At 43.7% G+C, this 55091-nt stretch carries 70 protein-coding genes, 1 tRNA gene and 2 pseudogenes (1 of these 73 running past the window's edge); 54 read left to right on the top strand and 19 right to left on the bottom strand.

All coding sequences use genetic code 11. The annotated features are described in order from the left end of the window. Nucleotides 1–89: 89 nt before the first annotated feature. Nucleotides 90–977 (bottom strand): bifunctional methylenetetrahydrofolate dehydrogenase/methenyltetrahydrofolate cyclohydrolase FolD, encoded by an 888-nt coding sequence (gene folD, locus V7K31_RS03640; protein ID WP_335092677.1) that lies wholly within the window; start codon nt 975–977, stop codon nt 90–92. A gap of 295 nt (nt 978–1272) precedes the next feature. Here folD and V7K31_RS03645 point away from each other — a divergent pair, with 295 nt between their 5' ends. Continuing rightward, nucleotides 1273–1929 carry a pentapeptide repeat-containing protein gene (locus tag V7K31_RS03645; protein WP_335092679.1) on the top strand — a complete coding sequence of 219 codons (657 nt, stop codon included), beginning with the start codon at nt 1273–1275 and terminating at the stop codon, nt 1927–1929. Nucleotides 1930–2040: 111 nt separating this feature from the next. Here the strand turns inward: V7K31_RS03645 and V7K31_RS03650 are convergent, their stop codons facing one another. The 3 genes from V7K31_RS03650 to fraC all read right to left on the bottom strand — a co-directional run bounded on the left by V7K31_RS03650 (nt 2041) and on the right by fraC (nt 4535). After that, the gene (locus V7K31_RS03650; RefSeq protein WP_335092949.1) at nt 2041–2820 is read right to left on the bottom strand and encodes an ABC transporter permease; all 780 of its coding nucleotides are present in this window, start codon (nt 2818–2820) and stop codon (nt 2041–2043) included. A gap of 103 nt (nt 2821–2923) precedes the next feature. Next, nucleotides 2924–3931, bottom strand: a complete 1008-nt coding sequence (gene fraD / locus V7K31_RS03655; protein ID WP_335092681.1) for a septal junction protein FraD — start codon at nt 3929–3931, stop codon at nt 2924–2926. Nucleotides 3932–3995: 64 nt separating this feature from the next. Beyond that, nucleotides 3996–4535 (bottom strand): filament integrity protein FraC, encoded by a 540-nt coding sequence (fraC, locus tag V7K31_RS03660; RefSeq protein ID WP_335092682.1) that lies wholly within the window; start codon nt 4533–4535, stop codon nt 3996–3998. Nucleotides 4536–4758: 223 nt separating this feature from the next. Between fraC and V7K31_RS03665 the strand changes: the two genes are divergently transcribed. After that, nucleotides 4759–5895, top strand: coding sequence for a cob(I)yrinic acid a,c-diamide adenosyltransferase (locus V7K31_RS03665; RefSeq protein ID WP_335092683.1), 1137 nt, complete (start codon nt 4759–4761; stop codon nt 5893–5895). A gap of 277 nt (nt 5896–6172) precedes the next feature. On the opposite strand, the gene V7K31_RS03670 is transcribed toward V7K31_RS03665, so the two are convergent. Further along, nucleotides 6173–6472 (bottom strand): microviridin/marinostatin family tricyclic proteinase inhibitor, encoded by a 300-nt coding sequence (locus V7K31_RS03670; RefSeq protein ID WP_335092684.1) that lies wholly within the window; start codon nt 6470–6472, stop codon nt 6173–6175. A 360-nt stretch (nt 6473–6832) separates the two neighbouring features. Here V7K31_RS03670 and V7K31_RS03675 point away from each other — a divergent pair, with 360 nt between their 5' ends. Beyond that, complete coding sequence (locus V7K31_RS03675; RefSeq protein WP_335092685.1) at nt 6833–7174, top strand: hypothetical protein; 342 nt, start codon at nt 6833–6835, stop codon at nt 7172–7174. A 172-nt stretch (nt 7175–7346) separates the two neighbouring features. Here the strand turns inward: V7K31_RS03675 and V7K31_RS03680 are convergent, their stop codons facing one another. The 4 genes from V7K31_RS03680 to V7K31_RS03695 all read right to left on the bottom strand — a co-directional run bounded on the left by V7K31_RS03680 (nt 7347) and on the right by V7K31_RS03695 (nt 12504). Beyond that, the gene (locus tag V7K31_RS03680) at nt 7347–8351 is read right to left on the bottom strand and encodes a transaldolase (protein WP_335092687.1); all 1005 of its coding nucleotides are present in this window, start codon (nt 8349–8351) and stop codon (nt 7347–7349) included. A 149-nt stretch (nt 8352–8500) separates the two neighbouring features. Further along, nucleotides 8501–9931, bottom strand: coding sequence for a pyruvate kinase (pyk, locus tag V7K31_RS03685; RefSeq protein ID WP_335092689.1), 1431 nt, complete (start codon nt 9929–9931; stop codon nt 8501–8503). A 226-nt stretch (nt 9932–10157) separates the two neighbouring features. Next, nucleotides 10158–11201 carry a type I glyceraldehyde-3-phosphate dehydrogenase gene (gene gap, locus V7K31_RS03690; protein WP_335092691.1) on the bottom strand — a complete coding sequence of 348 codons (1044 nt, stop codon included), beginning with the start codon at nt 11199–11201 and terminating at the stop codon, nt 10158–10160. A gap of 259 nt (nt 11202–11460) precedes the next feature. After that, nucleotides 11461–12504 (bottom strand): DUF2891 domain-containing protein, encoded by a 1044-nt coding sequence (locus V7K31_RS03695; RefSeq protein ID WP_335092693.1) that lies wholly within the window; start codon nt 12502–12504, stop codon nt 11461–11463. A gap of 260 nt (nt 12505–12764) precedes the next feature. On the opposite strand from V7K31_RS03695, the gene V7K31_RS03700 reads away from it, so the two are divergent. Beyond that, nucleotides 12765–12917, top strand: a complete 153-nt coding sequence (locus V7K31_RS03700) for a hypothetical protein (protein WP_335092695.1) — start codon at nt 12765–12767, stop codon at nt 12915–12917. A gap of 61 nt (nt 12918–12978) precedes the next feature. Beyond that, nucleotides 12979–13356, top strand: coding sequence for a nuclear transport factor 2 family protein (locus tag V7K31_RS03705; protein ID WP_335092697.1), 378 nt, complete (start codon nt 12979–12981; stop codon nt 13354–13356). Nucleotides 13357–13467: 111 nt separating this feature from the next. Here the strand turns inward: V7K31_RS03705 and V7K31_RS03710 are convergent, their stop codons facing one another. After that, the gene (locus V7K31_RS03710; protein ID WP_335092699.1) at nt 13468–15066 is read right to left on the bottom strand and encodes a B12-binding domain-containing radical SAM protein; all 1599 of its coding nucleotides are present in this window, start codon (nt 15064–15066) and stop codon (nt 13468–13470) included. Nucleotides 15067–15811: 745 nt separating this feature from the next. Next, nucleotides 15812–16795: a CHAD domain-containing protein gene (locus V7K31_RS03715; protein WP_335092700.1), complete on the bottom strand. Its 984-nt coding sequence runs from the start codon at nt 16793–16795 to the stop codon at nt 15812–15814. Between the two features lie 457 nt (nt 16796–17252). Between V7K31_RS03715 and V7K31_RS03720 the strand changes: the two genes are divergently transcribed. Further along, nucleotides 17253–19031, top strand: a complete 1779-nt coding sequence (locus V7K31_RS03720; protein WP_335092701.1) for a serine/threonine-protein kinase — start codon at nt 17253–17255, stop codon at nt 19029–19031. A 392-nt stretch (nt 19032–19423) separates the two neighbouring features. On the opposite strand, the gene V7K31_RS03725 is transcribed toward V7K31_RS03720, so the two are convergent. Further along, nucleotides 19424–19723 carry a 30S ribosomal protein PSRP-3 gene (locus V7K31_RS03725; RefSeq protein WP_334787598.1) on the bottom strand — a complete coding sequence of 100 codons (300 nt, stop codon included), beginning with the start codon at nt 19721–19723 and terminating at the stop codon, nt 19424–19426. 194 nt (nt 19724–19917) lie between these two features. Here V7K31_RS03725 and V7K31_RS03730 point away from each other — a divergent pair, with 194 nt between their 5' ends. From V7K31_RS03730 to V7K31_RS03750, 5 genes are all read left to right on the top strand, one after another. Then, nucleotides 19918–20382 carry a DUF29 domain-containing protein gene (locus tag V7K31_RS03730; RefSeq protein WP_335092702.1) on the top strand — a complete coding sequence of 155 codons (465 nt, stop codon included), beginning with the start codon at nt 19918–19920 and terminating at the stop codon, nt 20380–20382. A 50-nt stretch (nt 20383–20432) separates the two neighbouring features. Continuing rightward, nucleotides 20433–21227, top strand: coding sequence for a TIGR01548 family HAD-type hydrolase (locus tag V7K31_RS03735; RefSeq protein WP_335092704.1), 795 nt, complete (start codon nt 20433–20435; stop codon nt 21225–21227). A 95-nt stretch (nt 21228–21322) separates the two neighbouring features. Beyond that, nucleotides 21323–22720, top strand: a complete 1398-nt coding sequence (locus V7K31_RS03740; RefSeq protein WP_335092705.1) for a cytochrome P450 — start codon at nt 21323–21325, stop codon at nt 22718–22720. A 345-nt stretch (nt 22721–23065) separates the two neighbouring features. Beyond that, a complete protein-coding gene (locus tag V7K31_RS03745; protein WP_335092706.1) occupies nt 23066–23365 on the top strand; it encodes a hypothetical protein in 300 nt (99 codons plus the stop codon). Continuing rightward, the gene (locus V7K31_RS03750) at nt 23331–23840 is read left to right on the top strand and encodes a phytanoyl-CoA dioxygenase family protein (protein ID WP_335092707.1); all 510 of its coding nucleotides are present in this window, start codon (nt 23331–23333) and stop codon (nt 23838–23840) included. The genes V7K31_RS03745 and V7K31_RS03750 overlap by 35 nt, the downstream gene beginning before the upstream one ends. Nucleotides 23841–23883: 43 nt before the next feature. On the opposite strand, the gene V7K31_RS03755 is transcribed toward V7K31_RS03750, so the two are convergent. The 3 genes from V7K31_RS03755 to ruvB form a co-directional block, all read right to left on the bottom strand. Then, the gene (locus V7K31_RS03755; protein WP_335092708.1) at nt 23884–25158 is read right to left on the bottom strand and encodes a glycosyltransferase; all 1275 of its coding nucleotides are present in this window, start codon (nt 25156–25158) and stop codon (nt 23884–23886) included. A gap of 11 nt (nt 25159–25169) precedes the next feature. Continuing rightward, nucleotides 25170–25973 carry a tetratricopeptide repeat protein gene (locus tag V7K31_RS03760; RefSeq protein ID WP_335092709.1) on the bottom strand — a complete coding sequence of 268 codons (804 nt, stop codon included), beginning with the start codon at nt 25971–25973 and terminating at the stop codon, nt 25170–25172. Between the two features lie 200 nt (nt 25974–26173). After that, nucleotides 26174–27274, bottom strand: a complete 1101-nt coding sequence (gene ruvB, locus V7K31_RS03765; protein WP_335092710.1) for a Holliday junction branch migration DNA helicase RuvB — start codon at nt 27272–27274, stop codon at nt 26174–26176. A 249-nt stretch (nt 27275–27523) separates the two neighbouring features. On the opposite strand from ruvB, the gene hisF reads away from it, so the two are divergent. The 12 genes and pseudogenes from hisF (at nt 27524) to V7K31_RS03820 (ending at nt 35418) form a co-directional block, all read left to right on the top strand. Further along, entirely contained in the window at nt 27524–28297 is a 774-nt protein-coding gene (gene hisF / locus V7K31_RS03770) for an imidazole glycerol phosphate synthase subunit HisF (protein ID WP_335092711.1), read from the top strand. A gap of 99 nt (nt 28298–28396) precedes the next feature. Then, on the top strand, nt 28397–28588 hold the full coding sequence (locus tag V7K31_RS03775) for a hypothetical protein (RefSeq protein ID WP_335092712.1): 192 nt from the start codon (nt 28397–28399) through the stop codon (nt 28586–28588). Nucleotides 28589–28686: 98 nt separating this feature from the next. Next, nucleotides 28687–28759: transfer RNA gene (locus V7K31_RS03780), tRNA-Ala, on the top strand. A gap of 124 nt (nt 28760–28883) precedes the next feature. Further along, nucleotides 28884–29051, top strand: a pseudogene (locus V7K31_RS03785) (Uma2 family endonuclease); the annotation flags it as partial. Beyond that, on the top strand, nt 29041–29181 hold the full coding sequence (locus tag V7K31_RS03790; protein WP_335092713.1) for a hypothetical protein: 141 nt from the start codon (nt 29041–29043) through the stop codon (nt 29179–29181). The pseudogene V7K31_RS03785 and the gene V7K31_RS03790, both read left to right, overlap by 11 nt. 113 nt (nt 29182–29294) lie before the next feature. Continuing rightward, entirely contained in the window at nt 29295–30041 is a 747-nt protein-coding gene (locus V7K31_RS03795) for a GDSL-type esterase/lipase family protein (protein ID WP_335092716.1), read from the top strand. A gap of 435 nt (nt 30042–30476) precedes the next feature. Beyond that, the gene (locus tag V7K31_RS03800) at nt 30477–30911 is read left to right on the top strand and encodes a hypothetical protein (protein ID WP_335092717.1); all 435 of its coding nucleotides are present in this window, start codon (nt 30477–30479) and stop codon (nt 30909–30911) included. A gap of 391 nt (nt 30912–31302) precedes the next feature. Continuing rightward, nucleotides 31303–31455 (top strand): annotated as a pseudogene (locus V7K31_RS31775) (cation:proton antiporter domain-containing protein); the annotation flags it as partial. Further along, the gene (locus V7K31_RS03805; RefSeq protein WP_335092719.1) at nt 31424–31573 is read left to right on the top strand and encodes a hypothetical protein; all 150 of its coding nucleotides are present in this window, start codon (nt 31424–31426) and stop codon (nt 31571–31573) included. The pseudogene V7K31_RS31775 and the gene V7K31_RS03805, both read left to right, overlap by 32 nt. A 189-nt stretch (nt 31574–31762) precedes the next feature. Beyond that, nucleotides 31763–33973, top strand: coding sequence for a cation:proton antiporter (locus V7K31_RS03810; RefSeq protein ID WP_335092720.1), 2211 nt, complete (start codon nt 31763–31765; stop codon nt 33971–33973). 4 nt (nt 33974–33977) lie between these two features. Continuing rightward, nucleotides 33978–34487, top strand: a complete 510-nt coding sequence (locus V7K31_RS03815; RefSeq protein WP_335092721.1) for a hypothetical protein — start codon at nt 33978–33980, stop codon at nt 34485–34487. Between the two features lie 85 nt (nt 34488–34572). Beyond that, nucleotides 34573–35418, top strand: coding sequence for an AMIN domain-containing protein (locus tag V7K31_RS03820; protein ID WP_335092722.1), 846 nt, complete (start codon nt 34573–34575; stop codon nt 35416–35418). A gap of 161 nt (nt 35419–35579) precedes the next feature. Here V7K31_RS03820 and V7K31_RS03825 read toward each other — a convergent pair whose 3' ends face one another. Next, the gene (locus tag V7K31_RS03825) at nt 35580–35711 is read right to left on the bottom strand and encodes a hypothetical protein (protein WP_335092723.1); all 132 of its coding nucleotides are present in this window, start codon (nt 35709–35711) and stop codon (nt 35580–35582) included. Nucleotides 35712–35933: 222 nt separating this feature from the next. Next, complete coding sequence (locus V7K31_RS31780; RefSeq protein WP_442941214.1) at nt 35934–36176, bottom strand: hypothetical protein; 243 nt, start codon at nt 36174–36176, stop codon at nt 35934–35936. 70 nt (nt 36177–36246) lie between these two features. Here V7K31_RS31780 and V7K31_RS03835 point away from each other — a divergent pair, with 70 nt between their 5' ends. Then, a complete protein-coding gene (locus V7K31_RS03835; RefSeq protein ID WP_442941204.1) occupies nt 36247–36651 on the top strand; it encodes a hypothetical protein in 405 nt (134 codons plus the stop codon). A 116-nt stretch (nt 36652–36767) separates the two neighbouring features. On the opposite strand, the gene V7K31_RS03840 is transcribed toward V7K31_RS03835, so the two are convergent. Further along, nucleotides 36768–37307, bottom strand: coding sequence for a DUF3172 domain-containing protein (locus tag V7K31_RS03840; protein ID WP_335092724.1), 540 nt, complete (start codon nt 37305–37307; stop codon nt 36768–36770). Between the two features lie 593 nt (nt 37308–37900). Here V7K31_RS03840 and V7K31_RS03845 point away from each other — a divergent pair. Both V7K31_RS03845 and V7K31_RS03850 read left to right on the top strand, forming a co-directional pair. Beyond that, nucleotides 37901–38728 (top strand): ABC transporter permease, encoded by an 828-nt coding sequence (locus tag V7K31_RS03845; RefSeq protein WP_335092726.1) that lies wholly within the window; start codon nt 37901–37903, stop codon nt 38726–38728. A 74-nt stretch (nt 38729–38802) separates the two neighbouring features. Continuing rightward, nucleotides 38803–39276 (top strand): GNAT family N-acetyltransferase, encoded by a 474-nt coding sequence (locus tag V7K31_RS03850; RefSeq protein ID WP_335092727.1) that lies wholly within the window; start codon nt 38803–38805, stop codon nt 39274–39276. Nucleotides 39277–39342: 66 nt separating this feature from the next. Here V7K31_RS03850 and V7K31_RS03855 read toward each other — a convergent pair whose 3' ends face one another. After that, nucleotides 39343–39819: an NAD(P)H-quinone oxidoreductase subunit N gene (locus V7K31_RS03855; RefSeq protein ID WP_335092728.1), complete on the bottom strand. Its 477-nt coding sequence runs from the start codon at nt 39817–39819 to the stop codon at nt 39343–39345. Between the two features lie 555 nt (nt 39820–40374). Between V7K31_RS03855 and V7K31_RS03860 the strand changes: the two genes are divergently transcribed. From V7K31_RS03860 to V7K31_RS03995, 28 genes are all read left to right on the top strand, one after another. Next, on the top strand, nt 40375–40563 hold the full coding sequence (locus V7K31_RS03860; RefSeq protein WP_335092729.1) for a hypothetical protein: 189 nt from the start codon (nt 40375–40377) through the stop codon (nt 40561–40563). Between the two features lie 170 nt (nt 40564–40733). Continuing rightward, on the top strand, nt 40734–41366 hold the full coding sequence (gene rplC, locus V7K31_RS03865; protein ID WP_335092731.1) for a 50S ribosomal protein L3: 633 nt from the start codon (nt 40734–40736) through the stop codon (nt 41364–41366). Nucleotides 41367–41516: 150 nt separating this feature from the next. Continuing rightward, entirely contained in the window at nt 41517–42155 is a 639-nt protein-coding gene (rplD, locus tag V7K31_RS03870) for a 50S ribosomal protein L4 (protein ID WP_334825721.1), read from the top strand. After that, the gene (locus V7K31_RS03875) at nt 42148–42462 is read left to right on the top strand and encodes a 50S ribosomal protein L23 (protein WP_179068331.1); all 315 of its coding nucleotides are present in this window, start codon (nt 42148–42150) and stop codon (nt 42460–42462) included. The genes rplD and V7K31_RS03875 overlap by 8 nt, the downstream gene beginning before the upstream one ends. Nucleotides 42463–42616: 154 nt before the next feature. Continuing rightward, nucleotides 42617–43480 (top strand): 50S ribosomal protein L2, encoded by an 864-nt coding sequence (rplB, locus tag V7K31_RS03880; protein ID WP_335092732.1) that lies wholly within the window; start codon nt 42617–42619, stop codon nt 43478–43480. Between the two features lie 143 nt (nt 43481–43623). Continuing rightward, nucleotides 43624–43902, top strand: a complete 279-nt coding sequence (gene rpsS, locus V7K31_RS03885) for a 30S ribosomal protein S19 (RefSeq protein WP_012410721.1) — start codon at nt 43624–43626, stop codon at nt 43900–43902. Between the two features lie 80 nt (nt 43903–43982). Next, the gene (gene rplV, locus V7K31_RS03890; protein WP_069070777.1) at nt 43983–44339 is read left to right on the top strand and encodes a 50S ribosomal protein L22; all 357 of its coding nucleotides are present in this window, start codon (nt 43983–43985) and stop codon (nt 44337–44339) included. Nucleotides 44340–44392: 53 nt separating this feature from the next. Next, nucleotides 44393–45172 (top strand): 30S ribosomal protein S3, encoded by a 780-nt coding sequence (gene rpsC, locus V7K31_RS03895; protein ID WP_334825531.1) that lies wholly within the window; start codon nt 44393–44395, stop codon nt 45170–45172. A gap of 73 nt (nt 45173–45245) precedes the next feature. Then, on the top strand, nt 45246–45671 hold the full coding sequence (gene rplP / locus V7K31_RS03900; RefSeq protein WP_012410718.1) for a 50S ribosomal protein L16: 426 nt from the start codon (nt 45246–45248) through the stop codon (nt 45669–45671). Nucleotides 45672–45674: 3 nt separating this feature from the next. Next, nucleotides 45675–45902 carry a 50S ribosomal protein L29 gene (gene rpmC / locus V7K31_RS03905; protein WP_300420121.1) on the top strand — a complete coding sequence of 76 codons (228 nt, stop codon included), beginning with the start codon at nt 45675–45677 and terminating at the stop codon, nt 45900–45902. A gap of 6 nt (nt 45903–45908) precedes the next feature. Continuing rightward, nucleotides 45909–46157 (top strand): 30S ribosomal protein S17, encoded by a 249-nt coding sequence (gene rpsQ, locus V7K31_RS03910; RefSeq protein ID WP_100901244.1) that lies wholly within the window; start codon nt 45909–45911, stop codon nt 46155–46157. Nucleotides 46158–46203: 46 nt separating this feature from the next. Then, the gene (gene rplN / locus V7K31_RS03915) at nt 46204–46572 is read left to right on the top strand and encodes a 50S ribosomal protein L14 (RefSeq protein WP_334825529.1); all 369 of its coding nucleotides are present in this window, start codon (nt 46204–46206) and stop codon (nt 46570–46572) included. Next, nucleotides 46572–46925: a 50S ribosomal protein L24 gene (gene rplX / locus V7K31_RS03920; RefSeq protein WP_196518358.1), complete on the top strand. Its 354-nt coding sequence runs from the start codon at nt 46572–46574 to the stop codon at nt 46923–46925. The genes rplN and rplX overlap by 1 nt, the downstream gene beginning before the upstream one ends. Nucleotides 46926–47041: 116 nt before the next feature. Beyond that, nucleotides 47042–47602: a 50S ribosomal protein L5 gene (gene rplE, locus V7K31_RS03925; RefSeq protein ID WP_334825527.1), complete on the top strand. Its 561-nt coding sequence runs from the start codon at nt 47042–47044 to the stop codon at nt 47600–47602. Between the two features lie 8 nt (nt 47603–47610). Then, on the top strand, nt 47611–48012 hold the full coding sequence (gene rpsH, locus V7K31_RS03930; RefSeq protein ID WP_012410712.1) for a 30S ribosomal protein S8: 402 nt from the start codon (nt 47611–47613) through the stop codon (nt 48010–48012). Nucleotides 48013–48091: 79 nt separating this feature from the next. Further along, a complete protein-coding gene (gene rplF, locus V7K31_RS03935) occupies nt 48092–48640 on the top strand; it encodes a 50S ribosomal protein L6 (protein WP_335092733.1) in 549 nt (182 codons plus the stop codon). Between the two features lie 2 nt (nt 48641–48642). Beyond that, nucleotides 48643–49005, top strand: coding sequence for a 50S ribosomal protein L18 (rplR, locus tag V7K31_RS03940; protein ID WP_334825525.1), 363 nt, complete (start codon nt 48643–48645; stop codon nt 49003–49005). 106 nt (nt 49006–49111) lie between these two features. Further along, a complete protein-coding gene (gene rpsE, locus V7K31_RS03945) occupies nt 49112–49639 on the top strand; it encodes a 30S ribosomal protein S5 (protein ID WP_069070766.1) in 528 nt (175 codons plus the stop codon). Between the two features lie 41 nt (nt 49640–49680). Beyond that, a complete protein-coding gene (locus V7K31_RS03950; protein WP_335092734.1) occupies nt 49681–49815 on the top strand; it encodes a hypothetical protein in 135 nt (44 codons plus the stop codon). Between the two features lie 28 nt (nt 49816–49843). Beyond that, nucleotides 49844–50287: a 50S ribosomal protein L15 gene (gene rplO, locus V7K31_RS03955; protein ID WP_334825521.1), complete on the top strand. Its 444-nt coding sequence runs from the start codon at nt 49844–49846 to the stop codon at nt 50285–50287. A 74-nt stretch (nt 50288–50361) separates the two neighbouring features. Further along, entirely contained in the window at nt 50362–51675 is a 1314-nt protein-coding gene (gene secY, locus V7K31_RS03960; RefSeq protein ID WP_335092735.1) for a preprotein translocase subunit SecY, read from the top strand. Beyond that, nucleotides 51675–52229, top strand: a complete 555-nt coding sequence (locus tag V7K31_RS03965; RefSeq protein ID WP_335092736.1) for an adenylate kinase — start codon at nt 51675–51677, stop codon at nt 52227–52229. Before secY ends, V7K31_RS03965 begins: the two co-directional genes overlap by 1 nt. A gap of 177 nt (nt 52230–52406) precedes the next feature. After that, complete coding sequence (gene infA / locus V7K31_RS03970; protein WP_006276978.1) at nt 52407–52631, top strand: translation initiation factor IF-1; 225 nt, start codon at nt 52407–52409, stop codon at nt 52629–52631. After that, complete coding sequence (infA, locus tag V7K31_RS03975) at nt 52632–52934, top strand: translation initiation factor IF-1 (RefSeq protein WP_442941206.1); 303 nt, start codon at nt 52632–52634, stop codon at nt 52932–52934. It abuts the gene before it with no gap. 117 nt (nt 52935–53051) lie between these two features. Further along, entirely contained in the window at nt 53052–53165 is a 114-nt protein-coding gene (rpmJ, locus tag V7K31_RS03980; RefSeq protein WP_015129703.1) for a 50S ribosomal protein L36, read from the top strand. Between the two features lie 115 nt (nt 53166–53280). Further along, nucleotides 53281–53661 (top strand): 30S ribosomal protein S13, encoded by a 381-nt coding sequence (gene rpsM / locus V7K31_RS03985; RefSeq protein ID WP_335092737.1) that lies wholly within the window; start codon nt 53281–53283, stop codon nt 53659–53661. 54 nt (nt 53662–53715) lie between these two features. Then, nucleotides 53716–54111 carry a 30S ribosomal protein S11 gene (gene rpsK, locus V7K31_RS03990; protein ID WP_010998331.1) on the top strand — a complete coding sequence of 132 codons (396 nt, stop codon included), beginning with the start codon at nt 53716–53718 and terminating at the stop codon, nt 54109–54111. A gap of 390 nt (nt 54112–54501) precedes the next feature. After that, a protein-coding gene (locus tag V7K31_RS03995) for a DNA-directed RNA polymerase subunit alpha (protein WP_335092738.1) crosses the window boundary here: on the top strand, nt 54502–55091 show its 5' portion. The gene runs 358 nt beyond the window's last position; 590 of the gene's 948 nt are visible here — the first part of the coding sequence; its start codon is at nt 54502–54504; the stop codon falls past the right edge of the window.

Genomic DNA, 55091 nt, shown 5'->3' on the forward strand with positions numbered 1-55091 from the left:
ACTCCTCACTCCTCACTCCTCACTCCTCACTCCTCACTCCTCACTCCTCACTCCTCACTCCTCACTCCTCACTCCTCACTCCTCACTCCTCACTCTCTTTCTTCTTTTGCTGCCTTGGAATAGCTGGCAAATGTATTTTGCAACAAGATGGCGACAGTCATCGGGCCAACACCACCAGGAACGGGAGTAATAAATCCTGCTACCCTAGCGGTTGATTCAAAGTTGACATCGCCAATTAAGCGACTGTTGCCACTAGCATCGGTGACACGATTCATCCCCACATCTACCACAACAGCGCCCGGTTTCACCATGTCAGCAGAGATCAATCCGGGACGACCTACTGCTGCAATTAGAATATCAGCATTTTGGGTGATGGTTTTGAGGTCATGCGATCGCGAGTGAGCGATCGTGACTGTGGCATCAGCTTCTAATAGCATCAGCGCCATTGGTTTACCCACTAAAATACTGCGTCCCACCACTACTGCCTGTTTTCCCGGCAAAGAAATCTCATACTCTTGTAAAAGCCGCATCACACCAGCCGGGGTGCAGCTGCGTAAACCGGGTTCTCCCCGTACTAGTCGCCCCAAGTTAACTGGGTGCAGTCCATCAGCATCTTTATCGGGATCAATTTGATGTAGCAGAGCCACAGCATCTAAGTGGTTAGGTAAGGGCAGCTGCACAAGAATGCCATCCACTCGTTCATCGTGGTTGAGTGCAGCGATCGCCTCTTCTAACTCCTCAAGGGTAGTTTGGACGGGAAAATGTTTACCAAAAGAGGCGATACCAACTTTAGCACAGGCTTTTTCTTTATTACGTACATAAGCAGCTGACGCTGGATTATCGCCAACCATCAGCACTGCTAAACCAGGAGGTCGGACAATTTTTGGTTGTAATTGTGTAATGGCAACAGAAAGTTCTTGCTGAATTTTTGCAGCTAGTGCTTTACCATCAAGGAGTTTGGCAGTTTTTGTTTCCATAAGAATTCCCAGCTATATTCGCCTTCTATCAAAACTCAGCCGTTTCTGGTCTAGAATACCAATTTGGTTTTAATAAAACTGACTCCCGACTCCTGTTGTATCAACATTTCCTGACCTATGTCAGCATTTTTTGTTTTAAAGATCACTGAAAAAGCGTAGTTTTAGGTGATTGACGATTTTTGTTAATTTTTTTTTTGATTATTTACTGAGCTTATCTCTATTTGGGGTGTACTCTCAATATACGGTAACTATCACGCTCGACCTTTGAGATAAATTACACCCAGAGGTGAATACCATGAAAAATTATGCCCAACAACAGGAATTTATATTAAATCAAATCACAAATAAATATTTGAAACACCGAGATTTCAGTGGATGTGACTTGAGAGGAATTGACATAAAAGGAATTGATTTAAGTGGTGTTAACTTCATCGGAGCGGATTTGTGTGGTGCAAATTTGTCTGGTTGTATTCTGACTCGTGCTAATTTAAGTGGGGCAAATTTGATCCAAGCTAATTTGTGTGAAGCTAATTTGTATGAAGCATCTTTGTGTGAAGCCAATTTGACTAATGCTGATTTAACACGAACAAATTTGTGCGGAACTTTCTTATGGCGGGTGAAACTCACAGGTAGTAATCTTTGGGGTGCTTCTTTGTGTGATGTGGATTTGAGAGAAGCAGACTTAAGTCAAGCCAAATTAATTGAAGCATCGCTGATTGAAGCTAACTTAAGTTTTGCCAATCTCGCAGGAGCAAAGCTATGTGGAGCAAAATTACTAGAAGCTAATTTGACTGGGGCTAACTTAACTGGTGCAGACCTGACATGGGCAAATTTAACTAAGGCAAATTTAACTAACGCAAACCTTTGGAAGACAAACCTGATTTATGCTAAGTTGCGGGATACTATCATGCCTGATGGCACAATTGAGCAACCTCAGATAATGATTTATTAGTCATTTGTCATTAGTTAGGAGTTAGGAGTTAGGAGAGACGCGATGTTCCTCGCGTCTGTACAGGAGTTAGGAGTTATATAGCAATCCTAATTGCTCATTCTGAGTTTTTAATTAAAATTCGCGTTGTGAGAAGATAAGACTAGCGATCGCTAACAACATGACACTATAAAGTAAGCCATAGCCAGCATTTGTAATCAGTGCAGTTGTGTCAGGTAGTGCTTGCAGACCGTAAACGGCATCATTTTTCAAATCTAATCGAGATAAATCTGGCAAGATGAGAAACAAACCTTGAGTTAGATGTTCCATACCAGGGTTGCGGCTAAGACGCCCAAGTTGTACTAAATCTGGAGTAATATTTCCGATTAAATATACCGCAAAGGTTAAAATAGTCGCTAGGAGAGAAGCCGTAAACACACCGAAGGTAATAGCCACGGCGGTAATTAATGAGAGCTGCAAAAATAAGAAAATTGCCGCAATTAGAATGCTCACCGTTGGATGAGGAATGTTACTAAATTGCAGAAATATCAGATAAATTACTGTCATCGTGGTGACAAGTACAGCTAGGACTGCGGATAAACCCAAGTATTTGCCGACGATAATTTCGGTGCGACTGACAGGTTTAGCAATTAACATTAAGATCGTGCGTTTTTCAATTTCTTTATTAACCAGTCCCGTACCAACAAATATTGTCACAATTAACCCGATGGCATTCATCGCCGCCATGCCAAAATCTAAAAACATTTTGCCTTCAGTCGTAGCTGCAAATTCAGGAAGGACGCGGAAGGCGGTGGCGAGTGTTAGCGCATAAAAACCAATAATATATAGGATACGATCGCGTACCACTTCCTGAAACACATTCTTTGCCAATACAAAAATTCTGTTAATAGTCATTTTTCTTTGGGAATGGGGCATTGGGCATTGGGAATGGGGCATTGGGAATGGGGCATTGGGAATGGGGCATTGGTTCTTCTTCCTTACTCTCCACTCCCCACCTTCACTGCTGCGGCGGCGGTGATCCAGCAATAAATTTATTGAGGCGATCGCATTCAATTTCTGCAACTGTAATCTTATTCCCAGAATTATTGGTTGCTGCAACTGGTTCAATGCGACAAGATTTTTTCAAGTAATAGCCCCGTGGGTTAGAACTCGGGCCTATCCAAATACTTAATAAATCTAATATATATCCAGACTTAGTATTAGCTACACGCGGTTCAACCCGCCATAGTTCCTTTTCTTCATATTGATCCAGGTTGATTTTAATTACTTCCCTACCGAGAGTTCCTACACGCTGTTTCGCATCTAGCAACCATTTCTCTACTTCTGACCAAGGTCTTTGGGCTATTTCTTCTACTACTATTGGTTGAAGTTTTTCTAGAATTATAACGCCGTTTTTGGGGATTTTTACTGGTTCTTCTGTTCTCACAACAAAGGTACTACGTTTAAAAGTATCTGCCTGTAAACTAGGATATTGTCGTGACCAATTATCCATCACAAAGTAAAACTGAATCCAACAACTTAGCAGCATACTACTAGCAACTAAAATTATGATTCTTTGGCGGTCTTCTGGCTTAGGAATCCGAGCTTTAGCGTCGGTGTCATTTCCTTCAATAAATTCTGGTATTGCCGTAATTAGTGCTGAAATTGTCGGCCAAAAAACTATTGTTCTTGGTGTAATTACATCCTCTTGATTTCCAAATGCAAAAACACTTACTAAGAATCCAGTGATCACTGCCCCGACTGGCATAAAAGTACCAGGAACCCTCAAAGGATCTTCAGTTGTATACCAAGATGTGCCGGCAATTAAAAATAACCAACCAAAAAAGGCAATAATATCTTTGATATAGCCGATAGCAAAATATGAAAGTACCCAAGAGAAAACACTCAAATAAATAAATGTTTGCCAAGAATAAGCTTTGGGTGGAACTAATACCTTTCTAATTCCCGCATAAAGCCCTTCAGCAAATTTAAAAAGCCCAAATACATCTTTAAACAGCGTATTCATATTCTTCCCTTCACCTGATTAATTAATCACTATTTTTCCTCTGAATTCAACAAGTAAATTCTTGCTATTTTGAACGAAATAATAAAATAATTGTGATCACAGTATAACTCAGAGAATTCGCTATTAATGTCGTAGTAACTAAACTGGTACTTTGGAATTTAAGATTGGTAAAACTACGCCATCGCCGCCGTTGAGAAGTTTGAGGCTCCTCTTCTTTTTTAGTAACTGGTTCATTCAATGATAGTAGTAATACCCTTAATAAGAAAAATTTCATCAAAAAAGTAGCAAAAAAAATTATAAAGGCAGCTAAGATAATTAAAGTTTGGGACTTCGGTGATTTAAAGTTATTAAAAAACATATAATTAATTAATTCTGATTTTACTTCTATCGGCAACATTGGTTCTGATACAAAAAATATGAACCAACCAATTACACTAGAAAACAGATTGATAGAAATGGCATAAAAAGTACTGGATTTTTTGTCAAATTTTAGTCGATAGTGCAAAACATAGGCTTCGATGGGGATGGCAATTAGTACAAATAAAAAGTCAAACAGAATTCCACCAATGGGAAAAATCCTGGGAAGCATCCAATTTTCGGGCATAAATTGTCAACGGTAAGGGTTAACTGTAGTGAGTATAACTGGGATAGTGAGGGTGATGGGGGAAATTATTCCATTGTTCTTGTCCTTTAGCATACTGGTGTGCCAGTATTCCTCTATTGATATTGTTAATACTTGTACGGACGCGCTAGAGGGGCAGTTTCTAAGATGAGATTACAAGACGTTAGGTAAGATTAAAGACTGCCACGTTATAGCTTTTCGAGAGATGACAAGGAACGGTATCGGGATTCGCACGGCGCAAGTGCGCCAAGAACGGCTCATTGGTCAAATTCACGTCTATGATGGCGTGGGTAAAGGTAAGTCCCAAGCGGCTTTAGGGGTGGTTTTGCGCTCCATTGGCTTGGGGATAAATATGCCTAGCAATTCTAACCGCGTTTTACTGCTGCGGTTTTTAAAAGGGCCGGGGCGTGATTATGACGAAGATGGCGCGATCGCAGCTTTACAGCGCGGTTTTCCCCATTTAATTGACCAGGTTCGCACTGGGAGAGCCGAATTTTTTGGGTCAGAAGAAATTACTACCTTTGATCGAGATGAAGCGGAACGGGGTTGGGATGTAGCCAAAGGTGCGATCGCCAGTGGTTTATATTCAGTTGTGGTTTTGGATGAACTTAACCCCGTTCTAGATTTAGGTTTGCTACCGGTGGATGAAGTCGTGCAGACATTAAAATCCAAACCCCAAGAATTGGAAATCATTGCTACCGGACGCGCCGCACCGCAAAAGTTGCTTGATATTGCAGATTTGCACTCAGAAATGAAACCTCATCACCACCCAACAGCCAAAGCCCTCTTACTTGAAGGGATTGAAATTTATACTGGTGCTGGTAAAGGCAAGTCTACTAGTGCTTTGGGTAAAGCCTTGCAGGCCATTGGTAGGGGAATTAATCATCCAGGGTCCACCCGTGTGTTGATTATGCAGTGGCTTAAAGGTGGTAGTGGCTACACAGAAGATGCAGCGATCGCCGCCTTGCAGCAGTCATATCCAGAAGTGGTAGATCATCAGCGCTGCGGTGGAGATGCCATCGTTTGGCGAAATTCCCGGCAAGAATTAGACTACGTAGAAGCCGAACGGGGTTGGGAAATTGCGAAAGTTGCGATCGCCTCTGGTCTGTATAAAACTATTATTCTCGATGAACTAAATCCCACCGTTGACTTAGAACTACTCCCCGTTGAACCCATTGTCCAAGCTTTGCTCCGCAAACCCCGCGACACCGAAATCATCATCACTGGTCGCTGTCAAAATCCACCGGCGTACTTCGACTTGGCTAGCGTCCACTCAGAGGTTTATTGTCACAAACACTATGCAAATCAAGGTGTAGAACTTAAACGAGGGGTAGATTTTTAAATTAGGCATGGGAGAAATAAGAAAGAACAGACAGTAAAAGCTTTATTCATGCTGAATTCTGACTCCTGAGTTCTGAATTCTTCTTATAAAATATTCCCTAACAAATAATGATCAATCACTATCAGGAGCAATCAGGGGTAGCCCTTGGCTGTCCCTGATTACCTATTGTGTTATATTTCTCGATATTCTTCAAAAGTGCAGAGCAGAGATCGCATTTTGTTTTTGCTAGTTTTCAAAACCACATCTCTGGTGTACTAGAAAATAGACAGTACAGTTATTATGAGGCCGAAGGATCTTCATTATCGGAAGGGAACTTCAAAGTTACTGCACCCTCATGTTTATTATCAGAATGGCAGTTGTGAGTAACAGCCTGTTCATGACTACCAGAAGGGGGCGTGTTTGTTACTACACCGCCGTCTTCATTATCAGAAGGGTACTTCTGAGTCATGAATGTTTGTCCGCCGCTAATTGCTTCTGATTCTTGATCAGAAAGGTCTTCACCGTTTTGTCCTTCTAGGAATCGGGCGAAGAATGGTAGTGCTTGTGAATTCAAATCTTCTGGTTTGATCTCAGACACAATTTTTACTCCTATGAAAAGTGAATTTAAATTTATACCATATTTCATGATACTACATAATACTTAAGTAGAGCAAGTGTTAATTTCTTGTTAACCTAATATTTACTTATGTAAAAATGCTTGTATAAAGTTGAAAGTATAATAATTTTTCTCAAGCGGTTAATTAGGAAAAATTACATTTTGCTAGACACTGACTATTTATTTGCACAGTTTAATTCCATTTACAATTATTCATAAGGGTGAAATTGCAATACAGAATTTCATCCCAAATTAAGTTTAAAAAAAAGTGTGTGAGCGATAATTTGCCGACTTTAGAGTGTTTAATAAAGTTATTGCCAAAAGTCTAGTAGAAGCAAAAACATGAAAGGTTTAAAGAAGCTATCCTCAATAGCAATGTTGCTATGTGCCTTTGTGTATCCGCCCTCATTAGCTGAAGCGAAGGATATTTCTCTAAATAATGCTCGCAATCAACAGAGCGCTGCGCCAGAGGCTAACCTAGTTGGAGATAAAACTGGAGAGCTTTTAATTGCTCAATGGCGGCCAAGACGATACCAAATGATCCGACGACGGCAGATTATCCGACGCCGGGAGCCTTTCAGACGATACGAAAATATCCGACGCCGGGAGCATTTAGGACGATACGAAAATAACCGACGGCAGCCCTTTGAACGCCGAGAGCGGATTATCCGACACCGCTATTGATGACTGCTGATACAACGAACAAATGGTTAGTGGTTGTTTTATTAACCACTAACCATTAACTATCGTTATGTTGTAAGGGAATACCAAAAAATAAATTATCCATAACCTGGCGTGCGTTACCGCTTTAGCCTAACGCACCCTACCGCTTGGATATTTTTTTAATTGTCAGTCCCTAATGGCTTGCTACTACCTCTGATTCTAGGCGAACCAGTCGGTCTGCCAAAAGTTTCTCAAGGTCTTCTAATGCCTTGGTAAAACCTTTGATGCCCTCGTCTAGTTTGTCAGTTGCCATGCGGTCAGCCGCGTGTAATTTGTCATAGGTAGCTTTGTCAATGGATATCTTTTCAATTTCCAAGTTTGCTACTTTAGCAGGGTCGAGTTTGCGTGGTAGTTCCCCAATGGTTGCATGTAATTCAGCTAAAAGTGACGGTGAAATAGTTAATAAATCACTACCTGCAAGTTCAGTAATTTCACCAATGTTACGGAAACTAGCTCCCATAACTTCGGTTTTATAGCCGAATTTCTTGTAGTAGTTGTAGATTTTGGTGACAGACAAAACTCCAGGATCTTCGGCTGCTGGGTAGCTATCGCGTCCGGTATCTTTTTTGTGCCAGTCGAGAATCCGACCGACGAAGGGAGAAATTAAGGTGACACCAGCTTCTGCACAGGCGATCGCTTGGTGAAGACCAAACAACAAGGTAAGGTTACAGTGAATACCTTCTTTTTCGAGAATTTCCGCAGCGCGAATGCCTTCCCAGGTGGTGGCAATTTTAATTAAGACGCGATCGCGGCCAATTCCGGCGGCTTTATACTGGGCAATTAATTCCCGTGCTTTAGTCAGGGTAGCTTCGGTATCGTAGGATAAGCGAGCATCCACTTCCGTAGACACGCGACCGGGAATAATTTGTAAAATCTTTAATCCAAAGGCAACTGCCAGACGGTCAAAAGCTAGAGAAACTATCTGTGCTTGGGTGGCTCCGGCTCCAGCATCTTTCTTGGCCTGGAGTAAAGTTTGATCGACAATTCCCTGATATTCTGGCATCTGCGCCGCAGCAGTAATCAGAGAAGGATTGGTGGTGGCATCTTGGGGTTTGAACTTTTCAATTGCCTGAATATCCCCTGTATCTGAGACTACAACAGTCACTTCTCGCAATTGTTCCAGTAAACTCTTAGACATAAAATGCTCCGTGATGAATGTTACAGGATTTACTTTATTCCCCAGCTCTTTACACTCTTTACTGTTCCTTCAATTCTGATTTTGGCAATTTTTCTTAATCATTGCCAAGTTTGCTTACTATCCACAGCCACAGCCCTATTCTAAGCGCCTTATGCCGAAATTGGCTGTCCAATGGAATGCACTTTGATTAAACTGGTTGTGCCTGATTTACCAATTGGAACCCCAGAGGTAATTACCACCTTATCGCCCTTATTCGCTAGACCCATGTCTACAACTGTGTTCACCACATTGGTAAACATCTCTTCGGCATTGTGGACTGGTGGGATCAGCAAACCTTCCACACCCCAAGAAAGCGCTAGCTGGCGATAAGTGGTGATGTCAGAGGTTAGGGCAATAATCGGAGAAGTAGGCCGATATTTAGACACCATTCTCGCCGTATTTCCTGATGAAGTATTACAGAGAATTGCCCGTGAGCCTGTTTCATAGGCGATGCGACACACGGATTCTGCCACAGATTCGGTAACGCTGAGACTTCCTGTTTCATGACACCAGGCATGTCTGCTACCTTCATCTAGAGCCTGTTCTGTCCGCACGGCGATGTTGTGCATCATCTGGACGGCGGCGACGGGATATTGTCCGACAGCTGTTTCACCAGAAAGCATTACTGCATCTGTACCGTCTAAGATGGAGTTGGCAACATCGGTTGCTTCGGCGCGGGTGGGATCGGGAGCGCTAATCATCGACTCTAACATTTGGGTGGCTGTAATCACTGGCTTGCCAGCATGATTGCAACGGCGAATAATATCTTTTTGAATTAAGGGTACTTCATGAATTGGCACTTCCACCCCTAAATCGCCACGGGCAATCATAATCGCGTCGGCAACTTTCAAAATAGAGTCAAAGTTTTCTACTGCCTCTGCTCTTTCGATTTTGGCAATTAAACGGATGGAAGCACCAGCTGCTTCAATCATTCGCTTGGCGGGTTCTAAATCTTGTGGCGATCGCACGAAGGATACTGCCACCCAGTCTACACCCAACTGAATCCCAAAGCGCAGATCCAGCAAGTCTTTTTCGGTGATTGAACTGACAGGTAAAGGAGTTTGTGGTAGGTTTACTCCCTTGTGCGTAGAAATTAACCCACCAATTTTCACTTGTGCGCGAATGCGATCGGCATCCCGAGCGGTAACAATCAACTTAACGCGACCATCATTAATTAAAATTGGTTCGCCTGGTCGTACCATTGCGAACAAAGTCGGCAGTGGTAGAGGTATTTCGTCAATACTCTCACCCTTTTCTTGCAAAACAAAGGTAACTTCACTACCAGCTTCTAAATTTAACCCTTCCGGTGGTAAAATTCCTAAGCGAATCTTGGGACCACACAAGTCTTGCATAATTGCGATTGGCTTTTGCTGCTCAGTACTAATTTGCCTAAGATAGTGAGCAGTTTGGGCATGGAATTCATAAGCCCCGTGGGAGAAATTCAACCGTGCCACATTCATTCCAGCTTCTACTAAAGCTTGTAGCTTTTCAGGTGCAGATGAAGCCGGCCCAACAGTACAAATGATTTTGGTTCGACGCATAGGGATTGGGGGTTGAGGAATAAGCTGCAAATTTGGATGCTTTGTGCGATCGCAAACCATCCAAATTCACAGGTGTTTCATATCACTGGATTACTAAGTAAAGATACTAAACTACGTTTTATTTTCGGAGTATTTACCATTTGACCCAAATCCCAAAAGTCAACGATCAAAAGTCAAAAGTTAATGACTAATGACCAATGACTAATGACCAATGACCAACGACCAATCAAACCACAACTGCTGTCGGTGCGAGTTTTTCCTTTTGTGACATAGACAACATCAGCTCAATTACGCGATTCGAGTAGCCCCACTCGTTGTCATACCAAGCAATTACCTTGAAGAAGTTCGAGTTCAACTCAATCCCAGCACCTGCGTCAAAGATACTGGAATGAGTATCGCCTTGAAAATCTGTGGAAACTACTTCTTCATCTGTGTATTCCAAAATACCCGCTAGAGAACCTGCGGCAGCCTCCTTCATGGCAGCACAGATTTCTTTATAACTGGTGGCTTTGGCAGTTTTGAAAGTTAAATCAACTACAGAGACATCGGGGGTCGGAACTCGTAATGCCATACCAGTCAACCTACCCTTCAACTCTGGTAAAACCAGTGCTACGGCTTTAGCTGCGCCTGTGGAGGAGGGAATAATATTCTGGCTTGCACCTCGACCACCCCGCCAGTCCTTCTTGCTGGGTCCGTCTACAGTTGGCTGAGTGGCAGTCATAGCATGGACTGTGGTCATCAACCCTTCAGTTAACCCAAAGTTGTCATTGATCACCTTAGCTATGGGAGCTAGACAGTTTGTAGTGCAGCTAGCATTGGAGACAATGATATCCTTGCTGGGGTCAAATAGGTGATGATTGACACCCATTAGCAGAGTAGAAACTCTATCTGGATCTTTGGTGGGAGCGGAAATTACCACTCGCTTTGCACCTGCTTTCAGATGGTTTGCGGCTCCTTCGTAGTCGGTGAAGAGTCCTGTAGATTCCACGACATAATCTGCACCTAATTTTGCCCAAGGTAATTCTGCTGGATTCCTCACAGACACACAAGGAATGAAATGCCCGTCAATGACAATGCCATCTTCCTTAGCTTCAATCTTGTGCTTTAATTTACCGTGGGTTGAGTCGTACTTTAATAGGTAAGCGAGGTTATCTGGTGGTACTAGGTCGTTAATGCCCACAAACTCAATGTTGGGGTTATCAATGCCAGCGCGAAGCACAAGTCGCCCAATTCGACCGAAGCCATTGATACCAACTTTTAATTTAGTCAAGATTAAACCTCCCGTTGTGGAAAGTTGAACAAAAGGAGAAAGTTAAAAGTCAAAATAGATTGCCTTTTACTCTTTACTTTCTGATCCTGACAGTCTCAGTCGGTTAAGCCATGTTTACTTGGCATTTTTTAAGGATTGGGGTATTGGGCATGAGGGATTGGGCATTGGGCATGAGCCATTGGGCATTGGGCATTGGGCATGGGGCATTGGGAAAACCCAGATTAAACAGTTTGATAAGTTGTTACATCGCCCAGACTGTTCAAATAATTTGCCCTTGCAATCCACGATTTGTTAGGAAGTAAACGGCAAAAGTTCCTAGCCAGTGACTAGCTGCATAATGTTCAATTACAACATCTGTTAGTCCATGCTGACGATGGTGAAGGGCAGTAGAGCGAAGTGTTTCTATGCGGCGATCGCTATTTGCCAATCCAGATATTATACCATCAAGCATCCAAGCACGACTGAGATTAAGACCGTAAAAGTGGGCTTGCATATAATCTTCAGGATTATCTACTCTGGCAGGTTCTAACCAATTTGCTGAATTCTCAATCGGTATTTGGGGAAGAAAATCGGTCAGCCAGTCAGTGAAAGCTGTTGTTGGGAGGATTCGCCGCATCAGGTCTGCTTCAGCAAGTCCAGGAGAGAGAAAATCGTAGCCAAGTGGCTCAAATTGTAAGGAATAATTGCGATCGCTAAAATAGAATTGCCGTGCTTTGTTCTCCACTAACTGAGTGAAGTCAGTATTTTCGGTAATTCTTGCCCAATCTAACATCAAACCAAGTGCAAAAGCTGTTTGGCTATGCATCCCTGTGCGATTGGGGAGTTTTAGTCGGTCAATCCAGCGCTGTAAGTTACCTGCAATCAACTTTTCTAGCGGTTCCAATATAACCCGCCATTCTTTGGCTTGAGGATGATTCCACTCGTGAAGTTCCGCAGCCAGTTGCAGAAGCCATGCCACACCATAAGGAAATTCATAAAAGGGTAGCCGTTGAAAATGGGCAATCTCTCCTTGAATCTTCTCAAGTGTTAGGCTCTGCTCAAGTGCTTGCTTTGACGCGGCATTGAAAGAAGCTTCAGGAAAGTGACGCATAAGACGTACTAGCAACCAGTGACCATGTACAGCCGAATGCCAATCTAAGCAGCCATAAAAAGCAGGAGTTAATTTCCGAGGTGGTTTTATATCCTCGTCGCTATCAGCCCAATACAGATTACTGTTGGGATACTCCCGCCCGATACAATCCAGCACTAATTGAGCAAATTGTGCTGCGATCGTTTCATTTATCTCCAAATTATCGGCTGGCATGATCACTTAGTACAGTTTTACGTAAAAGCGTAGCGTTTTTAATGCAGGAGAACGCATTAACATTGTATTGCGATGCGTTGGCATTGTAAGGGGACGCATTAACATTGTATTGGGATGCATTGGCATTGTAAGAAGACGCATTAACATTGTATTGGGATGCATTGGCATTGTAGGGGAACGCGTTAACAATGCCAATGCATTGGCATTGCAGAATAGAAATATGAATTAGAGCGTAGGCGTAGCCCGTCGTAGACATCGCTATGAAATGTCCAAGATGTGCATCAGATCACATTCGTAGTTCTGTGGCGCTACGGGCGTTAAGCTTGAAGCGATGTCTACAACGGGCTGTTCGGCGTCGCCTAATTCATATTTTGATTCAGCAACACCAAAGGGCGTGGGTGATTTTCGTGTAAACTCAAAAAATATCTTAATTAGTATGTTAATCCCTGCTGCATGTCCTTTACCACACCTCTTATGCCAGATAAATCTGCACCAGAAATTGAACTGATACGCGCGGCGTACGCTGCCTTCAACGCGCGAGATATTGATGCCGCCCTCGCCACAACGACTCCTGACGTGGCTTGGCCGAAAGCGTTTGAAGGCGGTTATGTTGATGGACATCAAGCAGTCCGCGCTTACTGGACGAGGCAATGGTCAGGCATCAATCCGCACGTTGAGCCGATTTCCTTTCACCGAGAGGATTCCGGGTGTATTTTAGTCGATGTGCATCAGGTCGTGCGCGACCTAGCTGGAACAGTTCTTTCCGATCAGCACGTTGGTCATCGTTATACCCTTGAGCATGGCTTGATTCAAACTATGGAAATCTGTCCACCTCCATTGTCCGGCCACTGAGCCTAACAAGGCGCTGCAACGAACGGCGGGGTAGTGTCTGACGCAAAGAGGTTGCTTTTCCTAACACACCCAACAATTTGTCTTAACCCAAGGGTATTGTGATATGAGTTATTATTTTAAAATTCCTAACACTTCCATCACTTCTACTTCAGGTTTTACCCTCGCTTCTGCTTCCAGAAATCCAGCCACTTGAGCCTCAATTTCATCCCGAACAATTTGGCGATACTCCACGAAATGCTCAATTTGGGCACAAACGGCTAAGTAGCTACTCACTCCACCCGGATTATGCTGATACATACTCCACAAGTTGCGCCAGAATTGCCAGCGCGTTTGACGACGTACACCTTGGCGCCAGCAAATCACCAGCAACGCTCGGATTACTTTCCAGTTCAATGGTTTCTTAGCAGCTTTGCCCTTTTTGGGATAGGTTGCTTCGCCCAAAAGACGGAAGTGTTTGTATGTACGCTCCAAAAACCGCTCTGGTTCATACAAATCCCAGAACGCCTGCACATATTCGTGAGCGATGTCTTCTAAAGGTCGAGTTGGGACAAAGTTCATCAACGTAGTTTGGTTGATGTTGGCTGATTTGTTGCGGAGTCGTCCTTCCTTTTCTAATCTATGCCAGAGGGCTGTATCTGGAAGCGCTTGCAGCATACTAAATAAGGCTGTGGGAATTGCTGTTTGCTCGACAAATTTAACAATTCGTGCGCCTGCTCCTATCTTCTCGCCATCAAACCCAATGATAAAACCTGCCATGACTCGCAGCCCTGAACGGGTAATCTTATGCACCGCTTCAGTGAGCGAGTCTCTGGTATTCTGGTATTTTTGAGTGAAAGTAAGACTTTCTTCGTCGGGGGTTTCAATTCCCAGAAAAACAGCTCCAAAATTACACACTACCATCAAATCCATCAATTCTTGATCTTGGGCTAAATCAACTGAAGCCTCTGTAGCAAAGGAAAAGGGATAGTTATGTTCCACCATCCAGGGCAGAAGAGACTTCAAAAATAATTTGACATTCCGCTTATTACCGATGAAGTTGTCATCCACCATAAAAATACTGCGCCGCCAACCCAGTTTGTAGAGGTAATCAAGTTCTGCTAACAGTTGTTCTGGGTTTTTGGTGCGGGGTTTGCGACCGTATAGCACAATAATGTCGCAGAATTCACACTGGAAGGGACATCCACGCGAAAATTGCACCGACATTTCCGCATAGGCTTCAAACTCTAGCAAGTCAAAGCGAGGAATCGGAGTATTGGTAACATCTGGTTTTTCACCACCAGAGCGAAAGATACCTGTGCGATCGCCGCGTGCGATCGCTGCTACAAATAAAGGTAGGGTGATTTCCCCTTCGTCTAATATCAAGTAATCTGCTCCGGCAGATGTCATTTCATTCGGTAATGCTGTCGGGAATGGCCCACCCACAGCGACTCGCTTACCTCTGGAGTTTGCTTCCAATATCTGAGAGAGCAAATCCTCTTTTTGCACAATCATTGCCGACATAATAACCAAATCTGCCCAAGCCCATTCTGCTTCTGTACAGACGCGAACATTTCGATCTACTAGCTTGAATTCCCATTCTTGGGGTAGAATTGCGGCTACAGTTACCAAGCCTAAAGGCGGTAGCATTGCTTTCCGGTCTAATAAAGCCAGTGTCTTTTCAAAAGACCAAAAACTTTTTGGAAAACGGGGGTATAGAAGTAAAATGTTCATATTCGATGCTTATAACCCTTGATCTTTGCTGCTGGTTGAGTTGATGTCAAGCTAAACTAGTCTGACAACAGTAGGACTTACGCAAAATATCTCTCAAACTCTGATTTCTCTGTGTCCTCTGCGCCTCTGTGGTTCGTTATTCCGTAACTTGTGCGTAAGTCCTAAACTGATTAGAGGAAATTCTATATACAGTAGTTGTAACCTCTACTATGACTGATTTAGACAAAGCAATATTTTGTCATATAAATTATTACTGTAGACATCGCAATTTACTGAAATCCTCAAACATCTATGGGTAAAAGATTTAGCCAGAAATACCAGAACTTGTGAGACGGTTCTAATCTCTGTTCTTTTTATAACTTGGCAAATTGGCAACTCTGAGAAAGTTAACTGTGTTATTTTCAATGCTATACAAGGTGTATTTGCACTTTCAAGCTATTTAGGCGGGTTTCAACCCGTCTTTATTTATCGCCAATTCCGTTTAATTCTCCTAAATTCTCGTTTTCAGGTTCTAGCTGGAAATGCTCTTTCATTCAGGAGGCGGAGCCTCAAAATAGGCATTCCCAGTCTCCGGCTGGGAACGAGGTAAGAAATTAAATATTTTTCTGATACAAGGCTATGTGTGGCATCCATAGTAGACACATAGCGCCTTAAGACCGGGTACGAAAACTGCTATATTACCCTCAAACCCACTGATGGAGGCGCTAAAATTATTGTGGTGCGGTCATTGAACAAAGAGTAACTTTTAATTTATTACTCCTGAAAGCGGGTGCAGTATTGTTAAATGAAAACTATGCCTGGTTTCAGCTTTCAAATACCGCTCTTGCAAGGGTTGCCACTCCTGCCACGACTGGTAACGATTTTCAGTTAACAAAGTCGCAAGGGTTGGCAACTGAGTCTGAATTTCTGACTTGAAGACATCTGCAAGCCAGTCACTCAAGACTGCACTATCTTGCATCGTACCCAAAATTTCTTGGATACTTTTCACTTCTGTAAGATAAGCACTGTAAGACTCACCATATAAATCACTAAATAACTCCATCTGGTAGCGTATACGTTTAGCTTCTTTTCGCAAACTATGAAGAATTTCACCTTCAATTGTCAATTGTTTTTCTATCTTTTCTGGTTCCCAATTTTTCTGGATTTTCACTTCTGAGTCCACAAATTGCGTGCCAACTAACCAACCCGGATGCAGTAAAAAATTACTCACTTCTGGTAAAAGTAAGTCTGGTAGCACCTGCTGAATGCTAAAAGATGCCAAAGGTTGATAAGTGGGTTTGTCTAACCACTTCTCTAATGCATCTTTTAGACACTTGTAAGATTCATCCTTTAACGTTTTCTGCACACTCGATTCTACATCTTCACGTTGTTTAGCCAAGGCTGTGAAAGCTGTTTGCAGAGATTCCTGCTCTTTGCGGGGTAAGTTTGGTTTATAATTGTTTTCTAAACTTTCTTTGAGTACGTCTAAATCTCGCAGATTACCAAGACGACGGGCTATTTTACCGATATTTTTATCGCTGACTGGTTTCGACACATCCACCGCTAGCCCAAACCCAGTTACAGCCGTGCGTAGGCGGCGCATTCCCACTCGCATTTGGTGCAACGCTTCTGGATCTTCATCTTTCTTCACTGATTTTTCCCACTTAAAGGTTTTCTTAAAGTGTTTTTGAATCGCTTGGTAGGCGTAGTCCCCTAGAGTTTTTACCGTGGCTTCTGTAGCTAATTTCATAATTGTTCTTAATGACAATACCTCATGAGGTTATTGCATAATAACATTAGTTAAAAAGTTGCATTCAGTTTTGATATTTTTTTTTACAATGATGATTCTCAACTATGCTTATGACTATTGATAGATATTGCATACTCTTTGATAAATGTGCAATATCTATCAAAGGTCTAAATAAGAGATTCATCCTAGCGATTGTATCTGAGCTATAGTTTTTTGATATATAATAATAGACTATATTGTATAAATCAAAAATAAGAACCCCACCCCGCCAAAGCTGCGCTTTGTCTCCCCTCCCCGCAAGCGATGAGGGGATTAATACTGGGGTGTTTGGGACTTTTGCAAGAGGTGTAATCTCTGTGAGGTAAGCATACTTTTTTTAAGTTTTCCTCACTTAAGAACCACTTAATTTGAGCCTTGTTTCTTTCTTTAAATAAAAAACAGTTACATTTTATTGTGGATGCGCTGTAGGCAAAAAATTTTGCTTTTACAAGAACGTTATCGTTTACTCAAGCAGATTGATCAAGGGGGATTCTGTAGAACCTTCTTCGCCGTCGATGAGGGTCAGTTTCCTCCAATTCCTTGTGTAGTTCAAGAATTCTCGCTTGAATCCGAAACTTCTATTACTTTTGATCAAAAGAGGCAACAGTTAGAAGAATTAGGAAAGCATCCGCAAATTCCCACTTTGTTGGCTTATTTCCAGCAGAACGGGCATTTTTATTTAGTGCAGGAGTTTATTGCAGGCACTAATTTAGCTCAGGTGATTGAAGAGGAAGGCACTTTTAATGAAACTCAGATTTGGCAACTGTTAGAAGATTTGTTGCCAGTCTTTCAGTTTATTAGCGATCGCAACGTCATCCACCGCGATATTAAACCCCAGAATATCATCCGTAGATCCCCAATTACCAAGAAGGGGGATTTAGTCATAGTCGATTTTAGCACTGTGAAAATCGTTACAGAAATTGATCGGCTAACATCTGAAACCAGTATCGGCAGTCCAGAATACGCTGCACCCGAACAAGCGAGGGGAAAAGCGGTTTTTGCTAGTGACTTATATAGCTTAGGTGTAACTTGCATTTACTTACTTACTCAGATTCCTCCCTTTGATTTATTTGATGTTGCTAACGATTGTTGGGTTTGGCGAGATTATCTTACTAGTAGGATAAGCGATCGCTTGGCGCAAATCCTCGACAAGCTGCTACAAAATGCTGTTAACCGCCGTTTTCAATCAGCTGATGCAGTTATGCAAGCAATGGGTATGGAATGTAAGACTCAAAATTTTAAATTACCAAATCCTCCTTGGCGATGCTTGCATACCCTAACTGGACATTCTGGGACATTGAGTAGTCTAAACGCCCTTGCCATCAGTCCTGACGGTTACACTTTAGCCAGTGGTAGTGATGACAAAATTGTTAAATTGTGGAATTTAAATACCCAAAAAGCCCTAGCTAGCTTATCAGGACATTCCCAAGCTGTAAAATCAGTCACCTTCAGTCCTGATGGTCAAATTCTGGCAACTGCTAGCGATGATAAAACTATCAAATTGTGGCAGATTGAGACATTAGAGGAAATCTCCACTTTATTGGGACACTCACATGCTGTAAAATCAGTTGCTTTCAGTCCTGATGGGCAGATTCTCGCTAGTGGTAGTTGGGATAAGACAATCAAACTCTGGGATGTAAATAGTGGCACAGAAATTTGCACCATAACTGGACACCAATTACAGGTAAATTCAGTAGCATTTAGTCCCCAAGGACAGCTTTTAGCCAGCGCTAGTTATGACAGAACAATTCGCCTGTGGCAGATACCTGCATTAGAAGGTTTCCAGAAAGAATTTGAAAACCGCCCATGCTATAGCTTGTTAGCCACCCTTTCGGGTCATGCATGGGCGGTTTTAACAGTCGCTTTTAGTCCCGATGGTCAAATTTTGGCGACGGGTAGTGATGATAACACTATTAAATTGTGGAAGGTAAACACTGGTCAGCTAATTTGCACACTTGTAGGCCATTCTTGGTCTGTGGTGGCTGTGGCTTTTACTGCCGATGGCAAAACGCTCCTAAGTGCAAGTTGCGACAAAACAGTTAAACTTTGGAGGGTAAGCACAGCAGAAGAGATTGTTACTCTCTCTGGTCATGTAGACTCAGTATCTGCTGTTGCTGTGAGCAAAGTTACACAATTAATTGCAAGTGGCAGCAGGGACAAGACTATCAAACTGTGGCAGCTTGTAGAACCTAGCTAATATTTTGACACTCCTCGGCATAAATGCACGAGGATTCTTGGTTCACCGAGACCACTTAAGACAGATACCTTGCAGTGTCTATCCAAGAGGTGGGACTCTCCCCAAGCGACTTTGGGTATGCCCTACCCTAGTTGGATTGCTCCAAATTCTTTTTTTATTTGAAACATATCGTTCCAAAAAAACTGTCTGTCTAGCTCCTCTGAATCTTTTACCTACTGCGAGGTGGAGTCTAGAAAAATGCAGTAGAACCGCATAGATTCAGTTTTCAAGGTGCAGTGCAATGCCAGTCGGCAGCTAGGTTTTTTAAGTGGTTGATTACCTTTCCACTTCTTCACAATACCAGAAAAGCCGTCCTATAAGGACGGGGCTTTATACCCAATTTTTCGGTAATATCAGGCGCTACCTGTGAAGGCAACTTCTGGAAATTTCAACTGAGCTTCTGCCATTGGACGGTTTCTGCCTTCTTCTTGCCAGTAGTTAATCACTTCTGTCGCTTTATTAAGCAACTCGACACGATCAAGATCAGCAATCCAATGTTTGGACTCTAGTTCCTTTTTTAACTCTTCCCAGGCATCATTTCGGGGCCAGAAAAAGTACTTCGTTAAAGGACTGGTGCCTTTGCCGACAATTTGATCGACTGCTAGAGCAACGTTTTCGTCTAACCACAGAATTTTCAAAATAAACTTGGTCAATCACACCTCCGGGAATTTCCGGGCATTACTTAACTAGGATAGCGATCGTTTATTTTAACGCAATACTCTATCAAATGACCAAACATTCAGGAGTGCTGAGTAGGGAGTGGGGAGTGGGGAATCTTACCCAGCATCGTTTCGGTGATTGAGAATGGGCTAGCATAAGGTGTAGTCGGCGCTAACTACAGATGCTTATGACTGCCCAATTGCCCCAATCTCAAACGACATCTAGTTCAGATTTGTATGAGCAAGACTTTTATCTGTGGATTCAAACCACGGCAGAACTGCTCAAACAAGGTCGGCTCACAGAACTGGATTTAGAGAATTTGATTGATGAAATTGAAACAATGGGTAGGAGTGAAAAGAAAGCACTAAGAAGCAATTTGGAAGTGGTGCTAATGCATCTATTGAAATATAAATATCAAGCCGAGAAGCGCTCTGGTGGTTGGCGAGCAACAATTCGGGAGCATCGTAAACGCCTCAGACAAGCTCTAGAAGAAAGTCCTAGCCTCAAACCCTATTTCTATGAGGTTTTTGGGCTGTGTTATGACGATGCGAGACTCTTGGCTGCCGATCAAACTGAATTGCATCTGGCTACCTTCCCGGAATTATCTCCCTTCACGCCAGAGCAAGCCCTCGACCCCGATTTTTTACCGTAGTCATGATCTCACGTTTTATGATGATTTAGAACTCTTTTGCTTGCTACTCCATGACTCAACAAACTTCTGCAAAAGCGATTGTTGTTTTCGATATTGATGGCGTTGTGCGCGATGTTAGCGGTTCCTATCGTCGGGCGATCGCAGATACGGTAGAATATTTTACTACCCAAGCATATCGTCCAACCCCACTAGATATTGACCAACTCAAGTCTGAAGGTGTGTGGAATAACGATTGGGAAGCATCACAGGAATTAATTTACCGCTACTTTGAAACCCAAGAACAGACCCGCGAACAACTGCAACTAGATTACAGTGCGATCGTGGCTTTTTTCCAATCGCGTTACCGCGGCCTAGACCCAAATAATTTTACTGGGTATATCTGTAATGAACCTTTATTATTACAACCTAGCTATTTAGAACAACTTACCCAAGCTGGGATTGCTTGGGGATTTTTTAGCGGTGCAACTCGTGCTTCCGCTAACTATGTATTGGAAAAACGCCTGGGCTTACAATCTCCGGTGTTGATTGCGATGGAAGATGCACCAGGGAAACCTGACCCCACTGGACTTTTTGCTACAGTTCGCTTACTAGAAAATGGAATTGAGCAAACATCAGCGATCGTGTACGTAGGAGATACGGTAGCAGATATGTCTACTGTAGAAAAAGCGCGAGATTTGAATCCAGACCGGACATGGATTGGTGTTGGAGTTTTACCGCCCCATGTCCAGGAAACAGCAGCGCGGCGTGATGCCTACAGTGAGACACTACAGAAAGCAGGAGCAGCAATAGTTTTGAATAATGTCCAGGAATTGACCCCAAGGCAGATTCAAAAATTGATGAGTTGATCTGCCCGATCTGTGTTCTAAGATAAATCAAGTTACCCGTGCATGAATAACTAGCTAATAACAATCTTGCTTTAATCATTGGGAGATTAATCAAAATGTCTGCACTTAAACTGCCTAATGGCCCTGAAACTCACCCTTGGGTACAGATGTATCAGTGGCTGACTAATCCCTTAGAATACATCGAAGCCTGTGCTAAACGCTATGGTGATATCTTCACACTTCATCTCGGACAAAATGTTGCTCCTCAAGTTTTCATTAGTAATCCTCAAGCGATTCAGCAGATTTTTACTACAGATCCAAAACAGTTAGACTCTGGTGAGTCAGCAGGTGTAAGATCGCCTTTATTAGGACGGCAATCAGTACTGGTGCTGGACGGAAAACCTCATCAGCGACAACGAAAGCTGTTGACACCACCCTTACATGGAGAACGAATGTTAGCTTATGGTGAGTTAATCCGCGACATCACTGAGCAAGTGAGTAGCCAGTGGCAGGTTGGAGAAACCATTACAGTTCTGCCGTCTATGCAAGCAATCTCTTTCAAAGTGATTTTGAAGGCTGTATTTGGTCTAGAAGATGGGCCACGTTACGAGAAACTCAGCGAACTCCTGATTGCAATCTTGAATCCCAAAATCCCGATGTTAAGAACAATTCTGCTTCTTTTCCCATCAATGCGACAGGATTTAGGAGCATGGAGTCCTTGGGGGAAATACTTGCGTTTACGGCAGCAAATTAACGAACTTATCTACGCTGAAATTGGGGAACGCAAAGAACAATCCGATTCATCTCGAACTGATATTCTATCTTTGATGATGGCTGCTCGTGATGAGGCGGGAGAGCCAATGACAGACTTGGAATTACGTGATGAACTGATGACCCTATTAGTGGCGGGTCACGAAACTACTGCGACTACCTTATCATGGGCGCTGTACTGGATTCATCATCTGCCGCAGGTACGTGAAAAACTTTTGCAAGAACTAGATAACTTGGGTGAACAACCGGATGCAAACGCTATTTTCAGATCGCCTTATTTGAATGCTGTTTGTTCTGAAACACTACGCCTTTATCCAGTGGCGATATCGGCACTAAATCGAGTGGTCAAATCACCGCTACAAATTGGGGAATACAACTTTGAGCCTGGTACTCTGCTAACTCCCTCTATTTATTTGACCCATCATCGAGAAGATTTATATCCTGAGTCGAAGCAATTTAAGCCAGAGCGTTTTCTGGAACGACAATTTTCTCCCTATGAGTATTTACCTTTTGGTGGCGGGAACCGTCGCTGTATTGGCATGGCATTTGCCTTGTTTGAGATGAAAGTGGTGTTGGCTACAGTGTTATCTCACTGGCAAATGGAACTGGCTGATAGCAAACCAGTGCAACCAGTACGTAAGGTTTTGCTATTTAGTCCAGCAGGTGGTGTGAAGATGGTGGTGAAGGGGAGGCGTCCTCAAAATCAGCCAGTCCGTGAGACTAGCTTGAGTTCACCGAAATAGTGCTGAGTAAAACGAAGGACATGAGGAATTACTTAAGAATTTGGTCTGAAGAAAGCAACTATAAAGATTGTCCAGGAAAAGAAACATTTTCTGATTTAATCCCCTAACTTTAGTCAGGGGATTGAATCAGGACTTAGAGGATGTTTGAAAAGTTGTAAAGTTTACCGAATAACCTCTCTCCCTCTGGGGGAGAGAGGCTTTGAAACCCCATTCCCTCGTAGAGAAGGGGGCTAGGGGGGTTAGGTTTCCGAGGCTTTGGTGTTACCAAAAATACTTTTAAAACAACCTCTTAGCATTACTAAATTTAAAGACTTTGAGAATGTGATATCCAAAGAGGCATTTACTATGAAAGACGTTGTAAGTTTGGTAGAGGAAATTATTCAAGGAAAAGGTTATGTCTTAATTCCTGAATTATTAAGTCCAGCACAGGCCGAAGAAGCGCGATCGCTTGTTCTCGAAATTGCTGAGAAAGAAAAGCTTCTAGGAAAAGTATTGCTTGATGACCAAAGAGAACGAATATACGGCTTAGTGTATAAGGGGAAAATCTTCGAGCTAATGGTGCAGCACCCAACAGTCATCGAAGTCATTGAAACCATTGTGGGGAAAGAATATGACTCTCGGCACTTTCTCGGCTCACATCCTTAACGCTGGTGCAACAAATATGGGGGTACATGTAGACTACCCCTATTGGACAATGAAACCACCTTTTCCAGCTTATCCTGTGATGGAAATTCAAGTAATTTGGATGGTTGAAGATTTCACACAGGAGAATGGTGCCCCTGTTTTCGCTCCAGGTAGTCAGAAGCTTTGCAGTCTCCCTGACTTAGCACACTTTTCAAAAATTGCTGAGAAAGTAACTGGAAAAGCTGGCTCAGTAGTAATCTCCCACGGTCTTTGCTGGCATGATACATCTGTCAACTACTCTCAAAAGCCAAGAGTATCGATTCTGGGCAACTATGCTCCTAAGTTTGTGCGTCCCTTCAAAAACCCATTGGATGATATGCAGCAAGAAGTTATAGATCGTGCTAGCCCTAAACTAAAACAGCTACTCGGATACGAGTTAAAGTCAGCCTTTTATAAGGATGTTCAAAGAATCCGGTCAGGAAATTTGAACGGATAAAACGAGTCCGAGTTCATCATCAACTTGATTCTGATTATTGTGTTTAAGCCAAGACAGGCTTGCCTGTAGATACGGCCTGCTCAATAATATCAGCGGCTCGACTTACCCCCCCAGCACGGAGAGTAGCTGCTTGTAACCTGAGCGCATTCTGTTTATAAGATTCTTCTGTCAACACTTGCCTTACAGCATTTCGCAACCTGGGAACATTCAGTTTCTTGAGGGTGATAAGCTCACCCGCCCCTGTCCAAGCAATACGCGCTGCTACTCCTGGCTGGTCATTGGCAACTGGAATCGCCACCATTGGCACTCCTTTTTTGACACATTCCATTGTTGTATTCATTCCCGCATGAGTAATCATCAGGGTGGCTTTTTCCAGCACTTGTAATTGAGGTGCATACTCAACTACTAAAGGATTTCCTGCTAAGTCTGGCAGTGATTCTGGTTTAGCAGAACCTCCGAGAGAAATCACTAATTGAACATCCAAATCTTCACAAGCTGAAGCAATAGTCTGAAAGACCCAAATCAGACGATTTTGCAATGTCCCCATCGAAGCGTAAATTAACGGTTTACCCGTCAATTTTTCATAGGGGAAAGAAACAGGTACTCGATTGGCGGAAGTATGGAAACTTCCAGTGAAATGGAACCAAGGAGCTAATTCTTCTCTGGGAAATTCAAACTCAGCAGGTGCATTACTTATTTGAGCCAGTGGAGAGTAGCTATCTTTAAGATTAGAGTACAGGGGTAATTTCCACTCTCGACGATATTCATTGATCAAATCTTCAAGTGGTTTGACCACGCTATTAACTAATGTGTAACCCATTTGGTTGCGTAAGCGTGCCCACCCACCTGGGCTATACTTCCAAGTTGTGAAAAAAGGAGGAATGCTAGGTTCTCGATTCAGTACCACAGCGCTACACACAGTGATGAAAGGGATTTTGAGAAACTCTGCAATTGTCCCTCCTTCTAGTGAACTTTGGTTTACTAGCAAAGCTTCTACACCTGCTGCTTTAATTGGTGCTGGAGCCTCCTGGAGTGTCACAGATGAAATAAGCTTCAGTAATTGAATACTGTATCGAAATGCAGCCAATCCACTCATCTGTCCTAACTTGCTAAAAAATTCTGCTGTTGAGCCAGAAGGAAAATCTTTTTCACCAATTGGTTGTAATTCTATTCCTGCTGCCAGTGCTTTAGATTGAGTATCGAGTGTTCCGAAGAGAGTGACACGGTGTCCACGCCGTTGAAGTTCCTGCCCCAAGGGAAGCATAGTATTGAGGGGGCCATTTGTTGCACCAGGACAGATAATACCAAAATGAGTCATATTTAATGCCTCTACTTGATTTTCAAGAATTTATCCAAAGCTGTAACTAGGCTGGGCGGCCAACGGCGGATATTTGTTACCCAGTCGATATCCTTGTAGCGGCTATCAAGTCCATAAGCTGCTACCCAGTTACTTTCGGCTTCACCTTGTTCTCCATTTACCCAGTAGGCGGCTGTCAGGGCAGCACGCACATCAGCAAACTTGGGATATTTACGGACAATATTCCGCATCTCACGGATTGCTTGCTCTTTTTGACCTGTTTCATACAGAGCAAGGGCATAATTGGCACGGGCAAAGGCAAAATTTGGGGCTATCTCATTAGATTTTTTGTAGTCTGCGATCGCATCTGACCATTTTCCTAAACCGGCTGTGGCATTGCCGCGATTATTATACGCCATTGCATCATTAGGATCGAGTTTTAAGACATGATTATAATCTGCGATCGCATCTGACCATTTTCTCAAACCTTCCAACGCCGCCCCCCGATTCAAATATGGATCGGTGACATTCGGCGCTAGTTCTATGGCTTTGTTATAATCTTTCAACGCCTCTGGCAATTTATTCTGACTCACCCGCGAATTTCCCCGATTACTCCACGCCCCCGCATTTGTAGGAAATTGCTCAATAATCTTTGTCCAGTAAGTTTCAGCCGTAGCAAAGTCACCTTGATTTGTCGCTGTAAACGCTTGATTTGCCCACTCATCACCTTGTTTTAACTGTTCTTGAGTAATGGGCGGTTGAGATTGTGCCATGACTGGCGTACTCCAGCCAAACACAAGTAACAAACTGAGAAAAATACCAATCAACTTAATCATCTAGGTTTACCTGTGTCTATCTTGAACATTGGGGCATTGGGCATGGGGCATGGGGCATGTGAGTGGAGCATGTGAGTGGAGGTCAAAGACTCATTAACGGAGTTCAAAGACTTCTTCACGAGTATCAAAGACTTCTTCACGAGTATTAAACACTCATCCCCTATTCCCAATGCCCAATGCCCAATGCCCAATGCCCATAATTACAATAACGACAACTGTTCATTTGGCGGCGTGAATCCCAAATGCTTGTATGCTGCCTTAGTCGCCATCCTCCCGCGATGAGTTCTAGTTAAATACCCAATCTGCATGAGGTAAGGTTCGTACACTTCTTCAATGGTTTGGGTATCTTCACCCGTCGTTGCTGCCATTGTTTCCAACCCCACTGGCCCACCGTTAAATTGCTCAATTATCACACTCAGCATCTGGCGATCTGTCCAATCTAAACCGCAAGGATCTACTTGGAATAGTTGCAATGCCTCGGATGCAACGCTTTCATTAATCTCACCAGATAATTTTACTTCCGCATAATCACGGACTCGTTTAAGTAGCCTGTTAGCAATACGTGGCGTTCCGCGTGAGCGACGGGCAATTTCTGTGGCACCATCTTCTGTAACGGGGGTTTTGAGTAATTGAGCGGTTCGCAGTACAATTTTAGTCAGTTCGTCAACTTCGTAAAATCGGAGTTTTTGAATCAAACCGAAGCGATCGCGCAGTGGTGAAGTTAAAGCACCCACACGGGTTGTAGCCCCTACTAGGGTAAACTTTGACAATGGCAAACTTCTGATGCGAGCGCCAGAACCCTTACCAATAGTAATATCTAAGCGATAATCTTCCATTGCCGGATAGAGAATTTCCTCCGTCATCCGCGAGAGGCGATGAATTTCATCCACAAATAAGATATCCCCTGGTTTCATGTTCACCAGTAGCCCGACAATATCTCGTGGACGTTCTAGGGCTGGCGCACTGGTAATTTTGTAATTTACTCCCATTTCCGATGCTAAAATCATGGCCATTGTGGTTTTGCCCAATCCCGGTGGCCCATACAGCAGCAAGTGATCTAGCACCTCACCACGAGACTTGGCTGCTTTGATGGCAATATCTAGCACATCCTTTAAATCTTTTTGCCCAATATAATCCGCAAATCGCTGCGGACGAATACCTTCTTCTTGTTGTTCTTGTTCATCAATAGCAGCTTCAGGTTGCAAAATATTGTCTGTGGATGGTGCTTTCGCAGACTCTCGACGCTGCTTTGGTTCTCGATTGGGTTCTGGAGGCTGTTTTTTCGAGGAGATTATCGCCATAATTCAGCTAGCTACTTTTAAGGGAACAGAATAATTCGTAATTCGTAATTCGTAATTATGAGTGGGGGGAGACAGGAGGAGACAGAATAACCAATGCCCCATGCCCCATCCCCCATGCCCAATGCCCAATGCCCAATGCCCAATGCCCAATGCCCCATGAATAATACCCATGAAAATTTTCGTTTGAGAATACCCGCCTCAATTTAAAATTTAAATTCCGGTCAATTACCCAGAAGTGCAAAAGTTATTATGTTATCTAAAAGAATCTTACCGTGCTTAGATGTGAAGGCGGGACGCGTTGTAAAAGGAGTTAACTTTGTCAATCTCCAAGATGCAGGCGATCCGGTAGAACTGGCCAAGGTTTACAATGAAGCCGGTGCTGATGAGTTAGTATTTCTGGATATTACAGCTACTCATGAAGACCGAGCTACTATTTTAGATGTCGTCTACCGAACTGCTGAACAGGTCTTTATTCCATTGACTGTGGGTGGTGGCATTCAATCCTTAGAAAATGTTAAAGCTTTGTTACGAGCGGGCGCAGATAAGGTTAGTATTAATTCGGCGGCGGTGCGGGAACCAGACTTGATTAATCGGGCTAGCGATCGCTTTGGTAATCAGTGCATAGTTGTTGCAATTGATGCTAGACGCAGAAATAACCCGAAAAATCCCGGTTGGGATGTGTATGTGCGGGGTGGCAGGGAAAATACAGGCTTAGATGCCCTACTTTGGGCACAAGAAGTTGAAAAACGGGGGGCCGGTGAACTGCTAGTCACAAGTATGGATGCTGATGGAACCCAAGCCGGATATGACATTGAGATTACACGGGCAATTGCCGATGCTGTAGAAATTCCAGTTATTGCTTCAGGTGGTGCAGGTAATTGTGAACATATCTACACAGCACTAACTGAAGGCAAAGCTGAAGCCGCATTACTCGCGTCTCTGTTACATTACGGACAATTAAGCGTAGCAGAAATCAAACATTATTTGCGCGATCGCAACGTGCCAGTACGTCTGATCTCCTAAATCCTTATTTGTTGCTCAATGACATCCATCTTAGGTTAGACACACTTCCTTAAAAGGGTGTTAATATTATTTTACAAGTATTAATAAATATTAAAAAATATGTTGATTCCTATTTTACTTTTTGATGTAGCCCTGGTGGCGTGGTCGCTGCACTTAATGGAAAAAGCCTATGAGAGTAAAGAATTTTCTCTCATGTTAGCTGGTACATTGGTTGCTCTGGCTGCTGCCGCCATGTTGGTAGTTTACTTTTTGATGGGGCACTGTATGACCTATTTGTTGAAAGTGTCGTAGAAAGTGGTGAGTGCTAGAGGAGATAATTTCAAATTTAGTTTCCATAAAAAGCTTGACAAAACACTAATAATGAAGCCATTATGTATAATGGATTTTAAGGGGTTATAGCGCAGTTGGTAGCGCACCTCAATGGCATTGAGGGGGTCAGCGGTTCGAATCCGCTTAGCTCCATTCTTAAAAGCTTAACCCTCTCCGTTAATGGAGAGGGTTAGGAAAATTTTTGAGAGAGTTTTATCACATCTGTGCGATGTTCCGCCCGTTGTTCGGGTGGAATCATTTTGTGTAAATGCTGCTGATAATTGAAGTTTGGTTAGTAGATATTAACGAGCAAATTGTCGAAGTTTATCAACAACCAACAGCTGCAGGATATCAGCTGATGCAAAAGTTCGCTAGCGGTCAAACTTTATCAATTCAAGCCTTCCCCGACGTAAATATTAGCGTCAACGAAATCTTTGGCAGATAAAATTACTTCCTTGCTAATCTCCTCAAGACGCAAAAACGGAAATCACCTGCTGTCCATTGGGGTGACGGTGACATTTACCGAGTCATTAGCTCAACATTCACCCTCAGAAGCTCAACTGCGGCAATATTAACCTTGCAACCATATCAACAAGTAGAAACCCCATAGATGCTTGGACACTAAAGATAGCCATCTATGGTATAGAAATGTATAGAATCTTGTAAAAATATAAAATATAGTTGTTAAATGCACACATTTCTAGCTTCTTCCTCAATGCAGGTGTCTGTACTACCAAATCACTTTCAGCCTATGAAGATTGTCGCACTGGGGGACAGCTTAATTTATGGATTCGGTGATCCGGAAAAAGGAGGCTGGATTGAGCAACTACGGCGATGGTGGATGTTGCCGGATAGTCCCGGTCATGTTCTTTATAATTTAGGGGTAAGAGGCGATCGCACGCAACAAGTAGCACAAAGGCTAGAAGTTGAATTTCGCCACCGGGGTGAACTGCGAAATCGTGTTCCCGACTTGATTATTTTATCAGTAGGCGTGAATGACTCAGCGCGGTTGGCGCGTCCCGATGGGCGAAGTTATACAGATTTTACATTGTTTGAAAAAGAAATTGCAACTCTTTTAGATTTAGCACAGCAACTATGTCCTGTGTTATTCGTGGGCATGGTGCCAGTAGATGAAGCCAAAATGCCATTTTTAGATTGTTTTTACTATAATCATACCGATCAGAACCGCTACAAAGAAGCAACTCGAATTGCTTGTAATAAACGGCAGATTCCTTATTTGGATATTTTTGAACAATGGATGGAACGCGGTGAAAGTTGGCGGCTCAAACGCTTGAGTAAAGATGGACTTCATCCCAATACACTAGGTTATCAAGCTTTGTTAGAGGATGCAACCAATTGGGATGCGATACATTCAGTGGGCTTTACGAATGCAGCTTACCATTCTCAATTTGATTATCACATTAAACCATTCTAATAATATATTAGGAATCCGGTTTGATTTATGAAAAGATACGTAGTGGCGTGGCAAGGCTAAAATAGTGCATTACAAATCTTGGAAATCTTGAGATTTTAGAAAGATAACTAAATTTTTCTATTGCATCAATTTAGCCTTGACACGCTACTACAATACCTAATTTTGTTCAAAAATCAAATAGTAATCCTATAGATGTGTTGGTGCTTTGGGGTTAGTCGATATTCTCGTATTTGCTATCCTCGCAAAAGCACCACAATCTTGCTGAATTATCAATTAAGGTTAGGTGTAACATCCATTTCAAAATCCATTTATAAAAACTCTAATTTCTCTCTTCTTCATTACTCAGCACTCCAAATTCCTGTACAGACGCGATTAATCGCGTCTCTACTCCAAATTCCTGTACAGACGCGATTAATCGCGTCTCTCCTAACTCCTATGACACCAACTTTATTTGGTCGTTGGCAAACTCGATTATTATTACTTGCAACTATTGGCGTACTCGTATCTTTGCCATTTGCAATTGGTTGGATTGGTTTTAGTGCTAACTCAGTTTATTTTTGGATACTTGGTTATGTTGCCATCTTTGGCTTAGGCTGGGATGTGCTTTATGACTATCTGCAAAAATCCCGATGGGATAGAGATTGGCCCGCAGTTTATCAACTCTTAGCTGGTATATGGGAATTGGTGTTTGTGTTTTGTGGAGTTAAGCTGTTTGGCTTCTTACCAATACCTTTACCGAAAGAAGAACTTTCGCCAGCAGCTTTTTTCTTGCACTATAGCGTCGTGTGGCTATCAGTTTTTATTAGCTCACAAAGCCTGATGCGAATTATCTTTCCCCGTTGGCGTTTTCGGGGTGGCGAGTGGTTGTAAAACCTCAAATTATCGAAATATTCAATTTGTTTTCACCTAGTTAATTACAGCCTTTTTCATCTATTTGAGCCACAATTCTCTGTAGGAGTGCCAAAAATCAATATAGCGGTTATCGGCCCTTGTGAGATACAAGAACCCCACCCCCAAACCCCTAAGAGCAAGCGATGAGGGGACTATGATGTACCTCATGTGATTAGGAAAGGCTATAAGTAACTGGGTCAAATTAAATATAAAACCTCACCCTGCCTCCGGCTTCCCTCTCCAAAGCATCCCAGAGGGATTGAGGGTGAGGTTTGATCTTATATTTAATTACGCCTACCTACTTAATTAATCTTTTTGGTTTTATCACAATGGCGATTTCTTGCAACCAAAGGTAACACCTTGGTCAGCCGCTTTGTATCTAGGTGCGTCGATGACAATTACGGCTTTTCCGATATTAGCTCGCATTCTTTACGAACGCGGTCTTGCATAAACCCGCTTCGGTACTTTGACTTTAGGTGCAGCATCGGTAGATGATGCAGTTGCTTGGTGTTTGCTGGCGATCGATCGTGCTTGCTAGCGTGAAAAATTCTCTGAGTATCGCCATATTAGCAATTGGTGGTGGCATTTGCTACGTGCTATTTGCGATTTTTCTCGGACAACCTCCAATACTGTTCCGTTAAGCATTTTTAACTTGGAATTGGGTTTTGGGAAAAGGTTACTGGGTTTGGGTTAAAGGTTTTTATTTCCCCTTTTCCCCTTTCCTTTTACCCCTTAACCGAAAGGTATTGGGGTATATTTAACAAGCTTGACATTTTCCAGTCTTTTAAAGAATCATTTAGAGAAACCAGATAGTTAATTGTGAGGAAACCATGCACATAGTTGTTCTCGTTCTGGTTGAGGTGCTGATTGTTATTGGACTTTCACGGCTAGTAGGGCTAGCATTCCGTTCTATTAAGCAACCTCTGGTAATTGGTGAGATTGTCGCCGGGATTATGCTCGGTCCATCTTTATTTGGTTTAGTTGCTCCCGATTTAGCAGTTAGCTTGTTTCCACCAGAAACTTTTCCTTTTCTAAATGTTTTGTCTCAGGTGGGACTAATATTTTTCATGTTTCTGATTGGGCTAGAACTAAATCCAAAATACCTGAGCGGACAATTAGAAGTAGCAGTTTTAACTTCTCATGTCAGCATTTTGGTGCCGTTTTCCTTAGGAACATTGCTAGCGGTGGTACTTTATCCCCTAGTTTCCAATGCAAGTGTATCCTTCACCGCCTTCGCCTTGTTTTTGGGGGCGGCGATGTCAATTACTGCCTTTCCAGTGTTGGCGCGAATCATTACTGAAAACAATTTACAAGGAACGCGTTTAGGAACGTTGGCGTTAACTTGTGCAGCAGTGGATGATGTGACAGCTTGGTGTCTCTTGGCAGTAGCGATCGCTGTAGCTCGAACTGGTGACTTTGCGGGTGCCATACCCACAATTATCGCCAGTATAGTTTACATCGGCTTGATGTTGACGGCGGGACGTTGGTTCCTCCAACGCCTTGCCAAACACTACCTCCGTGCGGGACGCCTCAGCCAATTGCTGCTAGCTGGGATTTATATGGGCGTGGTTGCATCAGCACTAATCACCGAACTAATTGGTATTCACTTAATTTTTGGGGCATTTTTATTGGGAGCAGCCATGCCCAAAAATGAAGATTTAGTGCGGGAATTGGCAGTAAAAACCGAAGATTTTGTTTTGATATTCTTGCTGCCAATATTTTTTGCCTACAGTGGTTTAAAGACGCAGATTGGCTTACTCAACCGTCCAGAATTGTGGCTTTTGTGTGCGTTGATTTTAGGAGTGGCGATCGCAGGTAAATATGTTGGCACCTATGTCGCAGCGCGTGTTAGTGGCATTAATAAACGGGAAGCTTCGGCACTCGGTTGGTTAATGAATACTCGCGGCTTAACCGAACTGATTGTGCTAAACATTGGTCTAGAGTTAGGGGTAATTTCGCCCTTAATATTTACCATGCTGGTAATTATGGCATTGGTAACTACATTCATGACCTCGCCACTGCTGGAATGGACATATCCGAAGAAGCTGATCAGGTTAGATATGGTGGAACCGGAATCGGAAGGAGAAACAGGTATAGGCATCTCTACTGGAAGTGAAGCTTCCCCTCATCCTTTCCGAATTTTGGTGCCAGTGGCTAATCCAACTACGCAAAAAGGTTTAGTACAGCTAGCAGTAGCGTTGGCGCAGCCCGCCGTTGGTGTCGCTCTCAATTACCGATATCCTGCCATTGTTAACCCCCTCAGCCTGATTGAATTTGAAGAAGATTATGCCTTTGAAAGTACCCCAGTTGAAGCAGACAGATTAATCGCCCAGCGCCGCCACCAACTACAAGAATTGATTAATACTCTCGAACCGCCAGAAACTCGTTCTTGTGTGCATCCTATCGTTCGCATATCCAGTAATGTTGCCCGCGAAACAGCACAGATTGCCACATCAGAACAAGCTGATTTAATTCTCGTGGGCTGGCATCGGCCAGCTTTTAGTAGTAATCGTTTAGGTGGACGAGTCGGACAAATGCTTACCACTGTACCAGTGGATGTAGCAGTGTTTGTAGATAAAGGCCAAGAACGATTAGAGAGTTTATTAGTACCTTATTCTGCAAATATCCATGATGATTTAGCACTAATACTAGCTTTGAGACTGTTAATCAATCGTGAGACTTGTATGTTGCAGCTATTGCAGATAGTAGCAAATCATACCAAGGAAGAATTGAATTACGAACTACACACGATGATGGAGCAATTACCCACGAGTGTACGCGATCGCATTGAAATCAAAATTGTCGAAGCCCCAGAACCAATCCAAGCCGTAATTAAAGCCTCAGAAGGTGTTGATTTAACAATTGCTGGTACCAGCCGCGCTTGGGGTATCGAGCGCCAAACCTTGGGAAGATATACAGATCAACTGGCCATCCAATGTCGTTCTTCCCTGCTGATTACCCGCCGCTACAGTCAAGTCACCGCCCACCTTGCCTCTATGCTTCCTGAGGTTAGTAGTCAAGAGCCAACATTGAGGAATTGAGATTATGAATCATTTCAACTTCAAATCTTTGGCTTTTTACGGAGTAGCAATAATTTCAGTGCTAGTGTTGTTTAAAACTGTCAGCGTTTATGGGGAAAACCATCTCAAGGCTCCTCCTCCACTTAATGGGCGGTATCGTCTAACCCTAGCGGAGAATTTGCCGAATTGTGAAAAATCAGATACCCTGACTTTAAACATTGAGCAATCGGGTATTTACTTAAATGCCTCTGTATTACCAGCGATGGCTAACGCCGATATTGACGAAAAGCACTCGCTCACAGGCATCTTGAGAAATCAACAATTAAATTTATCTGGAAAAGTTGGCAGATCAATCCTTTGTAATATTCCTCGCCCCCAAAATGATCCTCTAAACTCAGTCACAATTCAAATGCAACTTGTGGACAAAGGTAGTATGACAGGGCAATTAACCGTTATTGGCATTCCCCAAACTCTAAAATTTACGGCTGTGCCAGAAAAAGTTCCCGAAAAATCTCAGAAGTCCAACAATCATTGATTTGGGGAGTGGGGATAGCAATTGAAAGCGCCAACTAAACAGCAATGTTCACCATTGTATGGGTTTTATGGAGCCGATAAAAAGAATGAATCAGAGACTAAAGACTAGGCAATTTTGCCAAAGGCGCAAGCAACTATTTAGCATCAGTATATTCGGCTTTTGTGCAGCGATCGCCCTCGAAACTTGCACTACTGCTGCTACACCAGTGGCAAAGCTAGATAATTGGCGTTTTTCCCCCAAAACACAGCAACTCGAAATCACCCTCTCAGCAGGCACAACCCCCCGTTATTTCTACCTAGCCCAACCCCCTCGTCTGGTGGTAGATATACCGAATACTAAGTTGGGCAAAGTTACCACGCAACAAAATTATTCTGGAGCAATCAAAAGCATTCGTGTTTCTCAACTGAATGCTAACGACACACGTATTGTCCTAGATTTAGCACCAGGGACTGTTTTTAATCCCAAACAGGTACAACTGCAACCCGTTTCCCGAAAAAACTCTACTCGCTGGGTTTTACGTCCGATTATTTCTGGTAAAACTACTGCCGTTAAACCAGGAAATTCCCCACCTTCACTTAAGAAACAGCCTCAAACACCGTATAAATCACAGCTACCTAGTAACCTACCCGTAACCACTACTAATCCACAACCGCCCTTACTCACAGTTCCGCCTCCATCAAATGATCTGCCTTCAACAATTACTAATAACTCAGGGCAGCCTTTTGTCACTGTACCTCCCCTAACTCCGAATACACCCTCTCAACAAATTGATTCAACTCTTCCCCCTGCTACTTTCCCAAATCAATCAGGCAATTTGAATAGCGTTCCTCCTTTCGTTAAGTCTGACTTTCCAGTTCCAACAGTCCCCAATGTTCCCGATCCCCAGGTGATCGAGTTTGGTCAACCTTTACCCAAAACCAAATTCAAATAGGGCATGGGGCATTGTGGATTGGGCATGGAAAATTGAATCAATGCCCCATCCGCTATGCGCCATACCCTAATAGTGTTCTGCCTCTAGCTATATAGCGCTTATGGTTTGGATGCAATACACTCTGACCTCTCTCCTAAAAGGCTGCGGTGTACACACAAGTCCTAAAAACTTAGCTTGATTAAGCTTTCCTCATTCTCATGCAATGGCATTGTCAGTCGATGCAATAGCATTGTCAGTCGATGCAATGCCATTGTTAGTCGATGCAATGCCATTGTCAGTCGATGCATTGGCATTGCAGGTCAACAGACTAAAGGAAGAGAACGAAGAAATGCTTAACTGAACTGTATTGAAGTCTGTATTCGACTCAACTGAGAACCGCTATATATAGCGTTTCCTAATGACATAAAGTACATCATAGCCCCCTCTCGAAGAGCGGGGAGGGGGTTGGGGGTGGGGTTCTTATACTTCACTCAACTGAGAACCGCTATATGTAGCTTGATGAAAGCAAAATGATATTACCTTCCTCCAAGTAACTCCTTCACCTTCTTAATGATGCTCACCGGATCGATACCTTGATATGGGTACTGTTCCCATAAACCACCGCAACCTTCTTTATGAGTTCCAAGATGGGCATATTTGGGAGTCAACCCGCGCTCTAGCAGCCAAGAACCGGAGCCTTCTAAACCTTCAATACCAGGACACATCGGGCGTTTATTGATGATAGCGATCGCTCCAGGAGTATTCACAGCTTCGCTCATACGACGGTATAAATCGTCTAAGTCTTCCCCGTCTCATTGAAGTACTTTCAACCTGTGACCTTCTAAGGTTTTGGCGACACTGAAACCAGGTAAATATTTAGAAGGATGTCCAGCGATCGTTACATCATTGTCATCAATAATCAGTTTGACGTTGGTGAATGTGGGTACTGTCACGACTGAGACATTACGGATGATTCGTGCAGATTTGTGTATGTTGGGGGTTTGCAGTTTGCATCCAGAGATTGGGATTAGTGTACCTAACCTAGATGAAGCGCACGTCAAACGAGCCATGATTGCTGGATCGGCTGAGGTAGTAGGATTAGTGACAGCAGAAAAATTGGACACGGCTGCTCCTTATCTAGTGGAGTCTATTCGTGCCCTGACTTACCTAGTAACAGCACCTACAGTATCTAATAATATGCTGAGTGCTTACAAAGCTTTAGGTTTGACCATTATCCGTGATGAGTACGCATGATCTGATTTAGCAAATGCGATCGCTGGGGACTGGGGAGAAAAGGAGAATAACTCCTAACTCCTGTACAGACGCGATTAATCGCGTCTCTCAGCACTCCCCATGCCCCATTCCCAAATCTAAAATCTGTCCGTTTGCTGAGGTGTTCCAACTGCTCCTGGTTGAGCGGTGAAGAAGTTTTGAGCAGCTTCGTTCTGATATATGCATCTAATATCAGGTTTCTCACTGTCTAAATTACCTGTAAAGCCAAAAGTGTTCAGGCGATTTTTGCACTCATTTACCTGCTCGGATGTCACCAGCTTACGTTGCTCTAAAATTGCCCAGTCATTTTGTCGAATTACACATCCAGGACGCATACTCGGCTGGGCAACATAAACATTAAAAGGGTTGAGAGTAACGAATAATCTAGCGTCCATCACCATAGCGCTAGCTCCATACTGCACACAAATTTCAGGGTTTGGTGCTTTGAGATCAATAAATTCACGGGAAGCTACATTTGATGGAGCCAACGTCGTTGTAGAACTAAAAGCAATGCCAATCCCAATTCCCAAAATCAACACCCCTCCCATAATTGCGATGGTGAAGAGGTTAAACATCGGGGATTGGAAAATAGAGGGTTTAGAAGTAGTTGCCGATTTACCAGTGGGTTTACGTCTCATTGTTGCTTAATCACCTTCACGCCGATTTGGGAGGGAGTAGTCTAAAGTTGTCTCCCTTTTTCAGTATGCCTATTCTTGACTGTAATTGCCTGTGACTTTCTGGACGATATTCTTGTTAAATAAGAAAAATAGGAACTTATCTAGAAATCTGGACAGAATTTCAACATAGTACACTGTGGGGAAAATTTGCCTACATTTAACCAGTTGCTCTGAGCAACTTGTCTGGCTAATTGAAATGATAGCTGAATTTATGCCAAGCCCTACTAGTCACTTATTGTTTATATCTGGAATATATTGGTGAGTATTTTTTATTTATTTGGTCATTAACCAATTGCTATTAGTTATGACCTTTCTGCTACTTGACTTGTTAATTACTTATGTATTCTATTTATAGATTATACCATAGGTTTGATTTTTATCAGACATTCTTAATTGAATTTTCACAATTAATCCAGTCAGAATACTTAGATTATCTACCTTTTGTTGTTAATTTTCAACTTTTAGGTTCAGAGATTTTTGTTACCCCTAGTAATTCATGTGTCAAACAATGTAAATTAAAAATTAATGAAATTTTGATAAGTAATTGAAAGCACGTGACATCTCAAAGAGCGCTACTTTCGGGCAAGAGGTTCAAAACTTCGCAACTTCAAATCCTCCTAGCTGATAGCCTAACTATTTTTTGGGGAGATTGGTTAGATTTACGTGTGAGACTTGTACAAGTTGCTGCATCAGGCTTAATATCTCCACTGATATATATTTTAGCTTTTGGCTTAGGTTTGGGTAGTTCCATCAAACCCGGCTCAGGGATTAGTGGTAACTATAATAACTATTTGGAGTTCATATTACCGGGGATGGTGGCACTATCCTCGATGACAATTAGCTTTGGTGGAACGACATTTTCGATTTGTGGAGACAGATTATTTACCAAAACCTTCGAGGAATTGTTGTTAACTCCCATACACCCCTTAGCGTTGCACATCGGTAAAATGCTGGCGGGAGTAGTGCGGGGGTTGATGACATCCGGTTCCGTGATTTTGGTAGCGCTGCTGTTGACTGGAAACTGGAATTTTCTCAACCCACTATTTCTACTGTTGGTGGTGCTGAATTGTGCGGTATTTGCTGGATTAGGGGTGATTGTGGGGTTGAGTGTGCGATCGCTCGAATCAGTTGGACTCTACAACAATTTTATAATTATCCCCATGTCATTCTTAGGAGCGACCTTCTTTGACCCTGATACATTACCAGTTGCCCTGAAAGTCGTAGTTTACCTGTTACCGTTGACCTACGCCAGCATCGGACTGCGTGCAGCTGCCCATTTACCCTTGTCCCAGTTTCCTTGGTATAGCATACCGATTTTGCTGGTGATAGCGATCGCTCTTTCTCTGTGGGGTGGTTATAAATTTGCTCACCAACAGGATTAAAATAAATAGTCTCTAAATCTTGTAACCATTCCAGATACCCGCTTATACCGTTTCTGCAACAAATTACAGAACTTATGCTGATCCGCACCGCTACAACAGCTGACGTACCCGCAGTTTTACCAATGGTTGCCAAAATTTGTGCTTTGCATGAGTCATGGGATTCCGCCAAGTATGGTTTTCTGGCGCATCCAGAACAGCGTTATGAACAATGGTTGATGCGTTTGGCAAATAGCGATGGCTTTGCCGACGCTTCCAGCGTACGCAGTGTATTTGTCGTATCAGAAAATGAAGGCCAACTTGTAGGGTTTTTCGTGGCGACAATTGAGCGAGAAATACCAATTTATCGGTTAGAGGAATTTGCTTTTATTCATGATATCTGGGTTGAGCCGGAATATCGCCAAAACGGAATTGCGCGGCAGATGGTAATGCTAAGTATTGAACGCTTTCATCAGATGGGGATCAAGGAAATTTGTCTAGATACAGCAGTTGCTAACGAGGCTTCACGGCGGTTATTTGCATCTTGTGGTTTTCGACTCAGCATTATTTAAATGCTGATTGAATTGAGTCATTAGTCATTAGTCATTTGCTAATAACTAATGACTAATGACTAATGACTAACTAGCTAACAGAGTCTTTTCTAGAGAAGTCCAACGGAAGGCGCGATCGCCACCTCTCTCAATTACTACTCTGACTCGTGGTTCTAGCTGAGGCAAATTCGCTAAATACTCAAGTTCCTCATTGGAAAGAATATGCCCTTCAATAATCCACAACACCAGCCCCTTTGACTTTGGTGGTAGCTGTTCTAGATGAGAACTAATAATTGGTGGCAGATAGTATACATAACCTACTGCCGCACCACTACCAGTACTTTTTTTACCAAGATGAGGAGGTCTGACTCCATGAATTCTTGTGAGATAGGCAGCTACGTCGCCCAGTCCCTTGGCAGTAATGTGGAGGGTGGTATAACCAGCTGCGCGTAGTCGGCGCTGATATCGACCTTCATAACCTCCTTCCAGAGGTACATACACCCCAAGAGCGCCAAATTTTTCCAGATCGCGGATTAAACCGTTGCCAGTGGTAATTAGTGCCATAGATTTTCGTCTTATCCCACTTAGATATCTCTATTATTTACCCTGAACCGATAGATTAAGTTAAAGCATTTGGGACAGAATGGCCATTTCTTTAGTCCTCAGTCCCTACTCTCCAAAAATAACTCTATAAATTACTGGACAAATATAAATAAATAATTTATATTATTAGATTGTGACCAAGCACGCAAATTAGACAGCCTTCTTACTGTCATTCTGAGGTAGTGTTAGCTTCAATTGCTGATCGCTTAATCCAAATAGGATAATCTAACTCAGATTGCTCATAGACTGGTAAACTAAGAAAGCTTTCAGGTCAAAATTGGAGCTTATGGACGAACAACCAAAGCTAATCCTAAGCTCCAGATTACATTTACTCCTGTGCCTCTGAAAAAGTAGGCAAAATCTTAAACAATAGTTTAAGGTATTTAAGGAAGTAAAAACTGAGCAGCAATGTTGGTTTATGGCATTACGTTAGTCTCAGTTAACGGATACTGGGCGGTAAGAATCGCTTAAGTCCAACTGCAACACGGCAGTAGCCAAGCTCCGGGAATCCGTTTTATGGACGTATATAAATCGGAAAACCCGCCGACAGCGCTGCTCCAGAAAGTGCCAGAGCAATTGCTTGGACGAAAGCATTGCTGCACACAGCCGAAAGCTGTAGCGCCTTGCATTGATTCCAGAAGTTACTCTTCCCAATGGGAAGGGACTTGTGGCTGTTCTGGTGATCTAGTGAGTGAAGCTAAATAGATTCACCAAGCAGTACGGACACGGTTTGTTGTGTCCCAAAGCATTTGGAGCGGTTTATATTTAAGCCATTCCAAATTTCGTAGGCTAACCCAGCCTTAACTGATGCGTACAAAACGTGTCCTCTAGAGTCCAATTTCAAGGTCAGCAAGTAGAAAGGAGAACCAGTTACTGTGTCTGTAGGTATTCTCGGCACCAAGCTGGGCATGACCCAAATATTTGACGAAGCAGGAGTAGCCATTCCTGTGACTGTCATTCAAGCAGGTCCATGCACCGTTACACAAGTTAAAACGAAACAAACCGACGGTTACTTTGCCATTCAACTTGGTTATGGCGAAGTCAAACCAAAGGCACTGAATAGACCACTACTGGGTCATTTGGCTAAATCATCTGCCCCAGCATTGCGTCACCTAAATGAGTATCACACTGATAGCTCTAGTGATTATGCTTTAGGTCAACAGATTAAAGCAGATATTTTTAGTGCGGGTCAAATTGTCGATGTAGTCGGCACAAGCATCGGTCGTGGCTTTGCGGGAAACCAGAAGCGTAACAACTTTGCTCGAGGTCCCATGTCACACGGTTCCAAAAACCACAAAGCGCCCGGTTCTATTGGTGCTGGGACAACACCAGGTCGTGTCTATCCAGGTAAGCGGATGGCAGGGCGTTTAGGTGGGAAACGCATCACAATCCGCAAGCTGACCATAGTGCGAGTTGACCCAGAACGCAACTTATTACTAGTTAAGGGAGCCATTCCTGGTAAACCGGGCGCTCTCGTGAGTGTTGTGCCTGCAAAAATAGTGGGATAGTCAAAAGTCATTAGTCAAAAGTCATTAGTCAAAAGTCATTGGCTAAGGACAAATGGCAAAAGACCAATGACAAATGACGCCACTTGCTTCACCTCTCCCCTTGGGAGAAGACCGCAGTGGCTCACAAATGACAAAGGACAGATAACAAAGATGGTTGAAAGCGTAGTTAAAAATTGGCAAGGAGAACAGGTCGGTGAGACGACCTTCGAGTTGCGCGTTGCCAAGGAAGAAACAGCGTCTCATATTGTGCACCGCGCCTTAGTACGGCAATTGACCAATGCTCGTCAAGGAAACGCCAGTACAAAAACTCGTGCTGAAGTCAGAGGTGGTGGCCGTAAACCTTGGCGACAAAAAGGTACTGGTCGCGCTCGTGCTGGGTCGATTCGTTCACCACTATGGCGTGGTGGTGGTGTGATCTTTGGGCCAAAGCCCAGAGACTTCAACCTGAAGTTGAACCGCAAAGAGCGACGTTTGGCACTGCGGACAGCATTTGTCGGTCGCATTGACGATTTGATTGTGGTAGAAGAATTTAGCACTGAGCTATCTCGCCCGAAGACAAAAGACTTAGTGGCAGCACTTGCCCGTTGGGGAGTAGTGCCAGAAAGCAAGGCACTGTTAATTTTGTCTGAAATTGCGGATACAGATAATGTTTATTTGTCAGCCCGCAACATTGAAAATTTAAAACTAATTGCAGCCGACCAGTTAAATGTTTTTGATTTACTGCACGCTGACAAAATTGTAGTTACGGCATCAGCCCTAGAAAAAATTCAGGAGGTCTACAGTGCCTAGCTTTGACCCCCGCGACCTTGCCGACTTAGTGCGTCGCCCAATAGTCACCGAGAAGGCGACTATCTTGATGGAGCAGAATAAGTACACCTTTGAAGTAATTCCAAAGGCATCTAAGCCAGAAATCAAGGCTGCGATCGAAGACTTATTTCAGGTCAAGGTTGTAAAAGTCAACACCATTCTACCACCGCGTAAAAAGCGGCGCGTTGGTAAATTTATTGGTTATAAACCCCAATATAAGCGAGCCATTATTACCGTCGCACCTGGGGATGAAGACAAGATTAGACAAGTTCTATTCCCAGAAGTCTAGGAATTTTAGATTTTAGATTTTAGATTTTAGATTGAGGAGTTTACTCAATAAGTACCAAAGATGGTCGCAATTAGTTAAACACTCATTAAATCCAAAATCCAAAATCCAAAATTAAGTAAATCCAAAATCCAAAATCCAAAATCCAAAATAGATTATGGGTACTCGTTCTTATCGCCCTTATACCCCCAGCACTCGCCAAGTTACAATCTCTGACTTTGCGGAAATTACCAAAACCGAGCCAGAGAAATCCCTAACAACCTCGAAGCATCGCGCCAAAGGTCGGAATAATCGCGGGCGGATTACTAGTCGTCGTCGGGGTGGCGGACACAAACAGCTTTATCGGATCATCGATTTTAAAAGGGATAAACATAATATTCCTGCCAAAGTCGCAGCGATTGAATACGATCCTAACCGCAATGCCCGAATTGCCCTTTTGTATTACCAAGACGGCGAAAAACGGTACATCCTCCATCCTAATGGGTTGAAAGTTGGAACAATAGTTATTTCTGGATCTGAGGCTCCCTTTGAAGATGGTAATGCCTTACCGCTCTGGAAGATTCCCTTGGGTACTAGTGTTCACAACGTAGAATTCACTCCTGGTAAAGGTGGTCAAATTGTCCGTGCTGCTGGTGCTAGCGCCCAAGTCGTGGCAAAAGAAGGTAATTATGTAACTCTCAAATTGCCTTCAGGAGAAGTTCGCTTGATTCGACGCGAGTGCTACGCCACCATTGGGCAAGTAGGCAACACAGATGCTAGAAACCTGAGTGCAGGTAAAGCCGGACGAAATCGCTGGAAAGGTCGCCGTCCTAAGGTGAGAGGTAGCGTCATGAACCCCGTGGATCACCCACATGGTGGTGGTGAAGGTAGGGCACCTATCGGTAGATCAGGTCCTGTTACACCTTGGGGTAAACCCACATTGGGTGCGAAGACACGCAATCGCAAGAAACTCAGCAGCAAATTGATTATACGTCGTCGCCGTAAGTCTTCCAAACGCGGTCGCGGTGGTCGTGAATCATAGAATTTTAGATTTTAGATTTTGGATTTTAAATTGGGGTCTACTTGTGAGCATTGAAAATTTGTGAAACTTGATTAAGATACCTAATTATCCAAAATCGGAAATTCTAAATCCTAAATCCTAAATCCTAAATCCAAAATTGAACTATGGGTCGTTCTCTAAAAAAAGGTCCTTTCGTTGCGGATCATCTGCTAAAGAAAATTGAAAAGCTCAACGACAACAACAGAAAAGAAGTTATTAAAACTTGGTCACGAGCTTCGACGATTTTGCCCCTAATGGTAGGTCATACCATAGCTGTTCACAACGGACGCCAACACGTTCCAGTTTTTGTAAATGAACAGATGGTGGGACACAAGTTGGGGGAATTTGCCCCGACACGCACCTACAGGGGTCATGGAAAAAGCGACAAAAAAGCAGGTAGGTAGTCATTAGTTATTAGTCATTAGTCATTAGCTAAAGACAAGTGACAAATGACAGATGACAAATGACAAAATTGGAGAAAATTATGGCTACTAATACTACTGAAGTAAAAGCGATCGCTCGTTTTATCCGCATCTCGGCCTACAAAGTGCGTCGCGTACTCGATCAAATCCGGGGGCGATCGTACCGAGAAGCACTAATCATCCTGGAATTCATGCCCTATCGCGCCACTGAACCCATATTGAAGGTTCTCAGAAGCGCTGCTGCCAATGCCGAACACAACGCTGGGTTAGATCGGACTCAACTAGTAATTACTCAGGCTTATGCCGATCAAGGTCCGCCGTTGAAGCGGTTCCAACCAAGGGCGCAAGGTCGAGCTTACCAAATTCGCAAGCCTACGTGTCATATTACTGTGGCTGTTGCAGCCGCCCCAGAAAAATAAGCACGCTTACACGAATAAATTGCGTAAAGTAAGAAATTTTAGAGGAAGTATTCGTGGGACAGAAGATTCATCCAGTTGGTTTTCGCCTGGGTATTACACATGAACATCAATCCCGTTGGTTTGCTGTTCCTCATCGCTATCCAGAACTTTTACAAGAAGACTACAAACTCCGTCAATACATAGAACAAAAGCTGGGTAGACTGGCTCAAAACAACGCCGGAATTTCTGAGGTGCGGATTGAGCGCAAAGCTGACCAAATCGACTTAGAAGTACGCACAGCTAGACCAGGTGTAGTAGTGGGGCGTGGCGGGCAAGGTATCGAATCCTTGCGTACCGGACTCCAAGGACTCTTGGGTAGTAATCGCCAAATTCGCATTAACGTAGTTGAAGTTCAACGAGTTGATGCTGATGCCTATCTGATTGCCGAATACATTGCTCAACAATTGGAACGCCGGGTTTCCTTTCGCCGGGTAGTGCGGCAATCGATTCAGCGTGCCCAACGCGCTGGTGTCCAAGGTATTAAAATCCAAGTCAGTGGTCGGCTCAACGGTGCGGAAATTGCCCGGACAGAGTGGACTCGTGAAGGTAGAGTGCCTTTACATACCTTACGGGCTGACATTGACTACTCTTATTGCACGGCAAAAACTGTTTACGGCATTCTGGGCATCAAAGTGTGGGTGTTTAAGGGAGAAATTATCCCTGGACAGGAAGAAACTCCGCTACCACCCGCAACCCGCGATCCTCGGGATCGCGGCGATCGCGATCGTGAACCCCGGCGCCGTCAACAACAACGTCGTCGCCAGCAATTTGAAGACCGCTCAAATGAAGGATAAATCTTCATTAGTCATTAGTCGTTAGTAAATGGCAGATGACAAATGACAAATGACAAATGACAAGTGACAAACCATGTTAAGTCCTAGAAGAACTAAATTCCGCAAACAACAACGCGGACGGATGGAGGGACTAGCCACCCGTGGTAGCACCCTCAACTTCGGTGATTTTGCACTCCAAGCTCAAGAACCTGCTTGGATTACCTCCCGGCAAATCGAGGCTTCCCGTCGGGCAATGACCCGTTATATTCGTCGGGGTGGACAAATCTGGATTCGGATTTTCCCTGATAAACCCGTAACCATGCGTCCTGCTGAAACCCGGATGGGTTCCGGTAAAGGTAATCCAGAGTTTTGGGTAGCGGTAGTCAAGCCAGGGCGAATTTTGTTTGAAATCGGTGGGGTTTCTGAAGAAATCGCCCGTGAAGCTATGCGCTTGGCTTCATTTAAACTGCCCATAAAAACTAAGTTTATTGTGCGCTCTCAACCACAGGAGCAGGAGTAGCTGATGCCTCTTCCCAAGATTTCAGAAGCTAGAGAATTAAGTGACGAAAAGCTCTCTGATGAAATTGTCGCGATCAAAAGACAACTATTTCAGTTGCGCTTGCAAAAAGCCACCAGACAACTAGAAAAGCCTCACCAGTTCCGACAAATCCGACACCGCCTAGCCCAATTGCTGACGGTAGAAACAGAACGCAAACGGGCAGCAAGTCAATCGGCTAAAGAAGAAAAGTAGAAGATTATGGCAGTCAAAGAACGAGTTGGCTTGGTAGTGAGCGATAAAATGCAAAAAACTGTGGTAGTCGCCATAGAAAACCGCGCTCCTCACCCCAAGTACGGCAAGATTGTAGTTAACACTCAACGATATAAAGTTCACGACGAAGAAAATAAGTGTAAAGTAGGCGATCGCGTTCGCATTCAGGAAACTAGACCCCTGAGTAAAACCAAGCGCTGGAAAATCACAGAAGTCCTGAACGTCAAACCCACTTAAACCTCATCGTTGTTAGTTTCTAACAACATTACAAGGGAGAATAATTGTGATTCAACCCCAGACTTACCTAAATGTTGCAGATAATAGCGGTGCCCGTAAACTAATGTGCATCCGTATTTTAGGTGGAGGCAACCGCCGTTATGGTTTTATCGGTGATAAAATTATCGCCGTCGTCAAAGATGCTACACCCAATATGGGTGTAAAAAAGTCTGATGTCGTGGAAGCAGTAATTGTCCGAACTCGGAAAGCTGTATCTCGTGACAGTGGCATGAGTATTCGCTTTGATGATAACGCCGCTGTGATCATCAACAAAGACGGTAATCCCAGAGGCACACGGGTTTTTGGCCCAGTTGCCCGGGAACTGCGCGATAAAAACTTTACTAAAATTGTTTCTCTGGCTCCGGAGGTGCTTTAATGGCAACCAAACAGGGTACGCCCAAAGTATTCCACAAAATGCACGTCAAAACTGGCGACACCGTACAAGTGATTGCTGGCAAAGACAAAGGAAAAGTTGGCGAAATTACTCAGGCACTTCCCCAACTGAGTAAAGTTATTGTCAAAGGTGTCAACATTAAAACCAAGCACGTCAAACCCCAGCAAGAAGGGGAATCAGGGCGGATTATTACCCAAGAATTCCCGATTCATAGCTCTAACGTAATGCTTTATTCCACTAAGCAAAACGTTGCCAGTCGTGTTTGTTATACCTTTACTTCAGAAGGCAAAAAGGTCAGAAAACTCAAGAAAACTGGCGAGATTCTGGATAAATAGTTAGAAGTTAGGAATTGAGAGTTAGGAATTAAATTTAACTCATAACTCATAACTCATAACTCATAACTCATAACTTTGTTCCCTGACCAAGCCCAGGGATATCAGGACAAAAAACTATGCCGACAACAAGACTCAAAAGCTTATATCAAGAGACAATCGTCCCCAAACTGATCAATCAGTTTCAATATACCAACGTTCATCAAGTACCGAAGTTGGTAAAGGTGACGATTAACCGAGGTTTGGGTGAAGCAGCTCAAAATGCGAAATCATTAGAGGCATCCATCAACGAAATCGCCTTGGTAACAGGTCAAAAACCAGTGGTGACACGGGCGAAAAAGGCGATCGCTGGCTTTAAGATTCGTCAAGGGATGCCTGTGGGGATCATGGTTACTCTCAGAGCCGAGCGAATGTATGCCTTTTTCGACCGATTAGTTAGTCTATCACTGCCCAGAATTCGAGATTTTCGCGGCGTTAGCCCAAAAAGCTTTGACGGACGCGGTAACTATACTCTGGGTGTGAGAGAACAGCTAATTTTTCCAGAAGTCGAGTACGACAGCATCGATCAAGTCCGTGGGATGGATATTTCCATCATCACCACAGCAAAAAACGACGAAGAGGGTCGCGCCTTACTTAAAGAATTAGGAATGCCCTTTCGCGATCAAGAAGTTCATCAATAGAGGGAACGATGGCGGCTAACGACACAATTGCAGATATGCTGACGCGCATCCGCAATGCCAACCTGGCACGGCATCAAACTACACAAGTGCCAGCTACAAAAATGACCCGGAGTATTGCCAAAGTGCTACGGGAGGAAGGCTTTATTGCTGAAATCGAAGAAGCAGAAGAAGGGGTAAAACACAATCTGGTGATTTCCCTGAAATACAAGGGTAAAAACCGTCAGCCTCTGATCACCGCCTTAAAGCGAGTGAGTAAACCTGGCTTGCGTGTTTATTCCAATAGAAAAGAATTACCAAGGGTACTAGGTGGCATTGGCATTGCCATTATTTCTACATCCAGTGGGATTATGACTGACCGCGAAGCGCGGCGTCAGAACTTGGGTGGGGAAGTGCTTTGTTACGTTTGGTAGTCATTGGTCATTAGTCATTTGTCATTAGTGAAAGGCAAAGGACAAAGGACAAAGGACAAATAACAAAGGACAAAAAGTCATGTCTCGTATTGGTAAACGTCCGATTACCATTCCCGCCAAAGTCCAAGTGGCGATTAATGGTGCGAATGTTGTGGTGAAAGGCCCAAAAGGAGAACTTTCTCGCACTCTAACAGCTAATGTCTCAGTCTCTCAAGAGGGAGAAATATTACACGTAACCCGTCGGGATGAAACTCGTACCTCAAAGCAACTGCACGGCTTGAGCCGTACTTTAGTTGCCAACATGGTCGAGGGAGTTTCCCAAGGTTTTCAGCGCCGTTTGGAAATTCAAGGTGTTGGTTACAGGGCACAACTTCAAGGGGGTAACCTAGTTTTAAATATGGGTTACAGCCATCAGGTGCAAATTGTTCCCCCAGATGGAATTCAATTTGCAGTAGAAGGTACCACTAACGTCATTGTCAGCGGCTATGACAAAGAAATCGTCGGCAACACAGCCGCAAAAATTCGTGCCGTTCGTCCACCAGAACCTTACAAAGGTAAAGGCATTCGCTATGCCGGTGAAGTGGTCAGACGAAAAGCTGGTAAGACTGGTAAGGGTGGTAAGAAGTAAAAATGAAACTTACTCGTAGAGAATCAAAAAACCGTCGTCATCGACGCGTTCGGGGTAAAGTTATTGGCTCCCCAGAACGTCCGCGTTTAGCGGTGTTCCGTTCTAATGAGCATATTTATGCCCAATTAATTGATGATACTCAGCATCAAACCATAGTGGCAGCATCGACTTTAGAACCAGAGTTGAAATCTAGTTTAGCGTCATGTGCAAACCGCGACGCATCGGTGCAAGTTGGTAAGTTGATCGCAGTCCGATCGCTAGAAAAAGGCATCACCAAAGTAGTCTTTGATCGCGGTGGTAACTTATATCATGGTCGTGTCAAAGCACTAGCTGATGCAGCACGCGAGGCTGGTTTAGATTTCTAAAGTCATTGGTCATTAGTCATTGGTCATTAGTCATTGGACAAATGACAAAAGACAAATGACAACTGACAAATGACAACTGACAAATGACATTAACAGAGCATTGATTATGGCAACAGAGCGTAAAAGTAAAACAAAGCGTGCCAAAAAAGAAGAAACCACTTGGCAAGAACGGGTAATCCAAATCCGACGCGTGAGCAAAGTGGTCAAAGGAGGTAAGAAACTCAGCTTCCGAGCGATCGTTGTCGTCGGTAACGAACGCGGTCAAGTTGGTGTTGGAGTAGGTAAAGCCTCAGATGTAATTGGCGCCGTCAAAAAAGGCGTAGCCGACGGCAAAAAACACCTGATTGATATCCCAATCACCAAATCCAATTCCATCCCCCATCCCATTGATGGTGTCGGTGGCGGTGCAAAGGTGATTATGCGTCCAGCCGCACCTGGTACTGGGGTAATTGCGGGTGGTGCTGTACGGACTGTGTTGGAATTGGCAGGAGTTCGTAACGTCCTAGCCAAGCAACTTGGCTCCAATAATCCGCTCAATAATGCTAGAGCCGCAGTTAACGCCTTATCAACACTGCGTACCCTTTCTGAGGTCGCCGAAGATCGCGGTATTCCTATTCAAAATCTCTACATCTAAGTGGTTATTTGTCTGTAGTCCCTAGTCTTTTGCTCTTAGCTATGACAAACGACCCTTTGGGTTCGCCAGTTGCTCATGAGGGAAACCCCCAAGACCGCACTGGCTCACAAACGACAAATGACGCCACTTGCTACTACAAGCCGGGAAACCCGTCCAAGGCAATGGCTTATAAATGACAAACGACAAATGACAACTTGATAACTTATGAGACTCCATGATGTTAAGCCGCAAAAAGGCTCAAAGAAACGCAAAAAGCGTGTAGCCAGAGGTATTTCTGCCGGTCAAGGTGCCAGTGCTGGTCTAGGTATGCGAGGTCAAAAATCTCGGTCTGGTAGTGGTACTAGACCAGGTTTTGAAGGTGGTCAACAGCCATTGTACCGCCGCTTGCCTAAATTGAAGGGCTTTCCGATTGTGAATCAGAAGATTTACACTACGATTAATGTAGAGAAGCTAGCCTCCCTTCCCGCTAATACGGAAGTAACTTTGATTTCCTTGAAAGCCGCAGGTATCCTGACTGCTGTCAAAGGTCCATTGAAAATTTTAGGTAACGGGGAATTGAGCATTCCGCTCAAAGTACAAGCGGCAGCTTTCACAGGTTCAGCTCGTAGCAAAATTGAGGCAGCTGGGGGGAGTTGTGAAGTCTTATGAGTGAGCCGGAACAGCGCACTTAAATGCAAGCCAACTCGCTGTCAGCGCCTGGTTCACTATAAAGGTAGCACTCTATGATCAGTCGAGATAAAGCCCCAACGGCTCAAGAAACTTTTATGCAGATGGCACAGGCAGCTGGGCTGAGAGGTAGGCTGCTTGTCACTGTCGGTATTTTAATTTTAGTTCGCCTGGGCATCTTCTTGCCCGTACCAGGGATTAATAGAGAGCGGTTTCACGAAGCCATATCGGGAAATAATTCCGTATTCGGTTTATTGGATATATTTTCAGGACGCGGACTTTCGACTTTGGGCGTCTTTGCTTTAGGGATTTTGCCCTTCATTAATGCGTCTATTATCATCCAATTGCTCACTGCTGCGATTCCATCTTTAGAAAATTTACAGAAAAATGAAGGCGAAGCGGGGCGGCGGAAAATATCGCAAATTACCCGCTATGTCACTGTATGTTGGGCAATTCTTCAAAGTACAGCTTTTTCGGCATTATTCCTCCAGCAATTCGCCTTAAAGCCAGGTCCGATCTTTGTAGCTGAAACGGCGATCGCTCTGACTGCTGGTTCCATGTTCGTAATGTGGACATCAGAACTAATTACAGAACGTGGGATTGGAAATGGAGCATCTTTGTTGATCTTTGTCAACATTGTCGCGTCATTACCAAAAGCTTTAGGGGATACGATCGATTTGGTGCAAGTCGGCGGTCGGGAAACAGTGGGTCGCGTGATAGTACTGATCTTAGTTTTCCTGGCAACCATTGTTGGTATTGTGGTTGTGCAGGAAGGAATGCGCCGCATCCCGATTATTTCGGCTCGTCGCCAAGTAGGTCGTCGAGTTTTGGCAGAGCAACGTAGCTTTTTACCCTTGCGGCTAAATCAAGGCGGCGTAATGCCAATTATTTTTGCAGCGGCCATCCTCAGTTTGCCAGTGCTGATAGCCAATTTCGCCAAGAATGCCGAATTGGCAAATATAATTAACACTTATCTGAGTCCGAGCGGTTCTAGCTCCTGGGTCTATGCCTTGGTGTACATGATTTCCATCGTTTTCTTCAGCTACTTCTATTCTTCGTTGATTCTCAACCCAGTAGATGTTGCACAAAACTTGAAAAAAATGGGTTCTAGCATTCCTGGCATTCGTCCCGGTAAGGCGACTAGTGAGTATATTGAGCGCGTATCAAACCGACTCACTTTTTTGGGTGCGATCTTTTTGGGACTGGTCGCTATTATTCCAACCGGTGTGGAAAGTGCTTTAGGAGTACCCACCTTTAAAGGATTGGGTGCTACCTCTCTATTAATTCTAGTTGGTGTGGCGATTGATACGGCAAGACAAATCCAAACCTACGTGATATCTCAGCGCTATGAAGGAATGGTGAAACAATAGTGACGCGACTAATCTTCTTGGGACCACCTGGAGCTGGTAAAGGAACACAAGCTCAAACCTTGGCTGAACACTTGAATATTCCCCATGTTTCTACAGGTGAAATATTAAGGCAAGCCATGAAAGAGCAAACTGTTTTGGGAATCAAGGCTCAAAACTATGTAAATAGCGGTGAGTTAGTACCCGATCAGCTAGTGCAGGACTTGGTACAGGAGCGCCTCAGTCAACCAGATGCAGGAAATGGTTGGATTCTTGATGGTTTTCCCCGCAAAGTGACGCAAGCTGCTTTTTTAGAAGAATTGCTGGAAACAATACATCAAAGTGGCGAAAGGGTAGTCAATCTAGATGCACCAGATGAAGTTGTGATCGCACGTTTGCTAGCTAGAGGACGAAAAGATGATACCGAAGAGGTGATTCGTCGTCGGTTAGAAGTGTACCGCACTGAAACTGCACCTTTAATTGATTATTACGGCGATCGCCAAAAACTTTTAACAGTAAATGGCGATCAGTCCCAAGAAGATGTCACTGGTGAACTCCAAAAGGTAATCGCTTCCTGAAAAGTAGGGGGAGTAGAGAGATCACTACTCCCCACTCACTACTCCCCTCTACCAAGGAGCAGAGCAATTTTAGCTAAGATATATTAATAAACTGTTGATATATTTCTTAAAATGTGTTTTTTTGCAGATGAAGCGCTGCAACTGAACACGAAATTGTTGAGTTGAGGAAAAAACAAATTGTCTAAACAAGATTTGATTGAGATGGAAGGCACGGTTACAGAGTCCTTGCCCAATGCGATGTTTCGCGTTGACTTGGACAATGGCTTTAACGTGCTAGCACACATTTCCGGTAAGATTCGCCGAAATTATATCAAGATTTTGCCCGGCGATCGCGTCAAGGTGGAGTTGACTCCCTACGACTTGACTAAAGGCAGAATCACCTATCGCTTGCGTAAGAAGTAAATGCAACTAAAATCTTCATCGGAGGTAAGTAAATTATTGAGTCAGCCAGAAGGGATTCAAGTGGAAGGCAGCGTTACAGAGTTATTACCTCGTGACAGCTTTCTAGTTAAACGCGATGATGGCTCAATCTTAAAAAATGCTCAGAAGTTCCGAGTTCAATTAGACAATGGGGATTCCGTCTTGGCATATCTTCCCGTGAACCGTCAATCTACCAAGATTTTACCCGGCGATCACGTCAAGGTAGAGTTAACTCATTACGACTTGACCAAAGGCAGAATTACCTATCGACTACGAAAGAAGTAACTATATGTAGACGATTTTACCATAAAACCATTTTTTTGACTCTTTACTAGTCAATTTAGTGGATTAATTTCCCTAGAAATGCTATGATTTTATATTTGGAGTCAAAGAATAAAAGGCATGAAAGTTAGAGCCTCAGTCAAGAAAATCTGTGAAAAGTGTAACGTGATCAAACGTCGTGGTCGCGTCATGGTGATCTGCGTGAACCCCAAGCACAAACAACGTCAAGGCTAACGCTCTTACCAACAGAGCCAGATGTAACACGCATATCATCATTAAAACGAAAAGACGCGATTAATCACGTTTTTCCAACCAACAGTAATTGCGAGAACAATAGGGAGAGTTCATTGTGGCACGTATTGCCGGAGTAGACCTTCCACGCGATAAGCGCGTCGAGATCGGTCTGACTTACATCTACGGAATTGGATTATCGCGCTCTCAAGAAATTATAGCGGCTACTGGTGTGAACCCAGACACCCGCGTTAAGGACTTAAGTGATGCCGATGTGACAGCCCTGCGAGGGGAAATAGAAAGTAACTATCAAATTGAAGGGGACTTGCGGCGCTGGGAGTCTCTGAACATCAAGCGCCTAGTTGACATTGGTACCTACAGAGGGCGTCGTCATCGCATGGGCTTACCAGTCAGAGGACAAAGAACCCGCACAAATGCCAGAACCCGTCGAGGGAGAAGGCAGACAGTGGCTGGGAAGAAGAAGGCTCCAGGGAAATAATTTTGCAACGCTTGCTAATCCGAGCAGGTTTTACCTTAAATCAACTAAACAAGTATGGCGAGACAACCAACTAAAAAATCCGGGAGCAAGAAGCAGAAACGGAATGTACCCAATGGGATGGCCTACATCCAGTCTACTTTCAACAATAGCATTGTCACCATTACCGATCAAAATGGAGATGTCATCTCCTGGGCTAGCGCTGGTTCTAGCGGTTTTAAGGGAGCAAAAAAGGGAACTCCCTTTGCAGCGCAAACTGCTGCTGAAAGTGCAGCCCGTCGAGCCATTGATCAAGGAATGCGCCAAATTGAGGTAATGGTCAGTGGGCCAGGAGCAGGTAGAGAAACCGCTATTCGGGCACTTCAAGGGGCAGGACTGGAAATTACACTCATTCGGGATATTACGCCGATTCCTCACAATGGTTGTCGTCCACCTAAGCGCCGTCGAGTTTAAACACCAAGACTTGTGCGGTGAGGACGAGAAGTTACTTGCAATGACCAGTTGGGCGTTTAACGTGCAAACTGTCATTGGGTGAAAGCTTGGGCGACCAGAAGCCTGTCAGATTTTCCCGCAGGGAAAGCTGTTAAACTTCGGGCTACCCAAAATATTATCAATCAATTTTGGATTTTAGATTTGCGATTTTAGATTGATCCCGACCACAAGGATGGATGGCTTCGTGGATTTTAAGTTGATGATTTAAGATTTGTTCCGCCGACAAGAGGCGGAGCATGAACCAAAGAAGCACAATCCCAAATCCCAAATTCAAAATCGAAAATTGGCAGTCAATTCAGGAGGCAATTGATTTGTCTGCTAGCAGCACCTTAGAAAAAGGGAGGCTCATCCGTGGCGCAGTTTCAAATTGAATGTGTAGAGTCGAATACCGAAGAAAGTCGGAACCATTACAGTAAATTTGTTTTGGAACCTCTAGATCGCGGTCAAGGAACAACTGTTGGCAACGCACTGCGGCGGGTTTTACTCTCTAATCTAGAGGGTACGGCAGTTACAGCAGTGAGGATTGAAAAAGTCTCACATGAGTTTGCCACAGTTCCGGGCGTGCGGGAAGATGTGCTGGAAATCCTCATGAAAATGAAGGAAGTTATCCTGAAAAACTATTCTTCGCAACCCCAGATTGGTAGATTACTTGTAAACGGCCCAGCAACAGTCACTGCGGCGCATTTTGATTTGCCCAGTGAAGTAGAAGTCATCGATCCGACCCAGTATGTAGCCACCATCGCTGAGGGTGGAAAGCTGGAAATGGAATTTCGGATCGAGAAAGGCAAAGGCTATCGCACCGTAGAGCGAGGACGTGAGGAAGCCACATCGTTGGATTTTCTCCAAATTGACTCGATATTTATGCCGGTGCGAAAAGTCAACTATAGTGTTGAAGAATCTCGTGGGGAAGGCTTGATTCCAAAAGACCGACTGCTGTTGGA

Source organism: Nostoc sp., from assembly GCF_036917675.1.
Lineage (GTDB): Bacteria > Cyanobacteriota > Cyanobacteriia > Cyanobacteriales > Nostocaceae > Nostoc.

Excerpts from the sequence above, each read along its gene's own strand:
- folD (WP_335092677.1), bottom strand. The coding sequence starts at position 977 with ATGGAAACAAAAACTGCCAAACTCCTTGATGGTAAAGCACTAGCTGCA.
- V7K31_RS03645 (WP_335092679.1), top strand. The coding sequence starts at position 1,273 with ATGAAAAATTATGCCCAACAACAGGAATTTATATTAAATCAAATCACA.
- V7K31_RS03650 (WP_335092949.1), bottom strand. The coding sequence starts at position 2,820 with ATGACTATTAACAGAATTTTTGTATTGGCAAAGAATGTGTTTCAGGAA.
- fraD (WP_335092681.1), bottom strand. The coding sequence starts at position 3,931 with ATGAATACGCTGTTTAAAGATGTATTTGGGCTTTTTAAATTTGCTGAA.
- fraC (WP_335092682.1), bottom strand. The coding sequence starts at position 4,535 with ATGCCCGAAAATTGGATGCTTCCCAGGATTTTTCCCATTGGTGGAATT.
- V7K31_RS03665 (WP_335092683.1), top strand. The coding sequence starts at position 4,759 with ATGACAAGGAACGGTATCGGGATTCGCACGGCGCAAGTGCGCCAAGAA.
- V7K31_RS03675 (WP_335092685.1), top strand. The coding sequence starts at position 6,833 with ATGAAAGGTTTAAAGAAGCTATCCTCAATAGCAATGTTGCTATGTGCC.
- V7K31_RS03680 (WP_335092687.1), bottom strand. The coding sequence starts at position 8,351 with ATGTCTAAGAGTTTACTGGAACAATTGCGAGAAGTGACTGTTGTAGTC.
- pyk (WP_335092689.1), bottom strand. The coding sequence starts at position 9,931 with ATGCGTCGAACCAAAATCATTTGTACTGTTGGGCCGGCTTCATCTGCA.
- V7K31_RS03695 (WP_335092693.1), bottom strand. The coding sequence starts at position 12,504 with ATGCCAGCCGATAATTTGGAGATAAATGAAACGATCGCAGCACAATTT.
- V7K31_RS03700 (WP_335092695.1), top strand. The coding sequence starts at position 12,765 with ATGAAATGTCCAAGATGTGCATCAGATCACATTCGTAGTTCTGTGGCG.
- V7K31_RS03705 (WP_335092697.1), top strand. The coding sequence starts at position 12,979 with ATGCCAGATAAATCTGCACCAGAAATTGAACTGATACGCGCGGCGTAC.
- V7K31_RS03710 (WP_335092699.1), bottom strand. The coding sequence starts at position 15,066 with ATGAACATTTTACTTCTATACCCCCGTTTTCCAAAAAGTTTTTGGTCT.
- V7K31_RS03715 (WP_335092700.1), bottom strand. The coding sequence starts at position 16,795 with ATGAAATTAGCTACAGAAGCCACGGTAAAAACTCTAGGGGACTACGCC.
- V7K31_RS03720 (WP_335092701.1), top strand. The coding sequence starts at position 17,253 with ATGCGCTGTAGGCAAAAAATTTTGCTTTTACAAGAACGTTATCGTTTA.
- V7K31_RS03730 (WP_335092702.1), top strand. The coding sequence starts at position 19,918 with ATGACTGCCCAATTGCCCCAATCTCAAACGACATCTAGTTCAGATTTG.
- V7K31_RS03735 (WP_335092704.1), top strand. The coding sequence starts at position 20,433 with ATGACTCAACAAACTTCTGCAAAAGCGATTGTTGTTTTCGATATTGAT.
- V7K31_RS03740 (WP_335092705.1), top strand. The coding sequence starts at position 21,323 with ATGTCTGCACTTAAACTGCCTAATGGCCCTGAAACTCACCCTTGGGTA.
- V7K31_RS03745 (WP_335092706.1), top strand. The coding sequence starts at position 23,066 with ATGAAAGACGTTGTAAGTTTGGTAGAGGAAATTATTCAAGGAAAAGGT.
- V7K31_RS03750 (WP_335092707.1), top strand. The coding sequence starts at position 23,331 with ATGACTCTCGGCACTTTCTCGGCTCACATCCTTAACGCTGGTGCAACA.
- V7K31_RS03755 (WP_335092708.1), bottom strand. The coding sequence starts at position 25,158 with ATGACTCATTTTGGTATTATCTGTCCTGGTGCAACAAATGGCCCCCTC.
- V7K31_RS03760 (WP_335092709.1), bottom strand. The coding sequence starts at position 25,973 with ATGATTAAGTTGATTGGTATTTTTCTCAGTTTGTTACTTGTGTTTGGC.
- ruvB (WP_335092710.1), bottom strand. The coding sequence starts at position 27,274 with ATGGCGATAATCTCCTCGAAAAAACAGCCTCCAGAACCCAATCGAGAA.
- hisF (WP_335092711.1), top strand. The coding sequence starts at position 27,524 with ATGTTATCTAAAAGAATCTTACCGTGCTTAGATGTGAAGGCGGGACGC.
- V7K31_RS03775 (WP_335092712.1), top strand. The coding sequence starts at position 28,397 with ATGTTGATTCCTATTTTACTTTTTGATGTAGCCCTGGTGGCGTGGTCG.
- V7K31_RS03795 (WP_335092716.1), top strand. The coding sequence starts at position 29,295 with ATGCACACATTTCTAGCTTCTTCCTCAATGCAGGTGTCTGTACTACCA.
- V7K31_RS03800 (WP_335092717.1), top strand. The coding sequence starts at position 30,477 with ATGACACCAACTTTATTTGGTCGTTGGCAAACTCGATTATTATTACTT.
- V7K31_RS03805 (WP_335092719.1), top strand. The coding sequence starts at position 31,424 with ATGATGCAGTTGCTTGGTGTTTGCTGGCGATCGATCGTGCTTGCTAGC.
- V7K31_RS03810 (WP_335092720.1), top strand. The coding sequence starts at position 31,763 with ATGCACATAGTTGTTCTCGTTCTGGTTGAGGTGCTGATTGTTATTGGA.
- V7K31_RS03815 (WP_335092721.1), top strand. The coding sequence starts at position 33,978 with ATGAATCATTTCAACTTCAAATCTTTGGCTTTTTACGGAGTAGCAATA.
- V7K31_RS03820 (WP_335092722.1), top strand. The coding sequence starts at position 34,573 with ATGAATCAGAGACTAAAGACTAGGCAATTTTGCCAAAGGCGCAAGCAA.
- V7K31_RS03825 (WP_335092723.1), bottom strand. The coding sequence starts at position 35,711 with ATGCCAATGCATCGACTGACAATGGCATTGCATCGACTAACAATGGCA.
- V7K31_RS31780 (WP_442941214.1), bottom strand. The coding sequence starts at position 36,176 with ATGAGCGAAGCTGTGAATACTCCTGGAGCGATCGCTATCATCAATAAA.
- V7K31_RS03840 (WP_335092724.1), bottom strand. The coding sequence starts at position 37,307 with ATGAGACGTAAACCCACTGGTAAATCGGCAACTACTTCTAAACCCTCT.
- V7K31_RS03850 (WP_335092727.1), top strand. The coding sequence starts at position 38,803 with ATGCTGATCCGCACCGCTACAACAGCTGACGTACCCGCAGTTTTACCA.
- V7K31_RS03855 (WP_335092728.1), bottom strand. The coding sequence starts at position 39,819 with ATGGCACTAATTACCACTGGCAACGGTTTAATCCGCGATCTGGAAAAA.
- V7K31_RS03860 (WP_335092729.1), top strand. The coding sequence starts at position 40,375 with ATGGACGTATATAAATCGGAAAACCCGCCGACAGCGCTGCTCCAGAAA.
- rplD (WP_334825721.1), top strand. The coding sequence starts at position 41,517 with ATGGTTGAAAGCGTAGTTAAAAATTGGCAAGGAGAACAGGTCGGTGAG.
- rplB (WP_335092732.1), top strand. The coding sequence starts at position 42,617 with ATGGGTACTCGTTCTTATCGCCCTTATACCCCCAGCACTCGCCAAGTT.
- rpsS (WP_012410721.1), top strand. The coding sequence starts at position 43,624 with ATGGGTCGTTCTCTAAAAAAAGGTCCTTTCGTTGCGGATCATCTGCTA.
- rplV (WP_069070777.1), top strand. The coding sequence starts at position 43,983 with ATGGCTACTAATACTACTGAAGTAAAAGCGATCGCTCGTTTTATCCGC.
- rplP (WP_012410718.1), top strand. The coding sequence starts at position 45,246 with ATGTTAAGTCCTAGAAGAACTAAATTCCGCAAACAACAACGCGGACGG.
- rpmC (WP_300420121.1), top strand. The coding sequence starts at position 45,675 with ATGCCTCTTCCCAAGATTTCAGAAGCTAGAGAATTAAGTGACGAAAAG.
- rpsQ (WP_100901244.1), top strand. The coding sequence starts at position 45,909 with ATGGCAGTCAAAGAACGAGTTGGCTTGGTAGTGAGCGATAAAATGCAA.
- rplX (WP_196518358.1), top strand. The coding sequence starts at position 46,572 with ATGGCAACCAAACAGGGTACGCCCAAAGTATTCCACAAAATGCACGTC.
- rplE (WP_334825527.1), top strand. The coding sequence starts at position 47,042 with ATGCCGACAACAAGACTCAAAAGCTTATATCAAGAGACAATCGTCCCC.
- rpsH (WP_012410712.1), top strand. The coding sequence starts at position 47,611 with ATGGCGGCTAACGACACAATTGCAGATATGCTGACGCGCATCCGCAAT.
- rplF (WP_335092733.1), top strand. The coding sequence starts at position 48,092 with ATGTCTCGTATTGGTAAACGTCCGATTACCATTCCCGCCAAAGTCCAA.
- rplR (WP_334825525.1), top strand. The coding sequence starts at position 48,643 with ATGAAACTTACTCGTAGAGAATCAAAAAACCGTCGTCATCGACGCGTT.
- rpsE (WP_069070766.1), top strand. The coding sequence starts at position 49,112 with ATGGCAACAGAGCGTAAAAGTAAAACAAAGCGTGCCAAAAAAGAAGAA.
- V7K31_RS03950 (WP_335092734.1), top strand. The coding sequence starts at position 49,681 with ATGACAAACGACCCTTTGGGTTCGCCAGTTGCTCATGAGGGAAACCCC.
- rplO (WP_334825521.1), top strand. The coding sequence starts at position 49,844 with ATGAGACTCCATGATGTTAAGCCGCAAAAAGGCTCAAAGAAACGCAAA.
- secY (WP_335092735.1), top strand. The coding sequence starts at position 50,362 with ATGATCAGTCGAGATAAAGCCCCAACGGCTCAAGAAACTTTTATGCAG.
- infA (WP_442941206.1), top strand. The coding sequence starts at position 52,632 with ATGCAACTAAAATCTTCATCGGAGGTAAGTAAATTATTGAGTCAGCCA.
- rpmJ (WP_015129703.1), top strand. The coding sequence starts at position 53,052 with ATGAAAGTTAGAGCCTCAGTCAAGAAAATCTGTGAAAAGTGTAACGTG.
- rpsK (WP_010998331.1), top strand. The coding sequence starts at position 53,716 with ATGGCGAGACAACCAACTAAAAAATCCGGGAGCAAGAAGCAGAAACGG.